This is a genomic window from Actinomyces sp. ICM58 (assembly GCF_000283035.1).
Classification (GTDB): Bacteria; Actinomycetota; Actinomycetes; order Actinomycetales; family Actinomycetaceae; genus Pauljensenia.
Window position 1 is genome coordinate 1 of the sequence record NZ_ALIY01000016.1, and the last position, 42,535, is coordinate 42,535.

The 42,535-nt window shown below is 64.3% G+C and carries 44 protein-coding genes and 1 pseudogene; 30 read left to right on the top strand and 15 right to left on the bottom strand.

Annotation, left to right across the window (positions count from 1 at the left end; translation table 11 throughout):
• The first annotated feature begins 59 nt into the window (after window positions 1-59).
• The 4 genes and pseudogenes from HMPREF1138_RS00755 to HMPREF1138_RS10555 all read left to right on the top strand — a co-directional run.
• A complete protein-coding gene (locus HMPREF1138_RS00755) occupies window positions 60-644 on the top strand; it encodes a biotin transporter BioY (RefSeq protein WP_009055354.1) in 585 nt (194 codons plus the stop codon).
• A 152-nt stretch (window positions 645-796) separates the two neighbouring features.
• Window positions 797-2,353, top strand: a complete 1,557-nt coding sequence (gene guaA, locus HMPREF1138_RS00760; RefSeq protein WP_009055388.1) for a glutamine-hydrolyzing GMP synthase — start codon at window positions 797-799, stop codon at window positions 2,351-2,353.
• Between the two features lie 263 nt (window positions 2,354-2,616).
• Complete coding sequence (locus tag HMPREF1138_RS10550) at window positions 2,617-3,396, top strand: alpha/beta fold hydrolase (RefSeq protein ID WP_081495943.1); 780 nt, start codon at window positions 2,617-2,619, stop codon at window positions 3,394-3,396.
• 66 nt (window positions 3,397-3,462) lie between these two features.
• Window positions 3,463-3,621 (top strand): annotated as a pseudogene (locus tag HMPREF1138_RS10555) (helix-turn-helix domain-containing protein); the annotation flags it as partial.
• A gap of 115 nt (window positions 3,622-3,736) precedes the next feature.
• Here HMPREF1138_RS10555 and HMPREF1138_RS00765 read toward each other — a convergent pair.
• Window positions 3,737-4,006 carry a type II toxin-antitoxin system RelB/DinJ family antitoxin gene (locus HMPREF1138_RS00765; protein ID WP_009055394.1) on the bottom strand — a complete coding sequence of 90 codons (270 nt, stop codon included), beginning with the start codon at window positions 4,004-4,006 and terminating at the stop codon, window positions 3,737-3,739.
• 148 nt (window positions 4,007-4,154) lie between these two features.
• On the opposite strand from HMPREF1138_RS00765, the gene HMPREF1138_RS00770 reads away from it, so the two are divergent.
• On the top strand, window positions 4,155-4,367 hold the full coding sequence (locus HMPREF1138_RS00770) for a type II toxin-antitoxin system Phd/YefM family antitoxin (protein WP_003793591.1): 213 nt from the start codon (window positions 4,155-4,157) through the stop codon (window positions 4,365-4,367).
• A gap of 122 nt (window positions 4,368-4,489) precedes the next feature.
• The gene (locus HMPREF1138_RS00775; RefSeq protein WP_009055372.1) at window positions 4,490-5,359 is read left to right on the top strand and encodes a DUF2262 domain-containing protein; all 870 of its coding nucleotides are present in this window, start codon (window positions 4,490-4,492) and stop codon (window positions 5,357-5,359) included.
• Here HMPREF1138_RS00775 and HMPREF1138_RS00780 read toward each other — a convergent pair.
• Both HMPREF1138_RS00780 and HMPREF1138_RS00785 read right to left on the bottom strand, forming a co-directional pair.
• Complete coding sequence (locus HMPREF1138_RS00780; protein ID WP_009055396.1) at window positions 5,356-5,904, bottom strand: hypothetical protein; 549 nt, start codon at window positions 5,902-5,904, stop codon at window positions 5,356-5,358. The genes HMPREF1138_RS00775 and HMPREF1138_RS00780 overlap by 4 nt on opposite strands.
• A 157-nt stretch (window positions 5,905-6,061) precedes the next feature.
• Entirely contained in the window at window positions 6,062-6,910 is an 849-nt protein-coding gene (locus HMPREF1138_RS00785; protein ID WP_009055392.1) for an aldo/keto reductase, read from the bottom strand.
• A gap of 261 nt (window positions 6,911-7,171) precedes the next feature.
• Here HMPREF1138_RS00785 and HMPREF1138_RS00790 point away from each other — a divergent pair, with 261 nt between their 5' ends.
• From HMPREF1138_RS00790 to HMPREF1138_RS00805, 4 genes are all read left to right on the top strand, one after another.
• Window positions 7,172-7,762, top strand: a complete 591-nt coding sequence (locus tag HMPREF1138_RS00790; RefSeq protein WP_009055339.1) for a TetR/AcrR family transcriptional regulator — start codon at window positions 7,172-7,174, stop codon at window positions 7,760-7,762.
• A complete protein-coding gene (locus HMPREF1138_RS00795; protein WP_009055363.1) occupies window positions 7,759-8,214 on the top strand; it encodes a hypothetical protein in 456 nt (151 codons plus the stop codon). Before HMPREF1138_RS00790 ends, HMPREF1138_RS00795 begins: the two co-directional genes overlap by 4 nt.
• Window positions 8,215-8,375: 161 nt before the next feature.
• Window positions 8,376-8,825, top strand: a complete 450-nt coding sequence (locus tag HMPREF1138_RS00800) for a DUF3290 domain-containing protein (protein ID WP_009055326.1) — start codon at window positions 8,376-8,378, stop codon at window positions 8,823-8,825.
• Between the two features lies 1 nt (window position 8,826).
• On the top strand, window positions 8,827-9,486 hold the full coding sequence (locus HMPREF1138_RS00805) for a DUF421 domain-containing protein (RefSeq protein WP_009055370.1): 660 nt from the start codon (window positions 8,827-8,829) through the stop codon (window positions 9,484-9,486).
• A 134-nt stretch (window positions 9,487-9,620) separates the two neighbouring features.
• Here the strand turns inward: HMPREF1138_RS00805 and HMPREF1138_RS00810 are convergent, their stop codons facing one another.
• Window positions 9,621-9,887: a type II toxin-antitoxin system RelE family toxin gene (locus tag HMPREF1138_RS00810; protein WP_009055383.1), complete on the bottom strand. Its 267-nt coding sequence runs from the start codon at window positions 9,885-9,887 to the stop codon at window positions 9,621-9,623.
• The gene (gene relB / locus HMPREF1138_RS00815; protein WP_238318579.1) at window positions 9,888-10,094 is read right to left on the bottom strand and encodes a type II toxin-antitoxin system RelB family antitoxin; all 207 of its coding nucleotides are present in this window, start codon (window positions 10,092-10,094) and stop codon (window positions 9,888-9,890) included.
• 165 nt (window positions 10,095-10,259) lie between these two features.
• Here relB and HMPREF1138_RS00820 point away from each other — a divergent pair, with 165 nt between their 5' ends.
• Both HMPREF1138_RS00820 and HMPREF1138_RS00825 read left to right on the top strand, forming a co-directional pair.
• A complete protein-coding gene (locus HMPREF1138_RS00820; RefSeq protein ID WP_009055337.1) occupies window positions 10,260-11,225 on the top strand; it encodes a Fic family protein in 966 nt (321 codons plus the stop codon).
• An 85-nt stretch (window positions 11,226-11,310) separates the two neighbouring features.
• Window positions 11,311-11,856, top strand: a complete 546-nt coding sequence (locus HMPREF1138_RS00825; RefSeq protein WP_009055409.1) for a GNAT family N-acetyltransferase — start codon at window positions 11,311-11,313, stop codon at window positions 11,854-11,856.
• A 148-nt stretch (window positions 11,857-12,004) separates the two neighbouring features.
• Here the strand turns inward: HMPREF1138_RS00825 and HMPREF1138_RS00830 are convergent, their stop codons facing one another.
• Entirely contained in the window at window positions 12,005-12,232 is a 228-nt protein-coding gene (locus HMPREF1138_RS00830) for a hypothetical protein (protein ID WP_009055350.1), read from the bottom strand.
• 211 nt (window positions 12,233-12,443) lie between these two features.
• Here HMPREF1138_RS00830 and HMPREF1138_RS00835 point away from each other — a divergent pair, with 211 nt between their 5' ends.
• The gene (locus tag HMPREF1138_RS00835; RefSeq protein WP_039936335.1) at window positions 12,444-13,577 is read left to right on the top strand and encodes a glycosyltransferase; all 1,134 of its coding nucleotides are present in this window, start codon (window positions 12,444-12,446) and stop codon (window positions 13,575-13,577) included.
• 2 nt (window positions 13,578-13,579) lie between these two features.
• Here HMPREF1138_RS00835 and HMPREF1138_RS00840 read toward each other — a convergent pair whose 3' ends face one another.
• From HMPREF1138_RS00840 to HMPREF1138_RS00850, 3 genes are read right to left on the bottom strand one after another with little or no spacing between them, the layout of a single operon-like run.
• Window positions 13,580-14,296 carry a TetR/AcrR family transcriptional regulator gene (locus HMPREF1138_RS00840; protein ID WP_009055366.1) on the bottom strand — a complete coding sequence of 239 codons (717 nt, stop codon included), beginning with the start codon at window positions 14,294-14,296 and terminating at the stop codon, window positions 13,580-13,582.
• Between the two features lie 22 nt (window positions 14,297-14,318).
• Complete coding sequence (locus tag HMPREF1138_RS00845) at window positions 14,319-15,080, bottom strand: ABC transporter permease (RefSeq protein ID WP_009055352.1); 762 nt, start codon at window positions 15,078-15,080, stop codon at window positions 14,319-14,321.
• Window positions 15,067-15,990, bottom strand: coding sequence for an ABC transporter ATP-binding protein (locus HMPREF1138_RS00850; protein ID WP_009055376.1), 924 nt, complete (start codon window positions 15,988-15,990; stop codon window positions 15,067-15,069). The genes HMPREF1138_RS00845 and HMPREF1138_RS00850 overlap by 14 nt, the downstream gene beginning before the upstream one ends.
• A 194-nt stretch (window positions 15,991-16,184) precedes the next feature.
• On the opposite strand from HMPREF1138_RS00850, the gene hemQ reads away from it, so the two are divergent.
• Window positions 16,185-18,419 carry a hydrogen peroxide-dependent heme synthase gene (gene hemQ, locus HMPREF1138_RS00855; protein ID WP_009055404.1) on the top strand — a complete coding sequence of 745 codons (2,235 nt, stop codon included), beginning with the start codon at window positions 16,185-16,187 and terminating at the stop codon, window positions 18,417-18,419.
• A 97-nt stretch (window positions 18,420-18,516) separates the two neighbouring features.
• Here the strand turns inward: hemQ and HMPREF1138_RS00860 are convergent, their stop codons facing one another.
• A complete protein-coding gene (locus HMPREF1138_RS00860) occupies window positions 18,517-19,497 on the bottom strand; it encodes an alpha/beta hydrolase (protein WP_081495944.1) in 981 nt (326 codons plus the stop codon).
• Between the two features lie 419 nt (window positions 19,498-19,916).
• Between HMPREF1138_RS00860 and HMPREF1138_RS00865 the strand changes: the two genes are divergently transcribed.
• From HMPREF1138_RS00865 to arfB, 3 genes are all read left to right on the top strand, one after another.
• The gene (locus HMPREF1138_RS00865) at window positions 19,917-22,283 is read left to right on the top strand and encodes a hypothetical protein (protein WP_009055381.1); all 2,367 of its coding nucleotides are present in this window, start codon (window positions 19,917-19,919) and stop codon (window positions 22,281-22,283) included.
• A gap of 58 nt (window positions 22,284-22,341) precedes the next feature.
• Entirely contained in the window at window positions 22,342-22,941 is a 600-nt protein-coding gene (locus HMPREF1138_RS00870; protein WP_009055324.1) for a uracil-DNA glycosylase family protein, read from the top strand.
• Window positions 22,942-23,048: 107 nt separating this feature from the next.
• Entirely contained in the window at window positions 23,049-23,489 is a 441-nt protein-coding gene (gene arfB / locus HMPREF1138_RS00875) for an alternative ribosome rescue aminoacyl-tRNA hydrolase ArfB (RefSeq protein ID WP_009055364.1), read from the top strand.
• A 25-nt stretch (window positions 23,490-23,514) separates the two neighbouring features.
• Here arfB and HMPREF1138_RS00880 read toward each other — a convergent pair whose 3' ends face one another.
• Entirely contained in the window at window positions 23,515-24,348 is an 834-nt protein-coding gene (locus HMPREF1138_RS00880) for a class I SAM-dependent methyltransferase (RefSeq protein WP_039936346.1), read from the bottom strand.
• Between the two features lie 140 nt (window positions 24,349-24,488).
• On the opposite strand from HMPREF1138_RS00880, the gene HMPREF1138_RS00885 reads away from it, so the two are divergent.
• The 4 genes from HMPREF1138_RS00885 to HMPREF1138_RS00895 all read left to right on the top strand — a co-directional run bounded on the left by HMPREF1138_RS00885 (window position 24,489) and on the right by HMPREF1138_RS00895 (window position 26,958).
• Window positions 24,489-25,538, top strand: coding sequence for a threonine aldolase family protein (locus HMPREF1138_RS00885; RefSeq protein ID WP_009055334.1), 1,050 nt, complete (start codon window positions 24,489-24,491; stop codon window positions 25,536-25,538).
• A 106-nt stretch (window positions 25,539-25,644) separates the two neighbouring features.
• Window positions 25,645-25,902, top strand: coding sequence for a type II toxin-antitoxin system RelB/DinJ family antitoxin (locus HMPREF1138_RS00890; protein WP_009055348.1), 258 nt, complete (start codon window positions 25,645-25,647; stop codon window positions 25,900-25,902).
• Window positions 25,895-26,164 (top strand): Txe/YoeB family addiction module toxin, encoded by a 270-nt coding sequence (locus HMPREF1138_RS10560; protein WP_009055322.1) that lies wholly within the window; start codon window positions 25,895-25,897, stop codon window positions 26,162-26,164. The genes HMPREF1138_RS00890 and HMPREF1138_RS10560 overlap by 8 nt, the downstream gene beginning before the upstream one ends.
• Window positions 26,165-26,235: 71 nt before the next feature.
• Window positions 26,236-26,958, top strand: coding sequence for a nitroreductase (locus HMPREF1138_RS00895; protein WP_009055411.1), 723 nt, complete (start codon window positions 26,236-26,238; stop codon window positions 26,956-26,958).
• A gap of 54 nt (window positions 26,959-27,012) precedes the next feature.
• Here the strand turns inward: HMPREF1138_RS00895 and HMPREF1138_RS00900 are convergent, their stop codons facing one another.
• Entirely contained in the window at window positions 27,013-27,240 is a 228-nt protein-coding gene (locus tag HMPREF1138_RS00900) for a type II toxin-antitoxin system Phd/YefM family antitoxin (RefSeq protein ID WP_009055345.1), read from the bottom strand.
• Window positions 27,241-27,392: 152 nt separating this feature from the next.
• Here HMPREF1138_RS00900 and HMPREF1138_RS00905 point away from each other — a divergent pair, with 152 nt between their 5' ends.
• Window positions 27,393-27,623, top strand: a complete 231-nt coding sequence (locus HMPREF1138_RS00905) for a hypothetical protein (protein WP_009055332.1) — start codon at window positions 27,393-27,395, stop codon at window positions 27,621-27,623.
• A 200-nt stretch (window positions 27,624-27,823) separates the two neighbouring features.
• A complete protein-coding gene (locus HMPREF1138_RS00910) occupies window positions 27,824-29,107 on the top strand; it encodes a YkvI family membrane protein (RefSeq protein WP_009055386.1) in 1,284 nt (427 codons plus the stop codon).
• Window positions 29,108-29,188: 81 nt separating this feature from the next.
• Here HMPREF1138_RS00910 and HMPREF1138_RS00915 read toward each other — a convergent pair whose 3' ends face one another.
• On the bottom strand, window positions 29,189-29,788 hold the full coding sequence (locus tag HMPREF1138_RS00915) for a methylated-DNA--[protein]-cysteine S-methyltransferase (RefSeq protein WP_009055374.1): 600 nt from the start codon (window positions 29,786-29,788) through the stop codon (window positions 29,189-29,191).
• A complete protein-coding gene (locus HMPREF1138_RS00920; protein WP_009055343.1) occupies window positions 29,757-30,350 on the bottom strand; it encodes a protoglobin domain-containing protein in 594 nt (197 codons plus the stop codon). Before HMPREF1138_RS00920 ends, HMPREF1138_RS00915 begins: the two co-directional genes overlap by 32 nt.
• Window positions 30,351-30,564: 214 nt before the next feature.
• Here HMPREF1138_RS00920 and HMPREF1138_RS00925 point away from each other — a divergent pair, with 214 nt between their 5' ends.
• Window positions 30,565-32,568 (top strand): cation:proton antiporter, encoded by a 2,004-nt coding sequence (locus HMPREF1138_RS00925; RefSeq protein ID WP_021611442.1) that lies wholly within the window; start codon window positions 30,565-30,567, stop codon window positions 32,566-32,568.
• Between the two features lie 121 nt (window positions 32,569-32,689).
• On the opposite strand, the gene HMPREF1138_RS00930 is transcribed toward HMPREF1138_RS00925, so the two are convergent.
• On the bottom strand, window positions 32,690-33,262 hold the full coding sequence (locus HMPREF1138_RS00930) for a GNAT family N-acetyltransferase (protein ID WP_009055378.1): 573 nt from the start codon (window positions 33,260-33,262) through the stop codon (window positions 32,690-32,692).
• A 216-nt stretch (window positions 33,263-33,478) separates the two neighbouring features.
• On the opposite strand from HMPREF1138_RS00930, the gene HMPREF1138_RS00935 reads away from it, so the two are divergent.
• From HMPREF1138_RS00935 to HMPREF1138_RS10565, 6 genes are all read left to right on the top strand, one after another.
• The gene (locus HMPREF1138_RS00935) at window positions 33,479-36,880 is read left to right on the top strand and encodes an ATP-binding cassette domain-containing protein (RefSeq protein ID WP_009055384.1); all 3,402 of its coding nucleotides are present in this window, start codon (window positions 33,479-33,481) and stop codon (window positions 36,878-36,880) included.
• 114 nt (window positions 36,881-36,994) lie between these two features.
• Window positions 36,995-37,579: a DJ-1 family glyoxalase III gene (locus tag HMPREF1138_RS00940; protein ID WP_009055390.1), complete on the top strand. Its 585-nt coding sequence runs from the start codon at window positions 36,995-36,997 to the stop codon at window positions 37,577-37,579.
• A 36-nt stretch (window positions 37,580-37,615) separates the two neighbouring features.
• Window positions 37,616-38,530 (top strand): TatD family hydrolase, encoded by a 915-nt coding sequence (locus HMPREF1138_RS00945; protein WP_009055368.1) that lies wholly within the window; start codon window positions 37,616-37,618, stop codon window positions 38,528-38,530.
• A gap of 234 nt (window positions 38,531-38,764) precedes the next feature.
• The gene (locus tag HMPREF1138_RS00950) at window positions 38,765-39,940 is read left to right on the top strand and encodes a resuscitation-promoting factor (protein WP_009055398.1); all 1,176 of its coding nucleotides are present in this window, start codon (window positions 38,765-38,767) and stop codon (window positions 39,938-39,940) included.
• A gap of 97 nt (window positions 39,941-40,037) precedes the next feature.
• Window positions 40,038-41,477: a ubiquitin-like domain-containing protein gene (locus HMPREF1138_RS00955; protein WP_009055320.1), complete on the top strand. Its 1,440-nt coding sequence runs from the start codon at window positions 40,038-40,040 to the stop codon at window positions 41,475-41,477.
• Between the two features lie 763 nt (window positions 41,478-42,240).
• Window positions 42,241-42,535 (top strand): transposase (locus HMPREF1138_RS10565; RefSeq protein ID WP_039937363.1); only part of this gene is annotated, 295 nt, incomplete at its 3' end.

Here is a 42,535-nt window from a genome sequence, read left to right on the forward strand (position 1 = left end):
CACCGGTGTCTAATTCAATTATTGAATAAAAGGCCGTTGGCCCCGTCGAAAGGCACCGCATGTCCACGCTGACCGTCGCCCCCGCCGCCGCGCGCGAAAACCGCGTCCTCGCCGACCGCCTCGGTGGCACTATCGCCCGCGAAATCGCCCTGATCGCCGCTGGCACACTCGCCCTGATCGTCCTCGCCCGCATCTCGATCCCGCTGCCCTTCACGCCCGTGCCGGTCTCGCTCGGTACGCTCGGCGCGCTCTCGGTCGGCACGGCCCTCGGCGCGCGCCGAGGCCTCGTCTCCGTCGCCGCCTACGCCCTCCTCGGCATCGCGGGCGCTCCGGTCTTCACCGGCACGAACATCGGCTGGGCTTTCGCCTCTTTCGGCTACATCCTCGGCTATTTCCTGGTCGCCGCGATCGCCGGCCTGGCCGCCCAGCGCGGCGCCGACCGCCGCGTGCTCACTATGGCGCCGACCGCCCTCGCCTCCATCTTCTCCGTGTACGTCCTGGGCCTGGCGTGGATGATTCCCTTCGCGCACATGACGCTTGAGCAGGGCCTCATGAAGGGTTTTGTGCCTTTCATTGTCGGCGACCTGGTCAAGGCCGCCGTCGCCGCCGGGCTTTTCCCGGTGCTGCGCTCCATCTTCCGCTGAGCCGCGCGTTCCAGCGTCACGAGAGTCGGCCTCGTCCCCTCCCGGGGGCGGGGCCGCCCCGTATCCGCGGACAAAAGCGCGGTGACATGCGCTATGGTGCGCGACGGCGCGGGGTGAGCGCGGGTAGCATGGGGAGGGTGAACGCTACTGACATGCATCCCGTCCTCGTCGTCGACTTCGGCGCGCAGTATGCCCAGCTGATCGCCCGTCGCGTGCGTGAGGCCAACGTCTACTCCGAGATCGTCCCCCACACCATGAGCGTGGCGGACATGCTCGCCAAGGAGCCGGCCGCCATCATCCTGTCCGGCGGTCCGTCTTCCGTGTACGAGGAGGGTGCGCCCTCCGTCGATCCCGCGATTTTTGAGGCCGGCGTGCCCGTCCTGGGTATCTGCTACGGCTTCCAGACCATGGCCCACGCCCTCGGCGGCACCGTCGGTCGCACGGGCACCCGCGAGTACGGGCACACCGAGGCCACGGTTTCTGCGGGTTCCTGCCTGTTCGACGGCACCCCCGACGATCAGATCGTGTGGATGAGCCACGGTGACGCCGTCCAGGGCGCGCCCGAGGGATTCACCGTCACCGCCTCCACCGCCGAGACCCCCGTTGCGGCCTTCGAGTCGCGCGAGCGTCGCCTCTACGGCCTGCAGTGGCACCCCGAGGTGGGCCACTCCCAGTTCGGCCAGGATGCCCTGAAGAACTTCCTGTACAAGGGTGCCGGGATTACACCCGCGTGGACTGCCGGGTCCATCGTGGACGAGCAGGTTGCAAAGATCCGTGAGCAGGTCGGCGACGCGCAGGTCATCTGCGCCCTATCTGGTGGCGTGGACTCCTCCGTGGCCGCGGCCCTCGTGCACAAGGCTGTTGGCGACCAGCTGACCTGCTTCTTCATCGATCATGGCCTGCTGCGTGCGGGCGAGCGCGAGCAGGTGGAGAACGACTACGCGCGCGGCATGGGCATCCGCGTCATCACGTGCGACGAGTCTGAGCGTTTCCTGTCTGCCCTGGCCGGCGTCACCGAGCCCGAGGCGAAGCGTAAGATCATCGGCCGCGAGTTCATCCGCTCCTTCGAGGCCGCTCAGAAGCAGGTCATCGAAGAGGTTGGCGCCGCCGGTGGTGAGGTGAAGTTCCTCGTCCAGGGCACGCTGTACCCCGACGTCGTCGAGTCCGGCGGCGGCGAGGGCGCGGCCAACATCAAGAGCCACCACAACGTGGGCGGCCTGCCCGAGGACATGACCTTCGAACTGGTCGAGCCCCTGCGCACCCTCTTCAAGGACGAGGTGCGCGCGGTCGGCCGCGAGCTGGGCCTGCCCGACTACCTGGTGAACCGTCAGCCCTTCCCGGGCCCGGGCCTGGGCATCCGCATCATTGGTGAGGTCACGCGCGAGCGCCTGGACATCCTGCGCGCCGCCGACCTGATCGCCCGCGAGGAGCTCACGGCGGCCGGCCTGGATCAGGAGATCTGGCAGTGCCCGGTGGTTCTGCTCGCCGACGTTCGTTCCGTGGGCGTCCAGGGGGATGGCCGTACCTACGGCCACCCGATCGTGCTGCGTCCCGTGTCCTCCGAGGACGCGATGACGGCCGACTGGACGCGCCTGCCCTACGACGTCCTGGCCCGCATCTCGACCCGCATCACCAACTCGGTGCCCGAGGTCAACCGCGTCGTCCTCGACGTGACCTCCAAGCCCCCGGCCACCATCGAGTGGGAGTAGAATAAGTTTCTATTATAGAACTGTTGAAAATACAGCGTTTCGGCATTTTGTGGGAGCAAAGAACTTTTAGTGATACTATTTTGATACTAAAAGTAAGAGAAGTAGGTCTGAAAGGGAGTTGTTGAATTGAGCGAGTTATATGAACGATACTTATTGAAAGTGTGAAAGGGTAGATAAATTGCTTAGAAAGCCTTCTATCATTTTGGTGGGAGGCTTTCGCAGAAATGGTGGGTAAGAAATTTGAAGTTGTGTAGGTGGTGAATATGATATTTCATGAATTTGGTGATAAAAATTTACCACATATATTATTGATACATGGTGGAGGTAGTTCCTGGTGGAATTATCTTCGGCAGGCTCAAATGTTATCCGATAAATACCATGTAATTTTACCAACACTTAATGGTCATGGAGAAGAATATCAAAAAGATTACATTTCAACTGAAGATTCTGCACTGCAAATTATGGATTATGTAAAGAATAATTGTGATGGAAAATTGTTTGCTGTGGGCGGTGTTTCTCTGGGTGGTCAAATTGCAATTGAGCTATTGTCATTAGATAGCGATGTAGCTCATAAAGCAATAATAGATGGGAGCATTTGTATTCCTCAACACAAATTAGCAAGAATTAGTATAGTAATTGTTAAGTTGTTTGGAAAACTTATGTTTAGCAAAGTGGCATGCAAAATCCAGTTGAGTCTAATGAAAAAAATGTATCCCAATATGGCTTATCCAGAAGAAATAGAAAATTACTATATGGAGGATATGCCAAGGATTCCTATTAAAACATTAGTTACTATGTACCAAACATATATGGGAAGATATGCGCTTAAAAATGCTATTTCAGAAAGTAAAGCGCAGGTTTTATATATTTATGGCGAAAAAGAAATGAGTTGCGTTAAGGAGTCGGCTAAGCTATTTAAGGAAATGCATCCCAATTGTACTCTATATGAAGCTAAAGGTTATAATCATGGATATCTGTCAGCTTATCTACCTTTAGAGTGGATGGCTCTGGTTAATCCATTTTTGAAAAACAATATTTATTAATAAAACGGTGGTGTCATAGGGTGTAAGCAATTTTCGTGTAGCGATGATGCTTATGGGAGGCTGGTTGTGGGGTGTCGTCGGATGCTTGGTATTCAGGATCGTGCGGCGATCATGGCAGGGCTGGAAGCGGGTTTGTCCCAGGCGCATATCGCTCGCTTGATTGGGCATTGTCCTTCGGTGGTGTGCCGTGAGATCGCCTGCCATGCGGGCCCTGATGGGGCGCATTGAGCCGAGAAGCCCGTCCTGTGTGCGGGCGAGAACGAGGACCGGGTGAAACTTGCAGCCATGGTCATCGAAGTTAAAGCGTGCGTGTCAGATCTCCCATGGAGTGGGAGCTGCCTCACTCGCTGTCATCCCAATCTCCTGGGAGCCGCGCGACTCCATTTGTATCCACGCTGGGGCGATAGGCGCAGCGCTCGAGTCCGTCAAACGTGGGAGTATCGGGGCGCATGTCGAAGGGGAGGCCGCCAACCTCGATCGACTTGGCGAGGAAGATGTTGATCGCGTCCGACAGGCTAATGCCCCAGCGTGCGTAGACGGCTGCAGCGTCGGCCTTGATCTGTGCGGTCGTGCGGGTCTTCACCTCGGCGGTGCGGGTCATCGTTGGCATGCTCGCTCCTTTCGCCGCCTACATCATAGTCCCTGACTGGTGCTGAGATGGGGCCATTGTGGGGCGGTATGGCGTAGTAGTAGGCAGCTTCCCCTTGTTCTGAGGCCAGACTCTGGCCATAATTATGGCTAAGGTTGAAAGGAATAGAATGTCGACACTGACTATGGGGCTCGCCGAGGCGAAGAACAACTTTTCGCGAGTGACAGCAGAGGTGAACAGGACGGGGAAGCCTGTCACGATCCTCAAGAACAACAGGCCGTGGGTGGTCATTCAACCGGCGCAGCAGTCTGAGAGTGCTGTCGATGTCGCTGTTGACTTCATGGATGCCTACGCGGACGTGTTTGAAGAGCTCGCGAAGTGAACGCTGTCGCGTTTTCTCGGGATGAGGCCGGGGCTCGTTCGTCCCCGCGTCGGTCGTGAAGCCTCGTGTGGAGTAGGGTTTGTCGTAGCGAAGCGGCAGCCCTGGATCAAGGAGGATGACACGTGGATCTGCTCGAATACATGCGCTCGCAAGACAGCATGACGCAGGCCGAATGGGAGCGCACGTTTGAGGACGAGGGCAGGGAGATCCTCGTCCTGCTCGCCGGCGGTAGCGGGGCCGGCAAGAGGAACGGATTCTGGGACGTCTCGCACTACTTCATTGCGTATGTGGACTGCCAGACCGGCGCACTGCACACGGGTGACGGCCGGATCGTCTATCCCGTCAGCGACGAGGAACATGATGCCGGAGGAATCCTCGATCGCTTCCGTCGGGAAGCGGTATACCGCCTCAAGGCGCGTAAGAAGATTCCGCACGAGGTTCCCGAGGGCGTGACCGCCTCCTCGCAGAACCAGTTCCTGATCGTCGAGGTCCTGGAAGAAGATGCCTCGTGCCCAGCCCTGGACAAGGTACTGACTGAGTATCGCAAGCCGGTAGTCCTTAACGACGAGGAGTTGGGTGAACTCACTCTCGACAAGGATCTCGATATGTTCGAAGGGGAGGTCCTGTGGCGCGGCGAGCAGATCTGCGTGTCGCTCGAGGTTGACGCGGCGGACGAGGACACCTGGGCCGATGCCAGGCGGGCGATGAAGGTGATGCTGGCGGAGCAGGATCGCTGGGACGGTGACATGCGCTCGAGCGCCGCACGTGAGCTCACCGAACTCGCGTGCGAGTGGCGCGAGTCTGCCGACGAGGAGGTCCCCGAGATTACGGAAGAGAGCTTCGCTCGCCGGATCGAGCTGCGCAGCATCGCGATGGAACCTGACGGCTCGTTCTCAGCCTACTTCGATGACGATGACATGTTCTTCGGTCACTGTGTCGTGGTGTACGGATCCCTCACTGATGGGGTGGCCTCGGCGGAAATGGCGGGTTAGGCGTCCTGAGAGCTGGCCGGAGCACTGCTATCGAGTCGACGTAGGAGCATGTAGAGCCTGATCGAGGCGACCAAGTCGGCGATGGGAACGGCGTGCATCTTCCTGAGTCTTTTCACTGTTGCTGATGGGATTGTCTGTTCGGCCAGTAGGCGTTTTATTGCGGCAAACCCATGGAAGGATGACACGAGCATCAAGCAGTAGACTCCCGCGTCAAGGGGGAGGATGAGGAGAATCATCAGCAAGCCGCTGACGTTGCCGTTGGAGCTATCTAGCGGAACGATGATCGTGAGAATGAGCATGATGAGGAAAATGGGGAGGAGAGCAAGCTTGACGACGAGACCCCAAAATGCGAGTACGCGTGGAGCAACCTTATCTTGAGAGTGGAGCACTGTCAGGGCACTGAAGTAGACCGCGATCAGCAGTGCGACGATCCACGGGCCTGGCGAGAGCAGCGGCTGGATGGGGAGGTTGAGGTCGAAACGCCACCCTGCGTAGACCATGGCGATGAAGAAGAGGGGTGCGGCGATGCGTGCGACTCTGTCCATGAGCAGCTTTCTTCATAGGGCTTCATTGACTGGCAATGACTATAACATCGCTGTCGTGTAACGAGGCCTACCCCGCCAAGCAGGGCAGGCCTCGTTATGTGCACCTGGTGTCGCTAACGAAACAGTCGTGCGTTCGGCTCAGTGCGCGGTAGTGGGACTACTTCTGTCCGTCCACGTCGGGCACGTATGCGAGGAACCCGGCCAAGGCCTCGTCGTTGTGCTCGAAGAACGGCTTCCCCTTGTCGAGGGAGTCGATCTGGGCCATGTCCTCGTCGGTCAGCGCAAAGTCGAACAGGTCGATGTTCTGAGCAATGTGCGACGGCGTCTTCGAGCCCGGGATCACGATGTGTCCCTGCTGGATATGCCAACGCAGCAGTACCTGGGCGGGGGACTTGCCGTGCTTCTCGGCGAGTTCCTGGACGAGGGGCTCGGTCATGATCGAGTCGTTGCCGCGTCCGCCCAGCGGGTACCACGCCTGCAGCGCGATGTTGTGCTCCTTGAGGAGTTCCTTGAGCTCGGTCTGCGGGAAGTAGGGGTGGCACTCGACCTGGTTGATTGTGGGGACGACCTCGCATTCGTCGAGGATGCGCTGCGTCTGGGCCACGTCGAAGTTCGACAGGCCGATCGCGCGAATCTTGCCTTCCTTATGCGCCTTCTCGAGGATGCGGTACCCCGCGACGGTGTCGCCGGCGGGCTGGTGCAGGATCATCAGGTCGATGTAGTCCGTGCCCAGGCGCTCGAGCGTCTCGTCGACGGCGCTGGCGCGTTCGAAGAACGACGGCCAGAGCTTCGTCTCGAGGACAATCTCCTCGCGTGCCTTCGAGGATGCGCGCATTCCGCGCCCGACGGCGCGCTCGTTCACGTAGACGTTCGCCGTGTCGATGAGCGTGTAGCCGTTGTCGAGCGCGTAGGTGACAGCCGACTGCGCGTCGTCCGGCTCCAACAGGTAGGTGCCGAGGCCGACCTGGGGGATTGTGACGCCGTTGTTCAGGGTGATGAGGTCCATGTGAGCTCCTTCGTTCTCATCAGAGGCGTGCGCTGGAACGGCAGTGCGGTAGTCGAACTGCGCGGACGCCGCTGATTGTCAGCCTATAGTCATCCCGGGAAGGCATGCCTGACGACGGTCGCGTGTAGGCGTGTGACATGTGACGAGTTGGCGTCAGGAGCGCTGTGATCCCTCGGTTCTGCGATTGACGAGGGCTTGCTCAGGCCTATACTGAACACTGTTCATTATGGATTGTTGCAGGTAGTAAGACGATAGGAAATCGTGCCCAAACAAGTGATCGACCCGGGGAAGCTGGTCAGCCAGGCCTACGCCATCGCCTCGCGCGACGGCATCTCCGCGCTCTCCGTGCGCAAGGTTGCCGCCGCGTGCGGCATCGCGGTCGGCTCCGTCTACGGCTACTTCCCGACCAAGGCAGACCTGACGGCCGCCGTGCTCACCCGCTTCTTCGACGAGAACCTCTCCGACGAGCTGTGCGCGGTGCGCCCCGGCGAGCGCTTCACCTCCTACGTGCGGCGATTCCGCGAGGCTCTGTGCGCCGCGCGCGTCGGCATGAGCGTCGACTGGTTCGCCGAAATGCGCCGCCTCCCCAGCGGCGAACAGAAAGCCCTCGAGGCCGTGCGCGCCCCCATGCTCGCCCACATCGAACGCGGGCTCAGGAGTGTTCTCGACGCGGACGAGGCCGTGGACCGCTCCCGGCTCGTCGGCCCCATGAGCGCCGAGGCCCTGTGTCGCTACGTGCTGCGCAGTATTATCGCTTCGCTCATGGAGGGCGGCGAGTGCGAGACGCTGTTCGCCCTCCTCGATGCCGCCCTGTATGAGACCACTGCAGACGAAAAGGACACTAAGAAATGAGTCGATTCCGCATCAACAAGCAGTCCCTGATCGCCGTCGCCGGCATCGTCTGGCTGCTCGCCGGCCTGAACGTCGCGATCCTCGGCGTGCGCGCGGCCATCGACATGCGCGGAGTCGCCGCGATTGTTTTCCTGGCGCTCGCGGGCGGCGCCATCGCCATCTTCTGCGCGTTCCATCCGATGTTTTCCAAGCTCGTCCAGAAGAACGTCCAGCGCATCGCCGACCTGGAGGGGGATCGTCACCACGTCGTGCGCTTCTTCGACCGCAAGAGCTACCTCATGATGGCAATCATGATGTCCTTCGGCATTGGAATGCGCGCCGCGGGCGTCTTCCCCGACTGGTTCATCGCATTCTTCTACACGGGCCTGGGTGTTGCTCTCGCGCTTGCCGGCGCTAGCTACATCGCGCGCGGCGTGCGCGGCCACGCCTGGGCGTTTCACGGGACCAGCTGAGCGTTTCACGCTCTCTGGGCGCAGGCCTCGTCAATGGGCGAGGTCGTCGTGCTCCCCAGCGCTACTGCTTTGTGTGTGTTCGCTGTGAGTGCTGCGCTGTCCGTGTTGACTGCAGTGCTAGTGTGACCCTGTTTGAGTGACCTGCACACCATGGATAGCACATGAACTTCTATACCCTCGACTACATTCTGTCGCACCAGAGTCTGGACGCGACACGGCGTCTAGCTGCGATCATCGTCTTGCTCGTTGTGGCTCTCGCTTTTAGTGCCCTGTATCTGCGTAACCGGGTGAAAACCCGCTGGCGTGACGCGGGTATTGGGCTCTTGGTGTTCTCGCTCGTCCTGCTGGGAATCCAGACCGAGCAGTACCTGAGGCTCAGTGACCAGCAGTCCCAGGCCCAGCTCCTCGTGGGTTTCATGGAGGGTGTCGCCGTCGATCACGGTGTCCAGGCGAGCGATGTCATGGTGAATAAGATGTCCCTGCAGGACGGGATGATCGTGCGCTTTAACGAGGAGGACTACACCGTCCATCTCAATAATGACAACAATTCCTTCACTCTTGAGCGCACGCACATTATCGACCATGGCATCTATGTGAACGGGGAGCACTGACATGGACTTCTACACGTTGACGGCTATCAAGTTCGCGCTCGGTATCCTCACGATGTTGCTCCAGATCAACATCTTGGGAAAGCGCGACTTCTCGCTGAATACGCCTCTCAATCAGGTGCAGAACTATGTGCTGGGCGGCATCATCGGCGGCGTCATCTACAACTCGTCGATTTCCGTCTTGCAGTTTCTCGTCATCATCTTGATCTGGTCGCTCGTTGTTATCGCGACGAAGATCCTCATCGATACCAGCAAAACCTTTAAGAAGCTTGCGGCCTGTCAGCCCGAGCTGATCGTTCGTGATGGTGAAGTGGATATTGCGCGCTGCGCGAAGGTGGGAATGACCGCGGAGGGACTGAGTAGGAGCCTGCGTGAGCAGAAGATTGCCAGCGTGGGTGACGTTGCCGCAGCGATCATGGAAACCAACGGGTCTTTGACGATTCGCGTGCGAGGTGACGGCTCTAAGCGCTCGCTCCTGCCGCTCGTGACTGACGGTCAGCTCGTCCCTGATGGTCTCCTTCTTGCAGGCAAGGATAAAGCCTGGATCAAGGAGGAACTCAAGAAGTTGGGGTACTCCTCGGTCAAGCAGGTGTTCCTGGGTGAGCTCGTCTCTGGGCACCTTGAGGTGATTCCGTACCCGAAGGCAACGAGTGTCAAGAGTTGACTTCGTGGAGGCCTCGTCAATGGACGAGGCCTCCTGCCGTTTATCGGTCAGCTCTCCTTGGGCGCCACGCGATTACCGCCAGTGGCGGTATAAATCTGGCGGTAATGCTGGATGGTGCCGGTGTGGCCGCGAGATCACTGGTAGATGTGTCGGCGGTGTCCGACGGAAAACACTTCGATGATGAGGCGGTCGTCCTCGATGATGCACAGGGCGCGGTAGTTGCCGATGCGGTAGCGCCACTCGCCTGATCGGTTGGCTGTGAGGCCTTTGCCGTGGATGCGGGGGTCCGAGCACCCCTCGAGGTTTTTGCCGATCCATGACGTAATGAGTCGCGCGTCGAATCGGTCCATTTTCTTCAGTTGCTTGAGGGCTGTGTCGCTGTACTCGACGTGGTAGGACATTTACAGGCCCAGCTGCGCGAGTACCTGCTCGTGGGTGTAGCGAACGCCGTTGTCTGCAGCGATCGCCTCGCGCAGGGTGGCGAGGTCCTGCTGGTCCTCGATCTTCTCGAAGACGGCATCTCGAACAAAGTCGGAAATTGTTTTTCCCTCAAATTCGGCGTACTTGCGCACGACTTCGGCGTCCGTTTCGTCAAGACGCATGGTCATGGTGGGCATGGTGACCTCCCGGTGGTGAATACAACGTATTCTAGTTCTCCCTGGTGTCAATGTGCAATGGTTGCCCTTCTGTCTGGGGAGAGGTGAATCGTATTGCGGGCCTCTGCTTGATTACCTCCACTGGCGGTATAATCGTGGCGGTAATAGGAGGCGATCATGGCATACGAACCGTCGTTCGAACGCACTGACGTTATCGATGCTCTGTGCATGGAGATCGCTGAGCTCGTCGGCATGCTGTCGCCTCAAGCACCACTGTCGACCAGCCCGGCGCTGCGTCGGGAGCTGCGGATCCGCACGATCTACTCCTCGCTCGTCATCGAAGGAAACAAACTAGACGAACGTGCGGTGAGCGCGATTATTGACGGCAAGCGGGTTCTCGGAGATCGGCGCGACATCCTCGAAGTTGAAAACGCGCGTGCCGCCTACGATCTCATTCCCAAGCTGGATTCTCATTCGGTGGAAGATCTGCTGCGCGTTCACCGCGTCATGATGGGTGGCCTCGTCCCCGATGCTGGGCGCTTTCGGTCGGGCAATGTCGGCGTGTTCAACGGAGATACCCTCATCCATGCCGGGACTCCGGCTTCCTACGTCCCCGAGGTGATGGGTGGCCTCTTCGAGTGGGTGCATGCGACGTGCATGCACCCACTCCTCGTCTCGTGCATTTTCCACTTCGAATTTGAGTTCTGCCACCCCTTTTCTGACGGGAATGGTCGGACGGGACGTCTCTGGCACGCACTACTGTTGTCGCGGTGGCGTCCGGTGCTGGCCTGGGTGCCCATCGAGTCCGCGATCAGGAGGCGGCAGGCGGAATATTACGAGGCCTTGGCCCGCTCGGGTGCGAACGGTTCGTGTGAGAGTTTCGTGGAGTTCATGCTCGAGGCGATTCGTGAATCGATTCTTCCGTATGCGAAGCCGTCGAGCTCGCAGGATGTGGCTCGCGCCCGCGCGCTCGCTTTCCTCGGCGGTAACCCGCGTGCCACTGTCACTCAGCTTGCGCAACATCTTGGGTGCTCGAAGAGGAGCGCCGAGCGCACAGTCGCACAACTGAAAGAAGAAGGCATGCTCGAGCGTCAGGGGAGCCCCAGGTCGGGCGTGTGGGTTGTCCGTGCGCCGAGACTCTAAGCTGCATCAGTAGTCCATGTGTCGGCGTTGAGACTCCGCAACTTCATAACGAGTCCAAGCCGCTAGGGAGGCAAGGAGGCCGACGATGAGGTACGCCAAAACGGTGCTCTTAATGGGCGGGGTGGAACTCCTCGTGAGGAACGCCGTCGCCTCAGACGCCCGCGCGCTGCGCGAGACCATGCAACGCACGCATGCGCAAACTGACTACCTGCTGTCCTACCCGGACGAGCAGAGCGGCGACGATGAACAAGAAGCTCGCTCCCTCGAGGAAACGGAACGCAGCGGCAATGAGGTTGAGCTCATCGCCGTCGTCGATGAGCGCATCGTGGGAAGCGCAGGAATCACGGCCGTGGGCGGTAAGCGCAAGGTAGGTCACCGGGCGCGCTTTGGGATCAGCGTGCTCCAGGAGTATTGGGGGATGGGGATCGGCCGAGTGCTCATGGAGACCTGTATCGGCTGCGCGCTCCGGGCGGGATATGCCCAACTCGAGCTCGAGGTGGTGGCTGACAATGAACGCGCGCTGTCGCTCTACCGGCGCGCGGGGTTCGAGGAGTATGGGCGCAACCCCCGAGGCTACCGGTCCGCGGCTGCGGGCTACCAAGAGCTCGTGTATATGAGGCTTGAACTGTAGCACTCCGGAGGGTAGCTGGCGCTTATGTGTCTAGCTTGAGGGCACTAGAACCCCAGTTCCATGCAGACCAGCGTGTGTAGCGTCTGCCATTGTTGGCAGCCACAGTGGCATGCAGAGTGTTGAGATCCTGCAGGCCCGCGAGCGCTGCTCAGTCGACGTCCTCGTGCCAGATCTGGCGCATGGGAACGCCCTTGTCAAAGGTGCGGGTCGAGCCGTCCTGGAAGGTGACCTCGACCTTCTCCTTCTCCTCATCCTCCGGATCTTCGATCCAGTCCACCCAGTCGATGGCGGGGGAGAGGCTGTCGTCGTCCCAGACGATTTGATAGCCTTCACCCAGCAGCTCGGACATGACGTCCTCTATCTTGTCGGTGTGCACGGTGGGCCTTCCTTGCGTCGATGCGTGGGCGCGCTGCGGGTGCGCGCGGGTGAGAATCAGCTTAGCCGTGATGCCTCGGTGAGTTGGTCCCGACACTCGGCCCCGGCCTCGTCCGTTCTGGTCAGAGACGAGGACTGGGCAGGGGAAAACCGTAGCGTGCGCACGGTTGTGAGCGGCGTACCCTTGACGCGTGAAGGTTCTCGTCGTTCCCATGGTCGCTCGCTCGCGGATGGGCGGGCCGTGGTCGCGCGCGCAGCGCGTCGCACGTGCGTTCCGCGACGGTGGCCATGAGGTCGTGCTCGCGTGGGGAGACGACGGCAACTGCGCCAATCCCGTCGCTCCGACGCTCGAGATTCCGGTTCCCTCACCCCTCGGCCTTCCCGAGGCCATCGCGCGCCACACCTTCCCCCTGGCCTCGCGCCTCGGCCTCATGGGCCGCAAGCCCGTGCGCAGCTTCGAGGAGGTCCTCTGGCTGACCGGTGCCCTCGACGAGCGCTACACGCGCGCCGCCGTCGACGCGCTCCGCGCCCACATGCGTGCTATCCGCCCCGACTTCGTCTACTCCGAATTCAACCTCGCCGCCGTCATCGCCGCCCGCGCCGAGTGCATCCCGTGCGTGGGCAGCGGCTCGCAGCCGACGACCGCCTCCTACGCTTCCAACCCGCGCAAATCCGCAGGAATTCGACGCCTGCTGCGCGAGATGGGAATGCCCGCCCCGGCCTCGTCCCTGACCGTTCTCGAGGGGATGCGGCGCCGCTTCATCCCAAGCTGCCCGACCCTGGAACCGCGGGCGGGGGAGCGGGCCGTCTACTGCGGGTTTCTGGACGAGCCGCCCACACTGCCGCCGACGCGTCGCGATTGCGTGCTCGTCTACCTCGGCGCTGGCAGCGTGCCCGCTGGCGTGGCCGTGCGCGCCGGACGAAAGATCGCCGATGCCCTCAGATGCGACGTGTATGTCGCGGGCGTGTCCGAGGCCACCCAGCTCTCAGGGGACCACGAGGTGACCTGCGCGCCCCGCTTCGACGTTGCTGAGCTCCTGCCGCGCGCCCGCGTCTTCGTGCATCACGGAGGGCAAAACTCGATGATGGACTCTCTATCCTATGAGGTCCCCCAGGTGATCGTCCCGGGTCGCGTCTTTGAGCGGCAATTCAACGCCGAGGCCGTGGAAAACGCGCGCTGTGGCCTGACCGTTCTCGAGCCCAAGCCGGCACTCATTGCCCGCGCCGCCCGCACCCTCGTCGACGAACCCGCCCTGACCTCGGGGATCCGAGGACTGCGCGAGGAGCTAACCTCCCTGGGTGGAGCCGCGCGCATCGTGCGCGAGGTCGAGGAGCTGGTCGGTTAGCCTCAGTGCCAGCCGCGCAGGATCGCCTCCAGGCCCCGCTCAAACTGGGCGTTAAAGTCGTAGCGGCCGTCCAGGAGATCCTCGATGAGCGGGCGCAGCGCCTGCGCGTCCTCGGGATCGAGCGCGGCGCTCGCGGCCGACAGGTCGGCCGGCTGCTCGGGGGAGCCGCCCACGGGCGGAACGACCTCGGCGGCGACGAAGGCCGTCGTGTAGATCGACACCGCGTTGACCAGCCCCAGCATGTCCGCATTCGGCGTGAAACCGCGCCGGGCCAGCGTTACGAACACGCGCGCCAGGAGCGACAGCTGCTCGGGCGTCGACATCGGGTGCGTGAGCAGCAGCATGACTGCGCCCGGGTGGGAGCGCAGTGTCGATGCCAGGCAACGCGCGTAGGTGCGCATGTAGACCAACAGGGGCGAGGCGGGGGTACCTTCGGTCGGCTCCGATGCCTCGTGCGTGGGCGTCGAAGCTGAATCGACCGCCCCAGTGTCCACGCGGTCCAGGAAGGACTCGAACGTGAGTCGCCAGACCTGCTCGGCGATGCCCTCCAGGAGCGCCGCCTTGTCGGGAAAATGGCGATAAAAAGCGGCCTGGGAGACGCCGAGACGCTTTCCCAAAGACCGCAGAGACAAAGCGGAGAGCCCCTCCTCGTCGACCAGGTCGAGCGCGCTCGACAAGATGATGTCTCGCGATAGCGCGCGCTGGCGTGACGACGGCATGGGCTCTCCGCTTCGGTGGTCATTACTCCCTGTGATACCGGAACTGTACCAGTGCCAGCCCCGCGATCACCGCGAAGAAACCCCACAGGACGCCGATCCGCGTCCCGACGTCGGCAAGTCCCGCCCCGTCCAGGCTCACCTCGTGAATCGCGGTGATCGCCCAGTAGGCGGGGGACAGGCGCGCGGCGTGCTGCGCCCAATCCGGGAACGAGGAGACCGTGGAGAAAGACCCGCCGATGCCCGCCGCCAGCATGCCAATGATGTTCGACAGTGACAGGGCCGCGTCGCGGCTGCGCGACCACAGCGCGAGTGCGACGCCGAGCGCCGATAGGACCGCGGAGAAACTGAGGAGAATCGCGGCCAGCGCGACGAGGGACCCGGTCGGCCGGTATCCGAAAATGAGGGCGCCGAGCGCGAGGACAACCGCGATCTGTACGGTCTGCATGAGGAAGGAGACCAGCGCCTTGCCCGTCAGAATGGACGCGCGCGAGGTGGGCGAGGCCTCGAGGCGCTCCCACGTGCCCCACGAACGCTCGTTGAAGAACGATCCGATGATGTTCTGCACGGCCAGGAATGAAAAGAGGATCGCGATTGACGGAACCGCCTGCTCGGCGCCCGTGACGCTCGTGTAGCCGTCGGCCAGGAGCATCGACTTGAACGCCGGCATCATGAATGGGATCAAGACCAGGGGGATCACCGTCAGGATGAGCGTGGGTGCCGGGTCGGTGAGTTGAAGCCGAATGTTGAGGCGGGTCATGGCTCCGATTTGCTTAAGCTGCGACATGGTCACTCTCCTTAATGATCTGCAGATATGCGTTGTGCAGGCTCGCCTGGGTGATGCGCACGTCCGTCAGGCGCGCGCCTTCGAGGGTGGGCGAGGCCAGGGCTTCGCCGATCCGCGAACCCGGGTCGGCCTCGTCCCCGATGTGCCGGAGGATCCTCCCGTCGGAGCTCCACCCATCGATTGAGGGAACCGGACGGTCGAACTCGAGGGTGACCTCGGCGCGCCCGTGGGCGGAAATGATGTCTTCGAGGGGACCGCGCGCGACGATGCGTCCCTCGTTCAGGATCGCGACGTCGGAGCCGAGCTCCTCGAACTCGGCGAGGTAGTGCGAGGTATAGACGATGGCCGCGCCATCCTGCGCGAGCTGGCGCACCGCTCCCAGGATCTGGCTGCGCGCCTCCACGTCCGCGCCGACGGTCGGCTCGTCCATGAACACCAGGCGCGGGCGGTGCATGATCGCCATGCCCGCGTGAAGCCTGCGCTGCTGTCCGCCCGAGAGGTGCGAGGCGCGCTGACCGCGTTTCTCTGTGAGGCCGAGGAGGTCCATCACCTCGCCTGCTCGCGAGGCCGACTCGTGTCGAGTGAGCCCGTTCAGTTCGCCGAAGGCCGCCAGGTTCTGGGCGACGCTCAGGTCGGGGTAGATGCCCAGCTCCTGTGGCGCGTAGCCGATCAAACGTGCGGCCTCGACGGAGGAGGGGCGGTGTCCGCAGATGCTGGCGCTTCCGGAGTCTGCTTGGCGCAGCCCGCACAGAATCGTGATGAGCGTGGACTTGCCGGCCCCGTTTCGTCCGAGTAGCCCGAGAATTTGCCCGGGTTCGACGCGCAGGTCGACCCCGCGCAGGACCTCGTGGGCGGCGTAGCTCTTGCGGATCCCCCGAGCCTCCAGGGCTGGGGCGTGTGGATGTGACACGGTTTCTCTCCCATCGGTTAACGCTGTTAACTTTGTGCCGCAGGTAAGGTTAACAGTGTTAACTTGCGTGCGCAAGCCGGTGCTGCTCGCCGGGGAAAACTGCTGAATTGCTGCGTTTTTCTGACAATCTGTCGCTGCATGGGGGAGGGAAGCAGCCCTACACTGTCCACGCTAGGCGTGAAGGAGGAGCGAAAGTGCCAGGTCTGGAAACCTACGACGCGATCATGCTGCTGTCCTACGGTGGCCCGAACGGCGAGGAGGACGTCCTGCCGTTCATGCGCAACGCAACGCGTGGCCGCGGAATCCCCGACGAGCGCCTGCTCCAGGTCGCCGCCCACTACAAGCGCTTCGGCGGCGTCTCGCCCATCAACGCCTGCAACCAGCGCCTGATCGCCGACCTTTCCGCGGAGCTTGCCAGGCGCGGGCACGACATCCCCGTCGGGTGGGGAAACCGCAACTGGCACCCCTTCGTCACCGAAGGCCTCGACGAGCTCGCGGGGGCTGGTGCCCGGCGCATCCTCGTCCTGCCCACCTCCGCCTACGCCTCGTACTCGGGATGCCGCCAGTACCGCGAAGACCTCGCCGAGGCCGCGGAGGCCCTGCGCGACAAGTGGGGGACGATCGTACTGGGGGCAGAAGACAGCGCCGATAATCCCGACGCCGACATCATCGTGGACAAGGTCCGCCCCTACTACTCGACCCCCGGTATGGCGAGCGCGCAGATTGCGTCCGTCCGGCGCGCGTGGGAGGCCCTTGCGGCGCGCGGCGTCGACCCGGCAGGGATTCGCCTGATCTTCGTCACCCACTCCATCCCCGTGAGTATGGAGGCGGGATCCTCGCCCTTCCCGTTCCGTCCCTCGATCGACGAGGCCGCGGCGGCCTCGGGCGATCACCGCGAGCAGCAGGGGAGCCAGGCCTCGTCGCCGGCGGGAACCCCCGCAACCGAAATCAGCTACGTCGCCCAGCACCACGCCCTCATCGCCGCGATTATGCCGGAGCTGCGCCGCGTCCTCGGGCGCGCGGACCTGGGCTACGACCTCGTGTATTGCTCGCGTTCCGGCCCCCCGCAGGCCCGATGGCTCGAGCCCGATGTCAACGACTTCCTTGAGGAAGTCGCGGGCGGTGCCGCGGCCTGGGATACCGTGAATGGAAAGGCGCTGAGTGGCGCCGTCGTCGTCCCCATCGGGTTCATCTGCGACCACATGGAGGTCGTTTACGACCTCGACACCGAGGCGAAGGAGACCGCCGCGCGCCTGGGTATTCCCTACGAGCGCGCCGACACGGTCTCCACCGACCCGGGCTTCGTGTCCTCTCTGGTCGACGTGCTCGAAGAGCGCGCCGCCCAGGCGCGAGGCGAGAATCCCGCGCGCGTCACCGTGACGGGCACCGGACCCTTCCACACCGTCTGCCCGAGCGACTGCTGCCTCTCCCCGGCGCGCCCCGGGCACCCCTCACCCGCCGCCGCGAGCGCCCACCCCGGCACCGCACACGCCCCTCATTCTTCCGGCGCGCCCGCCCGAGCCGCCGGTCACCCAGCCCCAAACCAGGAGGACTCCATGTCTACCCCGCATCCCCACGCCGCCCGGCCGCCCGAGCAGAACCCGGAGAACCCGGGACATCCCGCGGGAGTGCCGGACCGTGTCGGTGAGCACGCCGCGCGCCACCAGGCTCGCCACGCGGGCACCGAGGCGACGCCCCACTCGCACGCCCGCGTCACTGACCCGCGCGACGCCACCGACATCGACTTCGACGAGGTCAACAACAAGCAGCACTACGCCCTCTACTCCGTGTTCGCGCTGGGGGAGTCCCTGCCCGCCGACGACGGTGAGCGCGGCCGCATCGTCGCCGAATCCCTGGACTACGTGAAGGGCGCGGGCGCGGAAATCCGCGGCTTCTACGACGTGTCCGGCTTCCGCGCCGAGGCGGACCTGATGGTCTGGTGGCTCGACGATGACCCGGAGGTCCTCCAGGACGCCTACCACCGCCTGCGCGCGAGCGAGCTCGGCAAGTTCCTGGATCCGGTGTGGTCCTGCATGGGCCTGCATACCCCCGCCGAGTTCAACAAGCGCCACATTCCCGCTTGCTTCGGCGGCGTCGCGCCCCGCGACTGGGCGATGGTCTATCCCTTCGTGCGCTCCTACGACTGGTACCTCAAGGCCCCTGAAGAGCGCGCCCGCATCATGGCCGAACATGGCCGCAATGGCTTCGCTCAGTACCCGGATGTTAAGGGCTCGACCCTGTCTGCGTTCGGTTTCTCCGACTATGAGTGGGTGCTCGCGTTCGAGGCCGACAGCTTGGACCGCCTGGAGGGCGTCATGCACGCTCAGCGCTACACCGAGGCACGCCTCTACGTGCGCGAGGACACCCCGTTCTTCACGGGTCCGCGCGTGAACCTCGGCGAGTGGGCGGAGCGCCAGCCCCGCGCATAAAGCCCCTTATCTGCGCGTCGGCCCCGGCCTCGTCCCTGCGATAAGGAACGAGGCCGGGGCTCAGTGCGTCGCTCTCACGCCGCGTGTCAGGCGCCTCCTACGTGGAGGGGAACAGGAGCGGCAGGTTGTGTTCAACCTGGTTGGCGACGGACGTGCTCGAGTGTGACTCCCCGTCGTCGATCCATAGCTGCAGGCTGGTTTCGGTCATCAGGTTGGGGTAGTCCTGGTGGAGCTCGTCAAGCTGCGGGGTCATGTCCCACAGCGCGGGGTCTTCGGAGCCGACCGAGGCCAGGATGCGGAAATCTCCCGGCCCGTAGCCCTCGCGCACTGCCCCCGCGGTGATGAGCTCGGCGAGCCGCTCCTCGTCGGCGTCTTCCTCGCGCCCAATCCAGGATTCGCCCGCCATCGGCATGTACCCGTAGAAGTACTGGGGGCGCAGCGCGAACGCGTCCCAGGTGGTCGTCGCGCCCATCGAGAAGCCGCCGAACGCGCGGTGCCTGCGCGAGGCTCGAAGGGAAGCGTCGGAGGTGTCGCCGTGCGCGAAGGTTGTGTAGCGTGTTTCAACCGCGTTCATGAGCGTGTCAATCTCGCTCGTCGCGAAGAAACGATTGAGGGTGTAATCGTCCTCGTAGTCGTCGGTCGCGAACGACCTGTCCGGGTAGTAGGTCGCAAACACGACGATCGTGGGTGCCGCCTCGCCCGTTGTCTCCAGCTCGTCGACGACCGGAGCGACCCCGTCGGCCAGGCCCGCCGCGTTGCCCCACCATCCGTGCGTCAGGTAGAGGACGTTCGCGGGCGTGCCCGGCGAGTAGGAGGCGGGCACGTAGATGAAGGCCTGCTTGCTGTAGGTCTGTCCCTCGTAGCGCTGCTCGTAGGTGAGGGTGTCGATCGACCCATGCAGGGACGAGGCCGTGTCGAGTAGGGCAGCGACGGCCTCGGACATGGGGTCCTCGTCCTCGTCGTAGGCGATGGGAGAGGGATCCCGCTGTTCGTGTGCCGAGGGAAGGGTGAGTGCCGCGAGGCCTGCGAGGCCGAGCATGGAGGCCGCAACCGCGAGCGAGGCGACGATGGTTGTCATCCGCTTGGATGTTCGCCTGACGAACCTCGTGTTCATTGGCCGCCCCTCGCCTGCATTCCAGATACCCTCATGAGTCCCACTCTATGCCCGACCGGGCAGCTGCGACTAATCAGTGTGGGGCTGCGCGCAAGTTGCTGACGGTTTGCTTATGCGGCTGTTGTCCTTCCCGCGCGGCGTCTCCCCACCAATGTCGCATGCAATTCCCCCGTCGGGCTTTCAGGATTTGAATTTTGATCGTTGAAATTCCGGGGTTTGTGGGGGAGCGATGATAGGGGTGGTTGGGGAATCGCACACGGAATGTGGGGGACGATGAGGACGAGGCGGGGGAGTGGGAAGAGAGACGAGGAGCCTAAGCGGGGGATCGGGATAGTTATCGTGTTATTCTCCCGGTATCTATCGAGAGTTGCATGGGAGCAATCATGACCCGAGACCTGATCCGTCGTGGAGACAACGAGCGTCTGGTGTTTTCTGCAACACCCCTTCCTCAGCTGACGGACGTTCCCGTCGAGGGGACGTACGAGGTGAGCCTGAATGAGGGCAGCGAGCCGGACGAAACCGCAGCGTTCGAATTCGATCCCAACGCCTCGCCCGCGCAAGCCAGGGATTACGTTGTCGCCGCAGCGAGCGGCACCCTCATGGGAGCTCTGAGCGTCCTGTGGCAACAGGACCTCAACCTGGCCGATGCGCGCAGGCTCGGGGCTGAAAAGATCGAGAAGATCGTCATCGGAGCGGCCCAGAGGGTGGGCCTGAACAAAGACAACCCGAGCATCGCAGACGCGATCCGCTTCCTCGAAAATAGCTTCCCATTCGTGGGGGATAAGCTCACCGCAGCATTCGGTGGCGGCCTCCAGCACCACCTCCGCGATTTCTCCCATCACCCCTCGCCCGTTGGGCTCGTGTGCTCCATCCTCATGCAATTCACCGGCAAGGGGTTTGGAACCGCGACGGATGGGAGCTTCCTGATTGTCGACCTGCCCGCCGAGGCGCTCAAGGATGGGATGCTATTCGGTAGGAATAGCGAGGAGAAGTTCCTTTATGGCACCCTCAACTGGATGCTCCACCTCATCAGCGACATGGCTGGGTCGAGCGCAACTCCCGGCTTGGGCACCGGCATTCCCGGGCCTCTTCTCTCCTTCCTCAAGGAGGCCTCGGCCCTGCCATTCTTCCGCGACATGTCCATCGCGCACGAGGATAAGATCGCGACGTTCTCGCAGTGGGTGTCGAAAGCCTTTAACGGCACTCTTCTCAAGGACGAGGATGGCAATCCCCTACGCTTCGATCTGCGGACCGAGGTTGGCCTGGCGGGGCAAATCCTGACGCAGGTTCCCGCTGTTCTCGCGAATGAGTGCATTGTTCGCGGTTTCTACACGATCACTCGCTTCGTCGACGAATTAAAGCGCTGCGACGTGTCCAGCGTCAAGGATCTGGCGCGCATCAATCCCTCGCGATTCCTGCCTCTCAACAGCCGTGCGCTCACGCGCATGCTGACCGTTGCCTCGGGTTCCTTCGTGGTCGTCAACACTGCCATCGCCGCGGTTCGCGCGGTGGTGGAAGGCGCTGCCAGTGGTGAGGTGGGAGCGGTCCCCCTGTTCTTCATGCGCCTCAACTACGCCGGGATTGGCCGTTTTGCTTTCGCCTTGCGGGCCGACAGCTCCTACATCTACGAGGACGTCGAACAGTGGTGGGAGCGGCGCCGCGCGAGCAAGGCGGGTGCGGATGTTGCCGTGTTTGCGCCCATGGGTGATGACGTGCAGCGAGTGCTCGACTCGCTACGCATGGCGTGGCTCGAGGATGACTGTCGCCGCGACAAGAAGGATGCTGTGCGCGCGCGTAAGGAAATCCTGATCGGTGCGTGGAAGCGTCGGCTACTCGCCGCCTGTGAAGAGACGGACGCGAATTACTTCCGTGACTCTGCCGATGCCTACCGTGAGTTGAGCGCCTTGTGCGCGAGAGAGGGTGGGGAGTCTCTTCGGCTCGCCATCGCCCAGCAGTTGCTCGTGTTCGAGCCCTACGTCACGGACAAGAAACTCTCGTTGTCGCACAAGTGGCTTACCGATGTCTTTGTGACCGAGCAAGATGTTATCGATGCAGCAACCCTTAAACGCCTCCGGAATGCGCGCACGTCTTACGATCGTTGGCTTTCGGGTACATACACGAGGCTGGCGGTGGGCGGCGCGGCGGCTGCCGCTGCGACCGTCGCCACGGGTGGGGTGGCCGCCGTCGCTGCTCCCGCGATTGCGGCCGCCCTGGCCGGCGAGGCCGTGGTCGGGTTGAGCGGTGCGGCGCTGACGAGTGCGAGCCTGGCCTGGGTCGGCGGAGGCTCCCTCGCTGCGGGAGGCCTCGGAATGGCGGGCGGGAGCGCGATCATCACGGGAGGGGGCGCGGTTCTGGGCCTGACGACCGCTTCCGGAGGAGCGGCGCTCGTGGGAGCGCTGAGCAAGGACTACGCCGAACAAGTGAAGCGAGGGTGTGTCGAGTGGCTCGCCCAGTGTTCGGTGCTTGTGGAGGAAACGCCGACACTGGCGTTGAGGATTATCGAGGAGTCGAAGGCGCGCTTGGAGCGTGCGATCGATGCTGATAAGCGCACGATTGAGACCCTGAAGGGGGCGAAAGAAAGAGGCCAGAAGAAGCTGAGGCAAAGCCTGGAAAAGGGGGTTTCTCACCTCGGCTACACCGTGGCCGAGCTGGGCAGGCTGGAAAAGAAAGCGCGTGAGGCTGCAGTCGAGCGCGGTGATCTCGCGCCGGGTACGAGCTCCGACGTCGCCCGCGTGGCAGACGCAGACTAGCGTGTGACCTGTCAGTCGCCGGGGGTCGTGCGCTCGCAAGGTGGCATACCCTGGGTTTATGACACCTGAGATCACGGATCCGCGCTTCCAGAAAATCGCCGAGGAGATTGCCGCAGACCCCGCCAACGCCTCGTACACGAAGCGAGGCGTGGGGCCGCTGTTCTACGCGGGGCCTCAGTGTCGCATCATGATCGTCGGCCAGGCACCCGGGCGCGTCGCCGAGGAAACCGGCATCGTGTGGAACGACCGCAGCGGCGACCGTCTGCGCGACTGGATGGGCGTCGACCGCGATACGTTCTATCACTCGGGCAAACTCGCAATCGTCCCCATGGACTTCTACTTCCCGGGCACCGGAAAGAGTGGGGACCTGGCGCCGCGCAAGGACTTCGCCGACACGTGGCACCCGCGCCTGCTTGAGCTCATGCCGAAGCTCGAGATGACGATCCTCGTCGGCGCCTACGCGACCAGGCGCTACCTGGACCTGAAGTCCTCGGCCTCCCTCACGGACGTCGTGCGCGACTACAAACGCTATCTGCCCACGTACTTCCCGCTGGTCCACCCCTCGCCGCGCAACCAGATGTGGATGAAAAAGAACCCCTGGTTCGCGTCCGACGTGCTGCCCGACCTGAAGAAGCAGGTCGCCGCGCTCATGGCCTGAGCGTTGTGCGTGAGAATCCACGCATCAGTGCACGTCGGCAGTCACGTACATGAAGGCGCGTGGATTGACGAGGCCGGGGCCGGGGTGAGTGGTGCACACTAGAGTGCATGGACGATCTGCGCATTCCCGCTGGGCCCGGCTGCCCGCACGGCCTCATCGTGCCCGCGGGGGAGCTGGAAGAGCGCTTCTCCCACGCCTCGGGCCCGGGCGGGCAGGGCGTCAATACGGCGGATTCGCGGGTGCAGCTGAGCCTGGATCTGGGTGCGACGAGCGCGTTGAACGATCGCCAGCGCGAGCGCGCCCTGTCGGTGCTCGGCGAGCGACTCACCGGAACCGTCCTCACGATCACGGCCGCCGAGACCCGTTCCCAGCGCCGCAACCGCGCCGCCGCGCGTGAACGCCTCGCGCACGTCCTGCGTTCAGCGCTCACCCCGCCCACGCCTCGTCGCGCCACGAAGCCGACGCGCGCGTCTAAGCTGCGCCGCCTCGCCGACAAGAAGAGGCGCGCCGAGGTCAAGGCGCGCAGGCGCCGCCCCGACGCGGAGTGAGCACTTCGGACGAGGTCGTGTCCCGCTACGCCCATGCGCTCCCGTCGGTGCGCCAGCCGATGAACACCCAGGTGACGGGCAGGCGATAGTCGAGGACCCAGTGCTCCTCTGTCACCTCTGTGGGATCAGTGGGAGCCTCACGCACGACATGCTGTGCCACGTATGCGTCGAACAGTCGCTGCTCGCGTGCGGTGAACGGCTCGGGGCCAGCCAGGCGACGAAGGTCCGAGCGGGCCTCGTCGAAGGAAGAAAAACGCATCGGCCGGAAGGTCTGGGTCCTCGCGCCTACCGGGGTCCGGCCCATGGCAGCCAGTGCGCGGGTCACGTCGCGGACGATGCGCGGTAGACGCGCAGTGCGCCCGAGGTAGGTAAGCAGGCGCGGGTCGCGGGAGGGGAGCAGGCTGTCGGGCACGACGACCGCCGCACGCGAGCGCGCAGCCGCGTCGAGCTTGCGCACGCAAGCGGACACGTCCCCGCTCATGAGGGAACGTGACGCGAAGGCGACATCCACACTGTTCTCACCCAGGCCCGCATTCTCCCAGTCGTCCTCCCAGGCGAGCAGGTGGGAGGTGATCGGCAGATTCTCCGCGGCCGCGCGCTCCTCGAGGATCGCCAGCATGGCCTCGGCGAAGTCGCAGCCGTGGACGCGGTGCCCGGCGCGGGCCAGGGGGACGGCGAGCGTGCCCGTCGCGCACCCCATGTCGAGGACCTCCTCGCCCGCTTCGAGCGCGAGCAGATCGAGGAGCCATCGCTCGTAGTCGCTGGTCGCGTCTCTCGTGAACGTCGTCGCCCGCTTGTTCCAATAGGCCTGCGAGTCCCGGTTGACTGTGCTCGACTGTTCTCCGTGCGTGGTTGGCATCATGCGATGCTCTCACTTTCGTATCGGGAAGCCTGACGGCATCGCCCGGCGACAGTCAGGATAGTCCTTCAGTTCCAGCGAGAAAAGATCCTCGCGAGGAAACAGGAATCATCCGGCCAAGCGCGTGGAATAATGGCCGCGTGAATTCTTCTCCTGCGCTGCCGAACTTCTCCAGCGACTACCAGGAAGGCGCGCACGCCCGGGTGCTCGACGCCCTCGTCGCCACCAACATGGAACAGTCCAGCGGCTACGGCACCGACGAGCACTGCGAGCGCGCCCGCGACCTGATCCGAGGCGCCTGCCAGGCCCCCGACGCCGACGTGTACTTCCTGGTCGGCGGCACGCAGACGAACGCCACCGTCATTGACGCGATCCTCCTGCCCTGGCAGGGCGTCATCGCCCCCAACACCGGCCACATCAACATGCACGAGGCCGGCATCGTCGAGCGCGGCGGCCACAAGATCCTCGACACGCCCGCCGTCGAAGGCAAGATCAATGCCGCCGACGTCGGACGTATCTGCTCGGCGTGGGAGGGCGACGGTGCGCGTGACCACATGATCGCCCCCGCCCTCGTCTATATTTCACAGCCCACCGAGTACGGCACGCTTTACTCCCTGCAGGAGCTCGAGGAGCTTTCCGCCGTGTGTCGCGAGCGCGACCTCAAGCTTTTTGCCGATGGCGCGCGCCTCGCCTACGCGCTGGCCTCGCCCGCCAATGACGTGACGCTGGCCGACTTGGCGCGCCTGACCGACGTCTTCTACATCGGCGGCACCAAGTGTGGCTCCCTCTTCGGCGAGGCCGTGGTCATCCCCGAGCGCGGCTCGATCCGCCAGTTCGTCACCCACATGAAGCAGCACGGCGCGCTCTTGGCGAAAGGGCGCCTCCTGGGCGTGCAGTTCGAGGCGCTCTTCGAGGAGGGCCTCTACCTGACGATCGGCGAGCCCGCCGTCAAAGCGACCGCGCGGATCCGCGAGGCCCTCAAGCGCGCAGGCTACGTCGTCACCATGGACTCGCCGACCAACCTGACCTTCGTGGCCCTCGATCAGGCCGGGCACGAGCGCCTGTCGGACAAGGTGCGCTACAGCATCTGGGAGACCCTGCCCGACGGGCGCCTCCTCGCGCGCATCGGCACCTCCTGGGCGACCCCCGAGGAGGACGTGGTGGCCTTCGAGCAGGCCCTGGCGCGGTAAAGGTAGTACTTCTGCGTTCTCTGGGGGGAGTGTGCTGTCAGGGTCTTAAATGTGCTATCGATCTGATAGCATATAGCTATCTATATGTCGATTTTGGAGGTGTCAAATGGCGACCGCTACGGTGACGGTTCGACTCGACGCTGAGGATAAGGCCGCGATGGAGCGTGCCTGCAAAGAAATGGGTCTCTCTATGAATACCGCGTTCACGATCTTTGCGAAGAAGGTGGCGCGGGAACAGCGGATTCCCTTCGTTTTGGAGGTTGATGGCTTTTACTCGCGCGCCAACCTCGCTCATCTTGACCACGGTATCGCGGAGCTGGAGGCCGGGCGTGGTATCTCGCGAGAGCTGATCGAGGATGCGTGACCTTGTCTGGGCCTCCGAGGCCTGGGAGGACTATCTGTGGTGGCAGACTCAGGATCGAAAGACACTGAAGCGCATCAATGCACTACTGCGTGACATTGCCAGGAACGGGCAAGATACTGGAATCGGTAAGGCTGAACCGTTGAAGGGGCGTTACTCGGGGTGGTGGTCACGCCGCATTGATGCGGCAAATCGCCTTGTCTATCGCGTGCGTGATGATCGAGTCGAGATCATTTCATGTCGAACGCACTATGGGGATCACTAGCCGGCGAAGTGGCAGCCGTCCGGTGGGTGGGCCGGGTGGATCGGGGGACGAGGCCGGGCTAGGCTGGGTGCATGACACTCAACGAAGAGAAGAACGAATTTTCTGCCCTGGCCGCCTCCCGTCGCTCGACCCGCGCCTTCACGGATCGCGAGATGCCCGCTGGCGTTATCGATGCGATCCTCGCTGACGCGACGACGGCGCCGTCCTGGTCCAACACGCGTGCCTTCCGCGTCGCGATCGCGTCCGGTGCGCGCGCCCAGCGCCTGCGCGAGCGCTTCGGGAAGCTGTTTGACGAGGAGATCGAGGCCCACGCCCGCAAGGCCATCGACCCCGACGTGGAGATTCCCGTCCCGGATGGCGACTTCCCGGTGCGCAAGCGCTACCCGGACGAGCTGCGTCCTGCCCAGATCGAGGTCGCGAAGCTCCTGTATGGCACCTACGGCGTGGAGCGCGCCGACATTGAGGGGCGTAACCGCGTCAACCGTCGCAATGTCATGGCATTCGATGCGCCCGTCATGGGTTTTGTCTTCGTTCACGAGGACATGCTGCCATGGAGCGCGATGGACGCTGGCCTCATGCTTCAGACCCTGTTCCTGTCCGCCAAGTCGCGCGGCATCGACTCGTGCCCGGTCGGCATCCTGGCCACCTGGCGCACCCCCGTCGATGAGGAGTTCGAGATCCCCGAAGGCTACAAGTTCATCACCGGCTTCGCCCTCGGCTACGCCGATCCGGACGCGCCGATCAATTCGATGCAGGCGCCGCGCCCGCCGATCCAGCTCCTCGAAGGCAAGTAACGCTACGAGCGGTACATCGCTAGTCGTTGAGCTCAGCGCGCAGGTCGGCCAGGCTCACGCGCTGCCGTCGTCGTTGCGCACCGCCTCCCGGAAGGCCGCGAGATCGCGCGCATCCTCGAGTTCTTCCAGGGCCAACAAGTCGTCGACGCCAATCACGATCGCAGTGAGGCGGCCGTTTTTCGTCACTCCGATACGCTCGCCGCCGTAGGACGCTCGTCCGAGGACGTCGGAGAGGTTCGCGCGCAGCTCCCGAGTCGATAGGGTTGTGGCAAGTGTGTTCATAGTGTCGGTTTAGTACCTTGTGTACACGTCTGTGTCTGTATGAGCCTTCCTGGGCGTGAACAGTTTCCCACGGACATACGTGGCACCCAGGTGAGCGTCTACCGTGGAACGGGGCTTCGGCCTCGTGAAACGTTCACAATCGGAAGGACCCCATGTCCAAGAAGTACCTCTCTGTTGCCTTTGCTTATGTGGGCGTCATCGTCGGCGCGGGCCTGGCGAGTGGCCAGGATCTGCTCCAGTACTTCCTCTCCTTCGGTGCCACCGGATTGATCGGCATCGCGGCCCTCGGTGCGGGTGCTCTGGCCCTGTACCTCAATGTGGATCGAATTTGGGACTTCGACGCCCGTGGATCGGGGCAGGTAGCCTCCTGTAACTTCGGCTGAGACGAAGATCCCAAAGCTTCGTTTTCGGGGGGATTGGGTTGGGTATTAGGTATTTAGTCCCTTCTGTACAAGCTTAAGTAAGGCTATCGTTAATTATTTATGGCTAATGCTGTATAGAATGGCGGCAGGCGCTGTCAAACCAGCGCTTGCCGAGGAACTGGGTCGTCCCTCGGTGCATGTTTGCGATCGGAAGGACCGCCATGTCAAAAAAGTACCTCTCTGTCGCCTTCGCCTACGTGGGGGTCATCGTCGGCGCGGGCCTGGCGAGTGGCCAGGATCTGCTCCAGTACTTCCTCTCCTTCGGTGCCACCGGATTGATTGGAATCGCGGCCCTGGGCGTCCTCAACATCATCTTCGGCGTTGTCGCCCTCCAGCTGGGCTCCTACTACCGCTCCGGCCACCACGACGAGGTCTTCGAACGCATCACCCATCCCGCCGTGCGTCGCGTCATTGACGTGGTGCTTGTTTTTTCTGGTTTCGCGATGGGCTTCGTGATGCTCGCGGGCGCGGGCGCGAACCTCGAGCAGCAATTCGGTTTGCCCGCGTGGGCTGGCAGTGCCGTGTGCGCCGGCCTCGTGATTCTCACGGCCTTCCTGGATTTTGACCGAATCATGAAGGTGATCGGCGTCTTTACGCCCATGATCGTCATCGCGATCGTCGTCCTCGTCATTTACTCGCTGGTAACCCCGCACCCGAGCGTGGCCGAACTGAATGCGACCGCCACTCAGGTCACCCCGGCTCTGCCGAACCTCTGGTTCTCGGCGATCAACTACTTCGCGCTGTGCGTCGTCAACGGCATCGGCATGGCCTTCGTGCTGGGCGGCTCGGTGCTGCGCATCCGCGAGGCTCGCCTCGCGGGCCGTATCGGCGGCGCGATCATCGCTCTGGTGATCGGCGGCGATGCCCTCGCCCTCTACCTGAACATGGACCGCATCTGGGACGTCAACGTGCCGGCCCTCGAGATTGCGCGCATGATTCACCCGGCCTTCGCCTTTGTCTACACCCTCATCATTTTCGCGCTCATCTACAACACGGTGTTCTCGCTGTTCTTCGCGACAGCCCGCCGATTCTCGGGGGGGTCGACAAAGCGCATGCGCATCGTCCTCATGGGCGTTGTCGCGCTGGGGTATGCGGCCTCGCTGATGGGCTTCAAGAAGCTGATCGGCGGCATGTATCCGATCATCGGCTGGCTAGGCGTCGCGCTCCTGGTGGTCCTGGCTGCGGGCTGGTTGCGCGAGCGCGCGGGCATCTCGCACGAGGAGAAGCTGCGCCGCAAGCTCATTCGCCTCCTGGTCCACAAGCATGCCGATCACCTGGAGTACACGGACGAGCATCGCGAAAAGGCCCGGGAGCTCTCCCGAGCGTCGGTTGCGGACTCCAAGCAGCTGCGCCGCGACGCCAGCAAGCTCGCCAAGGATATTGCCGATCGCAAGCCCAACGTCTCACCCTCCGACCTGGTTACGCGGGGTGCGGGTGAGGGCTAACGTGCGGATCGCGCGCCGGGCGGCTCGTCGACGAGGCCTCGGTGACCGAGGCTATCACGGCAGGTCAGGTGCAGGTATGACTCACGAAAGGGACGAGGCAGTGGCTGCCTCGCGCTCGAGGAGCCAACGTTTCAGGGTGGCGCCTCCCGCATAGCCGCCCGGGCCGGTAGACGCGACCACGCGGTGGCAGGGACGAATGAGGATCAACGGGTTGCGCGCCACCGCCCCGCCGACCGCGCGCGCCGACGCGGCGACCCCGGCCTCGCGCAGGCGACCCGCCAGCTGGCCGTAGGTCATTGTGTGCCCGTAGGGAATGGCGCTCATAGCCTCCCAGACGCGGAGCTGAAACTCGCTGCCCATGGGCGAGAGCGGAACGCGGGCGGGGGAGGGGACCCGCCAGGCGAAATAGTCGTCCAACCAGGACGCGGCCGCAGCCAATGCGGCCGCGTCCTCGTCTCTTCCAACGTTCGCGTCACGTCCACAACCATCTCGGGAGGACGCCGACTCCGCGTAAGCGGCCACGGCCTCGTCGACGCCATAGGGGACACCAAAGAAACGCTGCCCCGCCGCCCACAGGCCGACGAGCGCACCACCCCGCGCGGCCAGCGTGAGGCGGCCGATGGGGGAGGTGTAGGTGGCGAGTGCCGGATCAGAACTGCTCGGGGTGCTCTCGGTAGGCATACGCCCACACTGTCACGGCGACAGTCACAGCGCGAGTCCAGGCATCACGGACGGCGCTCAGTTCGTCACCCTCGAAGCCCTCCGCGAGGAGACGGTGACCGACCTCCACAGTGGGCGCGATGAAGGCGAGCACGTAGCGCAGGGGCACGAATGGTGTCGAGTCCGCCCCATCCGCCGCGTTCTTCGCTGCGGACATGTGCCGTGCGCCGATCAGGTACTGGTAGTCCAACCACGCCTGGTCACGCTCGCGCGTGCACATGTCGATGATCCACTGGGCGAAGCGCGGCTTTGACGCCTGCGCGTACTCGGGGTTTGGCTGCCCGTCCGGGTGCGCGGAATGTGCTGCCAGATACGTCTTTTGAGCCAGAATTCCGCGCCACGTGTCGACCATTTCCATAGCGTGTGGCGCCAGGATGGGTTCTGCTCGTGAGAGCAGCTCTGCGTCACCGGGCTGGACGTGTGCGGCGGCCTCGATCTGGCGTAGATCCTCGAGTGTGAGCGGGGATGTGGGGACGGCATCGGTGCCGTAGGTGTACCCCGACGAGTGGTTGTAAGCGGTCATGAGAACCTCCTTGAAACGATGCGTCGATTGTACAACGTGCTCTGATCGTGTGGGTCTGTTTGACATCTGGGACTGGTATGGAGCGCAGTTGGGTGGGCGTGGTTCGTGCGAGTTCGCCGTGCGCGTAGCCGCTGTGGTGAGGTGGCAACGGCGCCGCGGGGGTTGCGCACAATACAATTAACCTGTGGATCCCCTTCTTATTGCCCTGGCCGGAATGCTCATCATCGTGGCATGCCAATTCATCGCGCCCAAGGTGCGCGTGGCATCCCCCCTGATCCTGCTGGTCGTCGGCCTGGCGATCGGGTTCCTGCCCCAGGTGGGGGCCATCGAGATCGAACCACACATCGTCCTCGAGATGGTGCTGCCGCCCCTGCTCTTCTCGGCGGCCGTGCGAATGCCGACCATGGACTTCCGGCGCGAGATGCAGGCCGTCGCGATGCTCGCGATCCCCCTTGTCTTCGTCTCCGCCTTCGCGGTCGGCTTCGTCATCAACTGGCTGGTCCCCGCGATCTCCCTGCCCTGGGGCGTCGCGCTCGGCGCGGTCCTGTCCCCGACGGACGCGGTCGCCGTCTCGATTGCGAAACGCTCCGGCGTCTCCCACCGAATCATCACAGTCCTCGAAGGCGAGGGGCTCTTCAACGACGCAACCTCGCTCGTCCTGCTGTCCGCCGCGATGAGCGCGGGCCTGGCCGCAGACGAACACGCGCTCAACCCGGGCCTGCTCATCGGCAAGGTCGCCATCGCCCTCGGTATCGCTGCGGGTATTGGCTGGGTCGTCGGCGAAGTCGGCGTGCGCCTGCGCGCCCTCATCAAGGACCCTTCCGCCAACACCGTTTTCTCTTTCGCGATGCCTTTCATCGCCTCGATCCCCGCCGAGCACCTGGGAGGCTCCGGCCTCGTTGCGGCCGTCGTCGCCGGCCTGGTCGTCTCAAGCCGACGCGCGGCCTTTATCTCCGCGACCAATAGGCGTTTCACCCAGCAGAACTGGGAGACCATAACGCTCGTCTTGGAGAGCGGGATTTTCCTGACGATGGGCCTGCAGGCCTTCGGCATCGTCGAGGAGGCCGCCGTGTTCTCCGGCGGCCTGGCCTTCGCGGCCTTCCTCGCCGTCACCCTCGGCGCGCTCATCATGGTCATGCGAGCAATCTTCATCGCCATCATGCTCGCCTGGCTGGACCACCGCCGTACCCACCGTCAACGCCGCTACGAAGTTGAGAACTCACGAATCGCACGCTTCGAGAAACGCATGAACGAGGCCTGCGAGGTCGACGCCGACATGCTTCAGGCCCGCAACCTGAGCCCCGAGCACTGGGAGAACGCGCTCAACCACTATCGCCGACGCCTCAAGCGCCGCGAACGCCGCAACGCGATGCGCGGATCGGACCTGGACTACTTCGCGAACGAGCCGCTGGGGCCGCGCGAGGGCAGCGTCATCGTGTGGGCGGGCATGCGAGGCGCGATCACGCTGGCCGCCGCGCAGACAATCTCGACGCACGCGCCGGCGCGCGCGCTCCTGCTCACGATCGCCCTGTTCATCGCGGCGGGGGCCCTCATCATCCAAGGACTGACCCTGCCCGGCCTCATCCGCATCGTCAAGCCCCAGATGGCCTCGGGTGATATCTCCGAAGAAGAACGCGCAAAGCTTCTGACAGTGATGGGTTCCGCGCTCGTGGACACCGCCCTGGCCCAAGCGATCCACGAAGTTGACGGCCAGACCCTGCTCTCCGCCGGCGTCTCTCGCACCCTGTCGCGCATCGGGAACGCGGTCTCCGCAACCGATGAGGCCGAGGGGACCCGCATCGCGCGCACGGCCGACCGCGTCCTCACCGACATCCTCCGGGACGCCTCCACGCAGTCGGGAGCAACCAGCGGCGGACTGTGTCCCGAGTGCGTGGATGACTCGCTTGAGGCGACCGCCAGCGTTGCCACGACCTCGGAATCGGCTTCCCTGCCCGCGAAGGATGCGTCCTCAGCGCTCACGTCACCCAGCGATGACGAGGGACACGGCACGGTCGCCATGAGCGAGGAAGAAGTCGAACGCTCCTTCACGCGCGACCAGATCCGCGAGCTCGCCCTCGAAGCCATTCACGCCCAGCGCGACGCGCTCCTCCAGGCCCGCGACGAGGGCATCTTCTCCTCGGCCGCCCTAGAAGGCGCGCTCGCCCGCCTCGACAACGAGGAAATCCTCCTGGTCTCTAGCCGCGAAACCGACCACTGAGAGCCGACCACTGACGGCGGGCAGCAGGAGTCGGACGGTCACCCCCCGTCCTCGCTGATCGCACAGAATCGGGCCGCACCCCGTGAGGGGATGGCCCGATCAATGCATGAGCGGCGAGGCCTCAGTCCGTCGTCACCCGCGAGGCGTAGGCCGGGTCATCCGTCACCGAGTTGAGGGCCTCCTCCAGGCGCTGCGGGGTCACGATGCCGTCGCGAGCCAGGACCCGGTAGGTCTGGTCGGCCTCGTGCGTGAGCATGTTCGTCACCGTAAAGCCGTTGCGCTCGTAGAACGCCAGGCGACGCACGCGCTGCTGGTAGTTCCCGGCCTCGCGCACGACCGGCTCGATTTCGAGCAGCTGCGGCACATCCCCGTGGCGCTCACGGAAGTGGGTGAGGATGCGCGAACCGTAGCCCGCGCTGCGCGTGCGCCCATCGACGGCGAGGAAACCCAGGTAGAACAGGTCATGAAAGGCGAAAGAGAAGGTCAGGGCGACCACGTTGTCCGCCCCGGTCTCGCCGGCGGGCAGCGAGTCGTCAACCCACGCGACGAAGGAGACCTCGTCCAGCTCGGCGCTCTCCAGCAGCTCGGGAAGGGGGATCTGTTCCTCGGGCGGGAAGGAACGCTCGTAGATTTCCTGGACTTTGTCGGTGATTGGCCCTTCGCTCGGCACCGGAATCTGGGTGAGGTCGGTCATGGGAACAGTCTACCCGCTCGGCCGTATGCCTCCGGGAAGCCTCCCGAGGAACGAGGCCGGGGCTGGGTTTTGGGGACCGTGATGTGATGCGAGAGATATGAGTTCAGGGGTTCATCAGGGAGCGATCAGGGCTCACTCAGTGACCATCGGCGCTCAGATGCGCCGTTCGCTCACCTAAACTTGTAGAGGTTTGACCGGTAGATATGAGGACGAAGCGTGTTAGAACTCAAGGAGATTATCAAGGCCTACCAGACCGCCAACCTGGTGCAGGTGGCGCTCAACAAGGTCTCGGTGGCGTTCCGTGACAACGAGTTCGTCGCCGTGCTCGGCCAGTCCGGCTCGGGCAAGACGACGATGCTCAATGTCATCGGCGGCCTCGACCGCTTCCAGAGCGGCGACCTCGTCATCGATGGCATCTCCACGAAGGACTACAAGGCCCGCGACTGGGACGCCTACCGCAACAACCGCATCGGCTTCGTCTTCCAGGCCTACAACCTGATCCCCCACCAGAGCGTCCTGGCCAACGTCGAGCTGGCCCTGACCCTGTCGGGCGTTTCGCGCTCCGAGCGCCGCAAGCGCGCCCTCGATGCCCTGACGCGCGTGGGACTTGCCGAACACGTCCACAAGAAGCCCTCCCAGATGTCGGGCGGGCAGATGCAGCGCGTCGCGATCGCGCGCGCCCTCATCAACGACCCCGAAATCCTGCTCGCCGACGAGCCCACCGGCGCCCTCGACTCCAAGACGAGCGTGCAGGTCATGGACCTGCTGCGCGACGTCGCCCGCGACCGCCTCGTCATCATGGTCACGCACAACCCTGAGCTGGCCCACCAGTACGCCACACGCATCGTCGAGCTCGCCGACGGCTCCATCGTCGCCGACTCCGACCCCTTCGTGCCCGCCACCGAGGACCGCCGCGAGGCCAAGCCGGCGCGCCGCACCTCCATGGGCTTCCTCACCGCCCTGTCCCTGTCCTTCAACAACCTGATGACGAAGAAGGGCCGCACCCTCATGACCTCCTTCGCGGGGTCCATCGGCATCATCGGCATCGCCGCCATCCTGGCCCTCGCCAATGGCACGAACGCCTACATCGCCCGCACCGAGGAAGAGACACTCGGCTCCTACCCGCTGACCATTCAAAAAACAGGCGTCGACATGACCGCCGCCCTATCCGTCTCCGCCTCGGACTCCGCAAAGGCGAAAACCGCGCCCGACGGGAAAGTGGGCGTGTCCGACATGCGCACCTTCGCGGACACCATCCGCGACGCGAAGACCAACGACCTGGCCTCCCTCAAGGTCTTCCTGGACAACAACGGCGGCGGCATCGAGACGATGACCAACGCCATCGAATACGACTACGACGTGATCCCCCAGATCTACCAGTCCGACACCTCCAAGACGACCGTCCAGGTCAGCCCCGACCAGTCCATGAAGCAGATGGAGGCGGGCTTCGGATCGGGGGCATTCTCCTCGATGATGGTCACCAACCCCTTCTACCAGATGCCCGCCACGACCTCGCTGTACACCTCCGCGTACACCGTGGTCGCCGGAAACTGGCCCACGGGCGCGAACCAAGTGGTCCTGGTGCTCGACGAGGACGGCAACATCCCCAACCTCTTCGAATACACCCTGGGGCTCAAAGACCACAAGGAATTCGACGACCTGATGCGCCAGTACTACCAGGGTGCCCTCGGCGGCAAGCCCCAGTCGGGCGCGCAGTCCGGGACAACCAACGACGCCACCTACGACTACTCGACGATCCTGGGCACCACCTTCCGCCGCATCAACGCCTTCGACAAATACACGTGGGACGACACCTACAAGGTGTGGACCGACCGCTCCTCCGACGCGGACTACATGAAGAAGCTCGTCGACGGCGGCCAGGAACTGACCATCGCCGGCATCGTCAAGCCCAACTCCGACAAGGGAGGAGCCCTGCGTCAGGGCATCGCCTACACGCCCGCCCTGACCTATCAGATGATCGAGGAGGCAACGGCCAGCCCCATCGTCAAGGCCCAGCGCGCCAAGCCCGACGTCGACGTCTTCACCGGAAAGACCTTCAAGGAACTGGCCGACAACCAACAGAGCCAGTCCGGTGGCTTCGACATGTCCTCCCTGTTCACCGTCGACGAATCCAAGCTCTCAGCCGCCTTCCAGATCGACCCGAGCAAGCTCCAAATGGACCTGTCCGGCATGGACTTTAGCGGCCTCGACCTGTCCGGCATGGACTTCAGCGGCCTCGACATGTCGGGACTGGACCTGTCGAGCATCGACCTGTCTGCCCTGAGCGCGCAATCGGGCATGCAGTCGGGCATGTCCTTCGACCTGTCCTCCCTCGACCTCGGGGAACTCAGTAAGGACCTGCCCCAGCTCGCTAACGTCGACTTCCAGACGATCATCCGCTCGGCCCTGGCCGACGGGGCCGTCAAGGAAGGGGCCGCCGACTACCTGAGCACCCAGGCCACCCAGATCGCCCAGGGCTTCCAGGAATACGCCCAGAAGCAGATCGAGGAAGGCGGGACGACCGACTTCGCGACCCTGGCCTCGTCCTACTTCTCCCAGCCAGAGGTGATGGAACAGCTACGAGCGGCGGTCTCCTCCGACCAGGTCGTGGACGCCGACAAGCTCGCCGCCAACCTCACCAAGGCCCTCGGCAACGACCCGGCGCTCGCCCAGATCGGCACCGACGTCTCCGCCCAGGTCATGAACGCCATCTCCGCGCAGATCGCCGCCCAGCTGGGCACCACCCTCACGCAGGGGGTGAGCGCCGTCATCGGCCAGGTCATGCAGGAAGCCATGACGAACGCGATGACCTCGATGATGACGCAGCTCTCCGACGCCATCGGCCAGCAGATGAACACGGTCATGACCCAGTTCGCGACCAACATGTCCAGCGCCTTCTCGATGGACCCCAACGCCTTCGCCGAGGCGTTTCAATCCAACGTGGACGAGAAGTCCCTCGCCGCCCTCATGGCGACCATGTTTTCCACGAACGTCCCCACGCTCGAGACGAACCTGCGCACCCTGGGATGGGCGGACATCGCCTCGCCCTCCAACATCTCGATCTACCCGCGTTCCTTCGCCGACAAGGACAAGGTGAAGGACGTCCTGGACACCTACAACAAGGACAACGAGGCGGCGGGAGCCACCGACAAGGTCATCACCTACTCCGACGTCATGGGCACCCTCATGAGCTCGGTGACCAAGATCGTCGACATCATCTCCTGGCTCCTCATCGCCTTCGTGTCGATCTCGCTCGTGGTCTCCTCGATCATGATCGCGATCATCACCTACATCTCCGTGCTCGAACGCCGCAAGGAGATCGGCATCCTGCGCTCGATCGGCGCCTCCAAGGGCGACGTGTCCCGCGTCTTCAACGCCGAAACCGTCATCGAGGGCTTCCTCGCGGGCGCGATTGGCGTGGGCGTGACCTACGGCTTGTGCGCGATAGCAAACGGCATCGCCTACTCCTCCTTCAACGTGGAGAACATCGCGCAGCTCTCGCCGCTCACCGCGCTGACCCTGGTCGCGGTGTCCGTCGGCCTGACGGTCATCGCCGGCATCATCCCGGCCGCCCGCGCCTCGAGGCAGGACCCCGTCGAGGCGCTGCGATCGGAGTGAGCGGAGACGGCCTCGGCCCTTCGGGGACGAGGCCGTAGCCTCGCCACGGGGCGCGCGCGGCTGCGCTAACCTGGGGGTACGCCCACTCTTATGCACCACGAGGAAAGAGGAACCATGCCCACTCCCGACAAGCTCGCCACCGACGCCGCCGTCGCAATCATGCTGGCCGACGGCTTCGAGGAGGTCGAAGCCCTGGCCGTCGCCGACGTCCTGTACCGCGCCGGCGTGCGCTCCGACCTGATCTCCGTCACCGACGCGCGCCACGTCACCAGCTCTCACGGCATCCGCGTGGTCGCCGACCTCATGCTCGAGGACGTGGACCTGTCGACCTACGCGCTGCTGTTCCTGCCCGGCGGTCTGCCCGGCACGACGAACCTGAAGGCCACCCCCGCCATTCAGGCCGAGGTCCTGCGCCGCTCGGACGCGCGCGAGCCGATCGCCGCCATCTGTGCCGCGCCCTCGATCCTGGCCGAGCTGGGCGTCCTCGACGGCCGCCACGCGACCGCGAACCCCGCCTTCATTCAGGCCATCGCCGCCGGCGGCGCGATCGCACACGAGAACCCCGTCGTCGTCGACGAATTCATCACGACGAGCCGCGGCGCCGGGACCGCCCTGGAGCTCGGCCTCGAGATCGTGCGCCAGCTGCTGGGCGACGACGAAGTCGAGGAGATCTCCCGCGGCGTCGTCCTCACCCGCTGACCCCCATCCGTCTTTCCGAGAGGACACCCGTCCCGCATGAGCCCGCGCAAGCCTCGTCCCTGGCCCGACACCCCCGCGCCCCTGGCCGCGCCCGTCGTGGACAATCACACGCACCTGCCCACCCACGCCGGAGAGATCCCCCGGCGTGAAGGCGTAGCGCTGAGCCTGGACGAGCAGCTGGACCGCGCCCGCGAGGTCGGCGTCACCGCCCTCGTGTCGAGCGCCTGCGAACTGCCGGACTTCGACCCGATGATCGAGATCGCGAGGGCCCGCGAGGGCGTGCGTGTAGCGCTGGCCATCCACCCCAACGAGGCGGCGCTGCACGCAGGCTGCGCCGAGCCCTCGCCCGACGGTCTCACCCCGCGCGTGCTCGAGCACCACGTGCCCCTCGACGAGGCGCTCGCCGCGGTCGAGCGGCGCCTGGGCGACCCGACGGTCGTCGCGGTGGGGGAGAGCGGCCTGGACTACTTCCGCACCGCCGAACCGGGGCGCCAGGCTCAGAAGGAGTCCTTCCGCGCGCACATCGAGATGGCCGACCGCGCGGACCTGCCCCTCCAAATTCACGACCGCGAGGCCCACGACGACACCCTCACGATCCTGGGCGAGTGCGCCAGCGCGGATCAGCGGATTGTGTTCCACTGCTACTCTGGGGACGCCGCCATGGCCGAGCGCCTGGCCGAGCGCGGGTGGTACGCCTCCTTCGCTGGGCCCATCACCTACCCGGCAAACGAGGAGCTGCGCGCCGCCCTGGCTGTGCTTCCCCGCGAGCGGGTGCTCGTCGAGACGGACGCCCCCTACCTGACGCCCGTCCCGTGGCGCGGCTGCCCCAACGCCTCCTACGTCATGGCCCACACCGTGCGTTTCATCGCGCAGCTGTGGGACGTCAGCGAGGCGGCGGCGTGCGACCAGCTACGAGCGAACACGCAGGCGGTCTACGGCTCCTGGTGGTGAAACCCCGCGGTGTCATGACCAGCGGAAACATGCCCATTGCGAGGCCGGGGCGGGTCGCCGGGGCGCGCGCGGCCTCGCGTGAGTTGCATCAAAGTGCTCGCGAAACGGTAACAAATTGGTTACGGTTGGAGTGTCAGTCCGGCTTCGGACGCCCGAGCGAGACAATGCGCCGCCGCGAGAGGCAGCGCGCGCAACGAGGGCGACGAAGGCGGAAACTACAAGGTTTGGAGCCCCGTGAGCGTTAAGCCCTCCCGCACAACCGTCATCTCTGTCGCCGCCGCGACGGCCGTCCTCGTGGCAGGCACCGCCGCCGCCGGCATCGCAACCTCCTACCGCCACGTCACCGTCGAGGTTGACGGCGTGACCCACGACGTGTCCGGCTTCTTCACGACCGCCGGTGACGCCCTGAGCACCGCGGGCGTGAGCGTGGGCGCACACGACCTCGTCGCCCCCGCCTCCGACCAGTCCGTCGCCAACGGCGACACCGTCGTCGTGCGCACCGCCACCGAATACGACGTGACCGTCGATGGAAACCAGACCACCGCCTGGTCCACGGCCTCGTCGATCTCGGGCGTCCTGTCCGCCCTGCCCGCCTCCTCCGCGACCATGGCGGCCGACCGCTCCTACACCCGCGCCGAAATGCCCCTGGCCGAACACGGCGAAACCATCCACGTCGTCGCCGACGGGACCACCACCGACGTGGTCGCATCCGCCTCCGAGGGCGCGAGCGCCATCCTCGACAAGGCCGGGGTCAGCGCCGGACCCATCGACCGCGTGACCCTGGAAAGCAACGGCGGCGAGACGACGCTGCGCGTGGCGCGCGTCGTGCGCGGCACGGTCACCACGACGACCGAAATCCCCTACGAGACCGAAGAACGCGAGGACGCCGAGGCCGAGCAGGGCACCGAGAAGACCGTGCAGGAAGGCGTGGCCGGCTCCGAAGTTACCGAGGCCTACCAGGAGACCATCGACGGCAACGTGACCGTCTCCGCCGTCCTGTCCACGACCCGCACGGAGCCCACGACTCGCATCGTGTCCAAGGGCACCAAGGAGAAGAAGGCCGAAGAGGCGAAGACCTCCACCGACTCCTCCTCGTCCTCGTCTTCCTCCTCTGCCGGTTCCTCCTCCTCGTCCTCGTCCGGTTCCGCAGGCTCGGCAGCCATCTCTGGCGACGACGCGGCCATTTGGGCGGCCATCGCCCAGTGCGAGTCCGGCGGCAACCCGTCGATCAATACCGGCAACGGCTACTACGGCATGTACCAGTTCTCCCTGCCGACCTGGCGCTCCGTGGGAGGCTCGGGCCTGCCCTCCGACGCCTCGGCCGAGGAGCAGACCATGCGTGCGCGCATGCTCCAGCAGCGCGCGGGCTGGGGCCAGTGGGGCTGCGCCTACCAGCTCGGCCTCGTCTAACGTGACATTACCCCCGGAGGCGCTGCTGTCGTAGCGTCCGCCGGGGCCGTCACGCTAAGCTGACCAGCAGTACCCATATCGAGTATCTGGGAGTATCGTGAGCCACCACCTGAGCACTTCGCTGAGCGCCTCCGCGGCCAGCGCCCTGCACGTCCTGGGCGGACACGTGCGTGCTTTCGCGCCCTCTCCGCGCATCGTTCTGGGCGTGGCGGCCCTCGCCTCGGCCGGCGTCCTCGGCATCGCCGGAGTCGGCGTCGCCTCCTCGCACACGACCGTCATGCTCGAAGTGAACGGCGTGTCTCGCCCCGTCACCGCGTGGGGCAACACCGTCGGCGACGCGCTCGCCGTGGCGGGCGTGAGCGTCGGCAGCTCCGACCTGATTCAGCCGGGCATCGGCGACGTCGTGCGCGAGGGCGACACCATCGTCGTGCGCACCTCGAAGGCCTACACGGTGACCGTCGACGGCCAGGCGCGCACCCTGTGGACCACCGCCGCCTCCGCCGACTCCATCCTCGCTGACGCCGCGCCGCTCGGTTCCACGGTCACCCTGGCCGCCGACCGCTCCTCGTCGCGCGACGAGCTGACCCCGCTCGTGTCTCGCGCCCGCAACGTCATCGTCAACGTCGATGGCACCACGCGCGAAGTCGCGGTCCGGCCGGGCCAGGACGCGCGCGCCATCCTCGAGGCCGCCGGCGTCTCGGTCCATCCGCTCGACCGCGTGACCGTCGCGAACGACGAGACCGGAGAACTTTCGATCAACGTCAGCCGCGTGACCCGAGGCCAGGCCACCGAAACCGCGGAGATTCCCTTCAGCGAAACGACGACCACCAGCTCCGACCTGTTCGTCGGTGAATCCCAGGTGACGACGACCGGCGTCAACGGCGTCACCACCTGGACGGTGTGGCAGGAAAAGAACGGCGACGAGGTCCTCACCTCCGTGCCGATCACCGAACACTCCACCTCTCAGCCCGTGACCCAGGTCCGCGCCGAGGGGACGAAGGAGGCCACCCCGGCCGCGCTCGTCGCTGCGGGCATCGACCCGAAGGCCACCCTCGAGGAGAAGACCGAGGCCGACGGAACGACGTCCGTGCGTTACCGCGCCAAGCTCGGCACGCTCTCCACGAAGGAAGAGATCGCCGCGATCGCCGCCGACGCCAAGAACGCCGATGCGGCGACCCAGGCCGCGGCCGCGCAGGCTGCCGCCGATGCTGGCGCCGTTCCCACGAACTACTCGGGTGAGGATCCGCGCTCCCTGGCCAAGCCCATCGTCGCGGCTCAGGGCTGGAGCGACAGCGAGTACCAGTGCCTGGTTCTCCTGTGGAACCGCGAGTCCCAGTGGAACCCCTACGCCGAGAACGCTTCCTCGGGCGCATATGGCATCCCGCAGTCGTTGCCGGGTTCGAAGATGGCGTCCGCTGGCGCCGACTGGCGCACCAACCCCGTCACCCAGATCAACTGGGGTATCGGCTACATCAAGGGCCGCTACGGCACGCCCTGCTCCGCGTGGGCGCACTCCAACGCGGTGGGCTGGTACTAAGCCTGAGAGCTTGCGAGGGCCGGGTCTGACAACGTGTGTTGTCGGGCCCGGTTCTTTTTCTCGGCGCGGGTGGAGTCGTGCTGGTGTGGTGGTTGTGCTTGTGTGGTGGTTGTGCTGGTGTTGTGGTTGTGCTGGTGTGGTGGTTGTGCTTGTGGGCGTGCTGGTGTGGTGGCACTCAGAGCGCGCTCATCCGGATAGGTAACGAACATCTGGATAGGTTATGAGCATCCGGATAGCTTATTAACCTATCCGGATGTGGCTAACCTATCCGGAAGCGTGCAACCTATCCGGATGCGCAGCCTGGCCTGGCTTGGCGTGGTACTGGGGCCTCATGCGTCGCCCTGGCTTGGCGCGGTACTGGGGCCTCATGCGTCGCCCTGGCTTGGCGCGGCGCCCGGTCCTGGTCGGATTCGATGCCTGGGCTGAGCTTGGCGCGGCGCCCGGTCCTGGCTTTGTGGGTTGGGTGGGCTGTGGGGTGCGCATCTCGGCGCGTGCGTAGGTGGATGGGCGTGAGTATCCGGATAGGTAACGAACATCTGGATAGGTTATGAGCATCCGGATAGCTTATTAACCTATCCGGATGCGGCTAACCTATCCGGAAGCGTGCAACCTATCCGGATGCGCGTAACCTATCCGGAAGAGTAGTGTCCCGCATAGTGGTGTAACCGTGTGGTGGTCGGCCCGTTTGATATGGGTGCGGTCACCGTGTGATCCTTCGAGAAAGCTCTCTACTTCTGACTCGAAACGATTTGGAGGCACAACGATGACCGCTCCTCATATTATCGACCCTGCTGGCCTGCTTGGCGAGGCGTTGTCCCAGGCATCCCCGGATTTGATGCGTTCCTTGCTCCAGCACGTGATTAACGCGTTGTTATCAGCGGACGCTGATGCGGTGTGCGGGGCCCAGTGGGGCCAACAAGACCCGCAGCGTCACGCCAGGCGCAATGGGTATCGCTACCGGCCCCTGGACACCAGGGTCGGCACCATTGACGTGGCGATCCCCAAGCTGCGCTCAGGAACCTACTTTCCAGAGTGGTTGCTTCAGCGCCGTAAACGCT

Bases quoted from the DNA above. Each gene is read 5' to 3' on its own strand.
- HMPREF1138_RS00770 (WP_003793591.1), top strand. From the start codon at position 4,155: ATGTCGACACTGACTATGGGGCTCGCCGAGGCGAAGAACAACTTTTCG.
- relB (WP_238318579.1), bottom strand. From the start codon at position 10,094: ATGACCATGCGTCTTGACGAAACGGACGCCGAAGTCGTGCGCAAGTAC.
- guaA (WP_009055388.1), top strand. From the start codon at position 797: ATGCATCCCGTCCTCGTCGTCGACTTCGGCGCGCAGTATGCCCAGCTG.
- HMPREF1138_RS00860 (WP_081495944.1), bottom strand. From the start codon at position 19,497: ATGACAACCATCGTCGCCTCGCTCGCGGTTGCGGCCTCCATGCTCGGC.
- HMPREF1138_RS00805 (WP_009055370.1), top strand. From the start codon at position 8,827: ATGGACTTCTACACGTTGACGGCTATCAAGTTCGCGCTCGGTATCCTC.
- HMPREF1138_RS00900 (WP_009055345.1), bottom strand. From the start codon at position 27,240: ATGAACACACTTGCCACAACCCTATCGACTCGGGAGCTGCGCGCGAAC.
- HMPREF1138_RS00915 (WP_009055374.1), bottom strand. From the start codon at position 29,788: ATGCCTACCGAGAGCACCCCGAGCAGTTCTGATCCGGCACTCGCCACC.
- HMPREF1138_RS00755 (WP_009055354.1), top strand. From the start codon at position 60: ATGTCCACGCTGACCGTCGCCCCCGCCGCCGCGCGCGAAAACCGCGTC.
- HMPREF1138_RS00905 (WP_009055332.1), top strand. From the start codon at position 27,393: ATGTCCAAGAAGTACCTCTCTGTTGCCTTTGCTTATGTGGGCGTCATC.
- HMPREF1138_RS00940 (WP_009055390.1), top strand. From the start codon at position 36,995: ATGCCCACTCCCGACAAGCTCGCCACCGACGCCGCCGTCGCAATCATG.
- HMPREF1138_RS00870 (WP_009055324.1), top strand. From the start codon at position 22,342: ATGACACCTGAGATCACGGATCCGCGCTTCCAGAAAATCGCCGAGGAG.
- HMPREF1138_RS00910 (WP_009055386.1), top strand. From the start codon at position 27,824: ATGTCAAAAAAGTACCTCTCTGTCGCCTTCGCCTACGTGGGGGTCATC.
- HMPREF1138_RS00925 (WP_021611442.1), top strand. From the start codon at position 30,565: ATGCTCATCATCGTGGCATGCCAATTCATCGCGCCCAAGGTGCGCGTG.
- HMPREF1138_RS00865 (WP_009055381.1), top strand. From the start codon at position 19,917: ATGACCCGAGACCTGATCCGTCGTGGAGACAACGAGCGTCTGGTGTTT.
- HMPREF1138_RS00840 (WP_009055366.1), bottom strand. From the start codon at position 14,296: ATGCCGTCGTCACGCCAGCGCGCGCTATCGCGAGACATCATCTTGTCG.
- HMPREF1138_RS10550 (WP_081495943.1), top strand. From the start codon at position 2,617: ATGATATTTCATGAATTTGGTGATAAAAATTTACCACATATATTATTG.
- HMPREF1138_RS00780 (WP_009055396.1), bottom strand. From the start codon at position 5,904: ATGGACAGAGTCGCACGCATCGCCGCACCCCTCTTCTTCATCGCCATG.
- HMPREF1138_RS00810 (WP_009055383.1), bottom strand. From the start codon at position 9,887: ATGTCCTACCACGTCGAGTACAGCGACACAGCCCTCAAGCAACTGAAG.
- HMPREF1138_RS00825 (WP_009055409.1), top strand. From the start codon at position 11,311: ATGAGGTACGCCAAAACGGTGCTCTTAATGGGCGGGGTGGAACTCCTC.
- HMPREF1138_RS00945 (WP_009055368.1), top strand. From the start codon at position 37,616: ATGAGCCCGCGCAAGCCTCGTCCCTGGCCCGACACCCCCGCGCCCCTG.
- HMPREF1138_RS00845 (WP_009055352.1), bottom strand. From the start codon at position 15,080: ATGTCGCAGCTTAAGCAAATCGGAGCCATGACCCGCCTCAACATTCGG.
- HMPREF1138_RS00820 (WP_009055337.1), top strand. From the start codon at position 10,260: ATGGCATACGAACCGTCGTTCGAACGCACTGACGTTATCGATGCTCTG.
- HMPREF1138_RS00835 (WP_039936335.1), top strand. From the start codon at position 12,444: ATGGTCGCTCGCTCGCGGATGGGCGGGCCGTGGTCGCGCGCGCAGCGC.
- HMPREF1138_RS00880 (WP_039936346.1), bottom strand. From the start codon at position 24,348: ATGCCAACCACGCACGGAGAACAGTCGAGCACAGTCAACCGGGACTCG.
- HMPREF1138_RS00930 (WP_009055378.1), bottom strand. From the start codon at position 33,262: ATGACCGACCTCACCCAGATTCCGGTGCCGAGCGAAGGGCCAATCACC.
- HMPREF1138_RS00890 (WP_009055348.1), top strand. From the start codon at position 25,645: ATGGCGACCGCTACGGTGACGGTTCGACTCGACGCTGAGGATAAGGCC.
- HMPREF1138_RS10560 (WP_009055322.1), top strand. From the start codon at position 25,895: ATGCGTGACCTTGTCTGGGCCTCCGAGGCCTGGGAGGACTATCTGTGG.
- HMPREF1138_RS00795 (WP_009055363.1), top strand. From the start codon at position 7,759: ATGAGTCGATTCCGCATCAACAAGCAGTCCCTGATCGCCGTCGCCGGC.
- HMPREF1138_RS00785 (WP_009055392.1), bottom strand. From the start codon at position 6,910: ATGGACCTCATCACCCTGAACAACGGCGTCACAATCCCCCAGGTCGGC.
- HMPREF1138_RS00800 (WP_009055326.1), top strand. From the start codon at position 8,376: ATGAACTTCTATACCCTCGACTACATTCTGTCGCACCAGAGTCTGGAC.
- HMPREF1138_RS00765 (WP_009055394.1), bottom strand. From the start codon at position 4,006: ATGCCAACGATGACCCGCACCGCCGAGGTGAAGACCCGCACGACCGCA.
- arfB (WP_009055364.1), top strand. From the start codon at position 23,049: ATGGACGATCTGCGCATTCCCGCTGGGCCCGGCTGCCCGCACGGCCTC.
- HMPREF1138_RS00920 (WP_009055343.1), bottom strand. From the start codon at position 30,350: ATGACCGCTTACAACCACTCGTCGGGGTACACCTACGGCACCGATGCC.
- HMPREF1138_RS00895 (WP_009055411.1), top strand. From the start codon at position 26,236: ATGACACTCAACGAAGAGAAGAACGAATTTTCTGCCCTGGCCGCCTCC.